Annotated in this window: 54 protein-coding genes, 1 pseudogene and 1 riboswitch; of the genes and pseudogenes, 32 read left to right on the top strand and 23 right to left on the bottom strand. The window is 40.9% G+C overall.

What is annotated here, in order from left to right; all coding sequences use genetic code 11:
• Positions 1-264 precede the first annotated feature (264 nt).
• The 5 genes from AAEZ22_RS13385 to AAEZ22_RS13365 all read left to right on the top strand — a co-directional run bounded on the left by AAEZ22_RS13385 (position 265) and on the right by AAEZ22_RS13365 (position 6,720).
• Entirely contained in the window at positions 265-1,584 is a 1,320-nt protein-coding gene (locus AAEZ22_RS13385; RefSeq protein ID WP_352297566.1) for a TolC family protein, read from the top strand.
• A gap of 14 nt (positions 1,585-1,598) precedes the next feature.
• Positions 1,599-2,534: an efflux RND transporter periplasmic adaptor subunit gene (locus AAEZ22_RS13380; RefSeq protein ID WP_036973832.1), complete on the top strand. Its 936-nt coding sequence runs from the start codon at positions 1,599-1,601 to the stop codon at positions 2,532-2,534.
• A 60-nt stretch (positions 2,535-2,594) separates the two neighbouring features.
• Positions 2,595-5,705 carry an efflux RND transporter permease subunit gene (locus AAEZ22_RS13375; RefSeq protein ID WP_197182801.1) on the top strand — a complete coding sequence of 1,037 codons (3,111 nt, stop codon included), beginning with the start codon at positions 2,595-2,597 and terminating at the stop codon, positions 5,703-5,705.
• 125 nt (positions 5,706-5,830) lie between these two features.
• The gene (locus AAEZ22_RS13370; RefSeq protein ID WP_352297563.1) at positions 5,831-6,253 is read left to right on the top strand and encodes a hypothetical protein; all 423 of its coding nucleotides are present in this window, start codon (positions 5,831-5,833) and stop codon (positions 6,251-6,253) included.
• Between the two features lie 155 nt (positions 6,254-6,408).
• Positions 6,409-6,720 (top strand): sigma factor-like helix-turn-helix DNA-binding protein, encoded by a 312-nt coding sequence (locus AAEZ22_RS13365; protein WP_352297560.1) that lies wholly within the window; start codon positions 6,409-6,411, stop codon positions 6,718-6,720.
• Between the two features lie 116 nt (positions 6,721-6,836).
• Here the strand turns inward: AAEZ22_RS13365 and AAEZ22_RS13360 are convergent, their stop codons facing one another.
• The 5 genes and pseudogenes from AAEZ22_RS13360 to AAEZ22_RS18785 form a co-directional block, all read right to left on the bottom strand.
• Positions 6,837-7,127: a helix-turn-helix transcriptional regulator gene (locus AAEZ22_RS13360; protein ID WP_352297557.1), complete on the bottom strand. Its 291-nt coding sequence runs from the start codon at positions 7,125-7,127 to the stop codon at positions 6,837-6,839.
• Between the two features lie 92 nt (positions 7,128-7,219).
• On the bottom strand, positions 7,220-7,489 hold the full coding sequence (locus AAEZ22_RS13355) for a hypothetical protein (RefSeq protein ID WP_352297554.1): 270 nt from the start codon (positions 7,487-7,489) through the stop codon (positions 7,220-7,222).
• Positions 7,490-8,565: 1,076 nt separating this feature from the next.
• Positions 8,566-9,933 carry an MFS transporter gene (locus tag AAEZ22_RS13350; protein WP_352297551.1) on the bottom strand — a complete coding sequence of 456 codons (1,368 nt, stop codon included), beginning with the start codon at positions 9,931-9,933 and terminating at the stop codon, positions 8,566-8,568.
• 366 nt (positions 9,934-10,299) lie between these two features.
• Positions 10,300-11,448 (bottom strand): MBL fold metallo-hydrolase RNA specificity domain-containing protein, encoded by a 1,149-nt coding sequence (locus AAEZ22_RS13345; protein ID WP_502243692.1) that lies wholly within the window; start codon positions 11,446-11,448, stop codon positions 10,300-10,302.
• 15 nt (positions 11,449-11,463) lie between these two features.
• Positions 11,464-11,667, bottom strand: a pseudogene (locus AAEZ22_RS18785) (MBL fold metallo-hydrolase); the annotation flags it as partial.
• A gap of 344 nt (positions 11,668-12,011) precedes the next feature.
• On the opposite strand from AAEZ22_RS18785, the gene AAEZ22_RS13340 reads away from it, so the two are divergent.
• Positions 12,012-13,178, top strand: a complete 1,167-nt coding sequence (locus AAEZ22_RS13340; protein WP_182679281.1) for a nucleotide sugar dehydrogenase — start codon at positions 12,012-12,014, stop codon at positions 13,176-13,178.
• Positions 13,179-13,307: 129 nt separating this feature from the next.
• Here the strand turns inward: AAEZ22_RS13340 and AAEZ22_RS13335 are convergent, their stop codons facing one another.
• Together AAEZ22_RS13335 and AAEZ22_RS13330 are read right to left on the bottom strand one after the other, a co-directional pair.
• Positions 13,308-14,312: an acyltransferase family protein gene (locus tag AAEZ22_RS13335; RefSeq protein ID WP_352297546.1), complete on the bottom strand. Its 1,005-nt coding sequence runs from the start codon at positions 14,310-14,312 to the stop codon at positions 13,308-13,310.
• Between the two features lie 293 nt (positions 14,313-14,605).
• Entirely contained in the window at positions 14,606-15,532 is a 927-nt protein-coding gene (locus AAEZ22_RS13330) for a manganese-dependent inorganic pyrophosphatase (RefSeq protein ID WP_182684086.1), read from the bottom strand.
• 119 nt (positions 15,533-15,651) lie between these two features.
• Between AAEZ22_RS13330 and AAEZ22_RS13325 the strand changes: the two genes are divergently transcribed.
• Positions 15,652-16,158, top strand: a complete 507-nt coding sequence (locus tag AAEZ22_RS13325) for a hypothetical protein (RefSeq protein WP_197182800.1) — start codon at positions 15,652-15,654, stop codon at positions 16,156-16,158.
• Positions 16,159-16,183: 25 nt separating this feature from the next.
• A complete protein-coding gene (gene mutM / locus AAEZ22_RS13320; RefSeq protein ID WP_197182799.1) occupies positions 16,184-16,993 on the top strand; it encodes a bifunctional DNA-formamidopyrimidine glycosylase/DNA-(apurinic or apyrimidinic site) lyase in 810 nt (269 codons plus the stop codon).
• A gap of 127 nt (positions 16,994-17,120) precedes the next feature.
• Here the strand turns inward: mutM and AAEZ22_RS13315 are convergent, their stop codons facing one another.
• The 4 genes from AAEZ22_RS13315 to AAEZ22_RS13300 all read right to left on the bottom strand — a co-directional run bounded on the left by AAEZ22_RS13315 (position 17,121) and on the right by AAEZ22_RS13300 (position 20,818).
• Positions 17,121-17,621 carry a DUF3299 domain-containing protein gene (locus tag AAEZ22_RS13315; protein WP_011327159.1) on the bottom strand — a complete coding sequence of 167 codons (501 nt, stop codon included), beginning with the start codon at positions 17,619-17,621 and terminating at the stop codon, positions 17,121-17,123.
• Positions 17,622-17,632: 11 nt separating this feature from the next.
• Positions 17,633-18,880: an ABC transporter permease gene (locus AAEZ22_RS13310; protein WP_192532536.1), complete on the bottom strand. Its 1,248-nt coding sequence runs from the start codon at positions 18,878-18,880 to the stop codon at positions 17,633-17,635.
• Positions 18,877-19,563 (bottom strand): ABC transporter ATP-binding protein, encoded by a 687-nt coding sequence (locus AAEZ22_RS13305; RefSeq protein ID WP_197182798.1) that lies wholly within the window; start codon positions 19,561-19,563, stop codon positions 18,877-18,879. The genes AAEZ22_RS13310 and AAEZ22_RS13305 overlap by 4 nt, the downstream gene beginning before the upstream one ends.
• A 220-nt stretch (positions 19,564-19,783) precedes the next feature.
• Positions 19,784-20,818 carry a CDP-glycerol glycerophosphotransferase family protein gene (locus AAEZ22_RS13300; protein ID WP_197182810.1) on the bottom strand — a complete coding sequence of 345 codons (1,035 nt, stop codon included), beginning with the start codon at positions 20,816-20,818 and terminating at the stop codon, positions 19,784-19,786.
• 219 nt (positions 20,819-21,037) lie between these two features.
• On the opposite strand from AAEZ22_RS13300, the gene AAEZ22_RS13295 reads away from it, so the two are divergent.
• From AAEZ22_RS13295 to AAEZ22_RS13275, 5 genes are all read left to right on the top strand, one after another.
• Positions 21,038-22,141: a phosphoribosylaminoimidazolesuccinocarboxamide synthase gene (locus AAEZ22_RS13295; protein WP_197182797.1), complete on the top strand. Its 1,104-nt coding sequence runs from the start codon at positions 21,038-21,040 to the stop codon at positions 22,139-22,141.
• 121 nt (positions 22,142-22,262) lie between these two features.
• Positions 22,263-22,940: a methylamine utilization protein gene (locus tag AAEZ22_RS13290; protein ID WP_089367737.1), complete on the top strand. Its 678-nt coding sequence runs from the start codon at positions 22,263-22,265 to the stop codon at positions 22,938-22,940.
• Positions 22,933-25,248, top strand: coding sequence for a bifunctional diguanylate cyclase/phosphodiesterase (locus AAEZ22_RS13285; RefSeq protein ID WP_197182796.1), 2,316 nt, complete (start codon positions 22,933-22,935; stop codon positions 25,246-25,248). Before AAEZ22_RS13290 ends, AAEZ22_RS13285 begins: the two co-directional genes overlap by 8 nt.
• Complete coding sequence (locus AAEZ22_RS13280) at positions 25,235-26,068, top strand: DUF3034 family protein (protein ID WP_197182795.1); 834 nt, start codon at positions 25,235-25,237, stop codon at positions 26,066-26,068. Before AAEZ22_RS13285 ends, AAEZ22_RS13280 begins: the two co-directional genes overlap by 14 nt.
• Positions 26,068-26,487 carry a group I truncated hemoglobin gene (locus AAEZ22_RS13275; protein ID WP_197182794.1) on the top strand — a complete coding sequence of 140 codons (420 nt, stop codon included), beginning with the start codon at positions 26,068-26,070 and terminating at the stop codon, positions 26,485-26,487. The genes AAEZ22_RS13280 and AAEZ22_RS13275 overlap by 1 nt, the downstream gene beginning before the upstream one ends.
• A gap of 33 nt (positions 26,488-26,520) precedes the next feature.
• Here AAEZ22_RS13275 and AAEZ22_RS13270 read toward each other — a convergent pair whose 3' ends face one another.
• Positions 26,521-27,264 (bottom strand): glycosyltransferase family 25 protein, encoded by a 744-nt coding sequence (locus AAEZ22_RS13270; protein WP_089367740.1) that lies wholly within the window; start codon positions 27,262-27,264, stop codon positions 26,521-26,523.
• 131 nt (positions 27,265-27,395) lie between these two features.
• Between AAEZ22_RS13270 and AAEZ22_RS13265 the strand changes: the two genes are divergently transcribed.
• Positions 27,396-28,199 carry a sulfurtransferase gene (locus tag AAEZ22_RS13265; protein ID WP_197182793.1) on the top strand — a complete coding sequence of 268 codons (804 nt, stop codon included), beginning with the start codon at positions 27,396-27,398 and terminating at the stop codon, positions 28,197-28,199.
• Between the two features lie 556 nt (positions 28,200-28,755).
• Here AAEZ22_RS13265 and AAEZ22_RS13260 read toward each other — a convergent pair.
• Positions 28,756-29,106 carry a cysteine-rich CWC family protein gene (locus tag AAEZ22_RS13260; RefSeq protein WP_089367742.1) on the bottom strand — a complete coding sequence of 117 codons (351 nt, stop codon included), beginning with the start codon at positions 29,104-29,106 and terminating at the stop codon, positions 28,756-28,758.
• A 42-nt stretch (positions 29,107-29,148) separates the two neighbouring features.
• Between AAEZ22_RS13260 and AAEZ22_RS13255 the strand changes: the two genes are divergently transcribed.
• Positions 29,149-29,472 (top strand): hypothetical protein, encoded by a 324-nt coding sequence (locus tag AAEZ22_RS13255; protein ID WP_197182792.1) that lies wholly within the window; start codon positions 29,149-29,151, stop codon positions 29,470-29,472.
• A gap of 210 nt (positions 29,473-29,682) precedes the next feature.
• On the opposite strand, the gene AAEZ22_RS13250 is transcribed toward AAEZ22_RS13255, so the two are convergent.
• Positions 29,683-30,651, bottom strand: a complete 969-nt coding sequence (locus AAEZ22_RS13250; RefSeq protein WP_197182791.1) for a class 1 fructose-bisphosphatase — start codon at positions 30,649-30,651, stop codon at positions 29,683-29,685.
• Positions 30,652-30,805: 154 nt separating this feature from the next.
• On the opposite strand from AAEZ22_RS13250, the gene AAEZ22_RS13245 reads away from it, so the two are divergent.
• Both AAEZ22_RS13245 and AAEZ22_RS13240 read left to right on the top strand, forming a co-directional pair.
• Entirely contained in the window at positions 30,806-33,235 is a 2,430-nt protein-coding gene (locus tag AAEZ22_RS13245) for a zinc-dependent metalloprotease (protein WP_197182790.1), read from the top strand.
• A 210-nt stretch (positions 33,236-33,445) separates the two neighbouring features.
• Positions 33,446-34,219, top strand: a complete 774-nt coding sequence (locus AAEZ22_RS13240; protein WP_011327175.1) for a YggN family protein — start codon at positions 33,446-33,448, stop codon at positions 34,217-34,219.
• 167 nt (positions 34,220-34,386) lie between these two features.
• On the opposite strand, the gene wecB is transcribed toward AAEZ22_RS13240, so the two are convergent.
• Together wecB and rsuA are read right to left on the bottom strand one after the other, a co-directional pair.
• Positions 34,387-35,502 (bottom strand): non-hydrolyzing UDP-N-acetylglucosamine 2-epimerase, encoded by a 1,116-nt coding sequence (gene wecB, locus AAEZ22_RS13235; protein WP_089367747.1) that lies wholly within the window; start codon positions 35,500-35,502, stop codon positions 34,387-34,389.
• Between the two features lie 127 nt (positions 35,503-35,629).
• Complete coding sequence (gene rsuA / locus AAEZ22_RS13230) at positions 35,630-36,328, bottom strand: 16S rRNA pseudouridine(516) synthase RsuA (protein WP_182684099.1); 699 nt, start codon at positions 36,326-36,328, stop codon at positions 35,630-35,632.
• Positions 36,329-36,387: 59 nt separating this feature from the next.
• Here rsuA and zapE point away from each other — a divergent pair, with 59 nt between their 5' ends.
• Positions 36,388-37,497: a cell division protein ZapE gene (zapE, locus tag AAEZ22_RS13225; protein WP_182684100.1), complete on the top strand. Its 1,110-nt coding sequence runs from the start codon at positions 36,388-36,390 to the stop codon at positions 37,495-37,497.
• A 181-nt stretch (positions 37,498-37,678) separates the two neighbouring features.
• On the opposite strand, the gene galE is transcribed toward zapE, so the two are convergent.
• Positions 37,679-38,692, bottom strand: coding sequence for a UDP-glucose 4-epimerase GalE (gene galE, locus AAEZ22_RS13220; protein ID WP_011327179.1), 1,014 nt, complete (start codon positions 38,690-38,692; stop codon positions 37,679-37,681).
• A 274-nt stretch (positions 38,693-38,966) separates the two neighbouring features.
• Here galE and AAEZ22_RS13215 point away from each other — a divergent pair, with 274 nt between their 5' ends.
• Positions 38,967-39,458: a DUF3016 domain-containing protein gene (locus tag AAEZ22_RS13215; RefSeq protein ID WP_182684102.1), complete on the top strand. Its 492-nt coding sequence runs from the start codon at positions 38,967-38,969 to the stop codon at positions 39,456-39,458.
• A 79-nt stretch (positions 39,459-39,537) separates the two neighbouring features.
• On the opposite strand, the gene AAEZ22_RS13210 is transcribed toward AAEZ22_RS13215, so the two are convergent.
• On the bottom strand, positions 39,538-39,828 hold the full coding sequence (locus tag AAEZ22_RS13210; protein WP_011327181.1) for a hypothetical protein: 291 nt from the start codon (positions 39,826-39,828) through the stop codon (positions 39,538-39,540).
• Between the two features lie 168 nt (positions 39,829-39,996).
• On the opposite strand from AAEZ22_RS13210, the gene AAEZ22_RS13205 reads away from it, so the two are divergent.
• Positions 39,997-40,206 carry a hypothetical protein gene (locus AAEZ22_RS13205; protein WP_011327182.1) on the top strand — a complete coding sequence of 70 codons (210 nt, stop codon included), beginning with the start codon at positions 39,997-39,999 and terminating at the stop codon, positions 40,204-40,206.
• Positions 40,207-40,214: 8 nt separating this feature from the next.
• On the opposite strand, the gene epmB is transcribed toward AAEZ22_RS13205, so the two are convergent.
• Positions 40,215-41,228, bottom strand: a complete 1,014-nt coding sequence (epmB, locus tag AAEZ22_RS13200) for an EF-P beta-lysylation protein EpmB (protein WP_041454337.1) — start codon at positions 41,226-41,228, stop codon at positions 40,215-40,217.
• Between the two features lie 41 nt (positions 41,229-41,269).
• Here epmB and efp point away from each other — a divergent pair, with 41 nt between their 5' ends.
• Both efp and epmA read left to right on the top strand, forming a co-directional pair.
• Positions 41,270-41,836: an elongation factor P gene (efp, locus tag AAEZ22_RS13195; protein WP_011327184.1), complete on the top strand. Its 567-nt coding sequence runs from the start codon at positions 41,270-41,272 to the stop codon at positions 41,834-41,836.
• A gap of 59 nt (positions 41,837-41,895) precedes the next feature.
• Positions 41,896-42,870 (top strand): elongation factor P--(R)-beta-lysine ligase, encoded by a 975-nt coding sequence (gene epmA, locus AAEZ22_RS13190; protein WP_011327185.1) that lies wholly within the window; start codon positions 41,896-41,898, stop codon positions 42,868-42,870.
• Positions 42,871-43,020: 150 nt separating this feature from the next.
• Here epmA and AAEZ22_RS13185 read toward each other — a convergent pair whose 3' ends face one another.
• Positions 43,021-45,120, bottom strand: coding sequence for a TonB-dependent receptor (locus tag AAEZ22_RS13185; RefSeq protein ID WP_197182809.1), 2,100 nt, complete (start codon positions 45,118-45,120; stop codon positions 43,021-43,023).
• 102 nt (positions 45,121-45,222) lie between these two features.
• On the opposite strand from AAEZ22_RS13185, the gene AAEZ22_RS13180 reads away from it, so the two are divergent.
• A complete protein-coding gene (locus AAEZ22_RS13180) occupies positions 45,223-45,624 on the top strand; it encodes an acyl-CoA thioesterase (protein WP_086993121.1) in 402 nt (133 codons plus the stop codon).
• A gap of 164 nt (positions 45,625-45,788) precedes the next feature.
• On the opposite strand, the gene AAEZ22_RS13175 is transcribed toward AAEZ22_RS13180, so the two are convergent.
• Positions 45,789-46,886 (bottom strand): RNA-guided endonuclease TnpB family protein, encoded by a 1,098-nt coding sequence (locus AAEZ22_RS13175; RefSeq protein WP_179807835.1) that lies wholly within the window; start codon positions 46,884-46,886, stop codon positions 45,789-45,791.
• 70 nt (positions 46,887-46,956) lie between these two features.
• Here AAEZ22_RS13175 and tnpA point away from each other — a divergent pair, with 70 nt between their 5' ends.
• The 8 genes from tnpA (at position 46,957) to AAEZ22_RS13135 (ending at position 54,696) form a co-directional block, all read left to right on the top strand.
• The gene (tnpA, locus tag AAEZ22_RS13170) at positions 46,957-47,376 is read left to right on the top strand and encodes an IS200/IS605 family transposase (RefSeq protein ID WP_179807834.1); all 420 of its coding nucleotides are present in this window, start codon (positions 46,957-46,959) and stop codon (positions 47,374-47,376) included.
• A 157-nt stretch (positions 47,377-47,533) separates the two neighbouring features.
• A complete protein-coding gene (locus AAEZ22_RS13165) occupies positions 47,534-47,932 on the top strand; it encodes an META domain-containing protein (RefSeq protein ID WP_041454338.1) in 399 nt (132 codons plus the stop codon).
• 162 nt (positions 47,933-48,094) lie between these two features.
• Positions 48,095-48,207: riboswitch (TPP riboswitch) on the top strand.
• 172 nt (positions 48,208-48,379) lie between these two features.
• On the top strand, positions 48,380-50,332 hold the full coding sequence (gene thiC / locus AAEZ22_RS13160; protein WP_218911006.1) for a phosphomethylpyrimidine synthase ThiC: 1,953 nt from the start codon (positions 48,380-48,382) through the stop codon (positions 50,330-50,332).
• A gap of 57 nt (positions 50,333-50,389) precedes the next feature.
• Positions 50,390-51,391, top strand: coding sequence for an FAD-dependent oxidoreductase (locus AAEZ22_RS13155; protein ID WP_179807833.1), 1,002 nt, complete (start codon positions 50,390-50,392; stop codon positions 51,389-51,391).
• A gap of 7 nt (positions 51,392-51,398) precedes the next feature.
• Positions 51,399-51,593 (top strand): sulfur carrier protein ThiS, encoded by a 195-nt coding sequence (gene thiS / locus AAEZ22_RS13150; RefSeq protein ID WP_011327191.1) that lies wholly within the window; start codon positions 51,399-51,401, stop codon positions 51,591-51,593.
• 5 nt (positions 51,594-51,598) lie between these two features.
• The gene (locus AAEZ22_RS13145; RefSeq protein ID WP_086993123.1) at positions 51,599-52,390 is read left to right on the top strand and encodes a thiazole synthase; all 792 of its coding nucleotides are present in this window, start codon (positions 51,599-51,601) and stop codon (positions 52,388-52,390) included.
• A gap of 11 nt (positions 52,391-52,401) precedes the next feature.
• A complete protein-coding gene (thiE, locus tag AAEZ22_RS13140; protein ID WP_179807831.1) occupies positions 52,402-53,928 on the top strand; it encodes a thiamine phosphate synthase in 1,527 nt (508 codons plus the stop codon).
• A gap of 21 nt (positions 53,929-53,949) precedes the next feature.
• The gene (locus AAEZ22_RS13135) at positions 53,950-54,696 is read left to right on the top strand and encodes a HesA/MoeB/ThiF family protein (protein ID WP_086993126.1); all 747 of its coding nucleotides are present in this window, start codon (positions 53,950-53,952) and stop codon (positions 54,694-54,696) included.
• 188 nt (positions 54,697-54,884) lie between these two features.
• On the opposite strand, the gene asd is transcribed toward AAEZ22_RS13135, so the two are convergent.
• Together asd and rsgA are read right to left on the bottom strand one after the other, a co-directional pair.
• A complete protein-coding gene (asd, locus tag AAEZ22_RS13130; protein WP_041454339.1) occupies positions 54,885-55,751 on the bottom strand; it encodes an archaetidylserine decarboxylase in 867 nt (288 codons plus the stop codon).
• A gap of 15 nt (positions 55,752-55,766) precedes the next feature.
• Positions 55,767-56,825, bottom strand: a complete 1,059-nt coding sequence (gene rsgA / locus AAEZ22_RS13125) for a small ribosomal subunit biogenesis GTPase RsgA (protein ID WP_011327196.1) — start codon at positions 56,823-56,825, stop codon at positions 55,767-55,769.
• Between the two features lie 121 nt (positions 56,826-56,946).
• On the opposite strand from rsgA, the gene orn reads away from it, so the two are divergent.
• Positions 56,947-57,492 (top strand): oligoribonuclease, encoded by a 546-nt coding sequence (gene orn / locus AAEZ22_RS13120; RefSeq protein WP_011327197.1) that lies wholly within the window; start codon positions 56,947-56,949, stop codon positions 57,490-57,492.
• Positions 57,493-57,671: the final 179 nt, after the last annotated feature.

The following is a 57,671-nucleotide window of genomic DNA, read 5'->3' as shown; positions in this document are numbered from 1 at the left end:
GCTGGTGATAATACGTCGAGTGAAGAGTCTAAGTGTTTCCATTGTGTGCTGTGTCAATGTGGACAGATTAAGTTTCTGGCACAGCACCCAATAAATGACGTATCTAAACCGTTATATACCAATCAATACAGTTATTCCCGCAACGTCACTGACGGCCTAGTCGAAGGCCTTTTGCGCCCACCTCAACATTAATCCATTCCCTCCTATATGTTTGCATGGGTGCTTTCCATGAATGTCGTTATCTTATGAACAAAAGGTTCTTTTATGAGTTCTTCACGCCCATTGGGCATAAAAAAAGCTAGCTCAGCGTATCTGAAATTGATATCTGCTGCACTGGTAACCATGAGTATATCTGTTCTATCTGCCAATGCGCAAAAGTCTTCAATCACGCTTGAAAATGCGCTCAAACGCACATTATCAAACAACCCAGATTTAGTTGTGTTCGAATTTAAATCTTCGGCTTTGGATGGTGAATCAAAAATGGCCAGCTTACGACCTGAAATGTCTGTTGGGGTTGAAGTTGAAAATGTGTTGGGAACAGGCGAAGTGTCTGGTATCAAAGATGCCGAATTGACACTGACCTTATCGTCGGTCATCGAGCTTGGAGATAAAGTCAGCGGCCGAATGAATGTGGTGAGTTCAAAAAAAGCACAACTGCTTACACAACGGCGCATTCGTACGCTGGACATCTTGGGTGAAACAACTCGACGATATATCAATGTCATTGTCCAACAAGCGTTGCACAAGACTGAGCAACGAGCTGAAATGCTGGCTCGCACAATGCTTCAGACAGTCTCTACACGGGTTGAAGCGGGGGCTTCTTCACCACTTGAGAAAAAACGTGCAGAGTCAGCGTTGTCGCAGGCGCGTTTGTCGTTATTGATAAGTGAACAAAAACTCAATGAGTATAAACGCGACCTGGCCATCATGTGGGGTGACACTAACGCTGCGTTTGCGGAAGTTGAAGGGACACTGTTATCGTTTCCAAATTCACTATCACTTGAACATATGCTTTCACAGCTTCAAAGCAATCCACACGTTCTGCTTTATGCTGATAACTATCGGGTACAAGAGGCCAGATTGAGAGTGGTTCAGGCCAGTCAGCAGTTCGACATTGCGTGGGAAGCCGGTATCCGAAGAATGCAGGGAATTGATGACACAGCGTTAGTCGCCAGTATTTCGGTGCCGTTAAATACCAAGCAGCGGAATCTAGGTGAATACGAACAACAGCGCGCATTGCTTGACAGTATAGACTATCAAAAACAAGCGAAAATTCGTGAACTCACTCGCCAATTAAATCAAGTCATTAGCGCAAAAGACCAAGCCTTGCTCACTGTTACGACCCTTCAAGACAATGTCGTCCCAACATTGGAATCTGCATTGAAATTGGCGCGGGATGGCTATGAAAGTGGTCGCTACAACTACATAGAGTGGGTGACAACGCAACAGCAACTCATAGATATGCAACGAACTATGATAAAAGCCGCAGGCTTAGTTCACCTTCGAAGCGCAGATCTAGAGGCACTTACGGGAATTCCCGTGTTTTCTGACTCTCCCTCGACGTCTGCTCAATCATCACAATGAATAGAGAAAAAATAATGAATAAATCACAATTTACATTAGTTACTAGCGCACGTGACTTGCTTGGCATGTTAGTCATGCTAGTTACTTTACTGTTTGCTTCTGTCGCCCTGGCTGATGATGACGATGAGGAAGCCGAAGAAAGACCCGAGTACGTAGTGTTATCTCAAGAACGGATGCTTGAACACGATATCGTGACTGCATCGGCCGCATCAGGAACATTATCGCTCACAACCAGAACCTTTGGGCGGATAGTTCATGATCCTGCGTCACTGAGTCATATTCGTGCCCGCTTCGACGGTGTTGTAAAACGTATCATGGTGAATATTGGAGATAAAGTAGAAAAAGGTGACACACTGGCAATCATTGAGTCAAACGAGAGTTTAAATCAATACTCAATCACCTCACCGATGTCTGGAAAAATCATAGCTAGACACGCCAATGATGGTGAGCTCACCAACGGTCAAGTACTGCTTTCTGTTGCTAATTACTCTCGCGCAATTGCTCAATTGGCTATTTTCCCCAAACAACGTACTCGTATTGCCGCTGATATGGAAGTCACTTTAAGGCTTGAGGAATTGCAGCAACAATCAAGTATAAGCCACATTACGTCCTCACCTGATGACAAACCTTATTCTATCGCGTTTGTGAACGTTGATAATGGCAGTGGTTATTGGCCTTTAGGCGCTATGGTAGAGGGTTATATTCAGATTGGGTTCCAAGAAGTCAATCTGGCTCTCCCCAAAAGTTCAATACAAGAGTTAGATGGGCAAACCATTGTTTTTGTCAAAGAAGGGGAGCGATTTTACCCCCGCCAAGTAAAGCTTGGGAACACGGACAACCGTTTAGTAGAGATTGTGAAGGGCGTTCAAATAGGCCAGCAAGTCGTTGTAGAAAATAGCTATCTACTAAAAGCTGATTTATTAAAAATGGAGGCGGGCGATGATGACTAATTACCTGCGCATTTATTGTCAAAAGCAAAGCCAAGTCCATAAAAACGGTGAGGTGAGAACATGATAGCACCAATACTCCGTCTATCCATTGAGCGCCGTGGTGTCATGATGTTGTTCGCCTTGTTTGTCGCCTTTTTTGGTATGTACAGTTACAAACAATTGCCGATTGATGCTGTGCCTGATATCACCAACGTGCAAGTGCAGATAAATACCGCAACCCCAGGTTACTCGCCTTTGGAGACTGAACAACGCATAACGTTTATAGTTGAAACCTCGCTGGCCGGTTTGCCTAATTTATCGTATACCCGCTCGATATCACGCTATGGTTTGTCGCAAGTCACAGTCGTGTTTAAAGAGGGCACTGATTTATATTTCGCACGAAATCTCGTCAACGAGCGTCTCACCGCCATCGCGGCGCAATTGCCAACAGGGTTAACCCCTGAAATGGGCCCTATCTCCACAGGCTTGGGTGAAATTTACATGTACTCGTTAAGTGCTGAGCCTCAGGCGCGACAGGACAACGGTCAACCCTATGATGCTATGGCATTAAGGGAGATCCATGATTGGGTAATTAAGCCCCAATTGTCGCTTGTTGAGGGGGTGACCGAGGTTTATGCGATAGGCGGATTTGAAAAGCAATATCATGTGAATCCTAATCCAGTCGCAATGATAAACTTTGGGATAAGTACAGGTGACCTTCTCAGTGCGCTAGAACGCAACAATGCGAATCAAGGCGCTGGTTTTGTAGAACAAAATGGGCAACAAGTACTGATCAGATCGGAAGCCCAACTTAAGGGCATCGACGATATCGGCCAAGTGGTTGTTAAGATCATTGATGGCGTACCGGTAAAAATTCAAGACATCGCCCAAATCAACCTCGGTAAAGAGCTGCGCTCTGGAGCCGGCACGTTAAATGGCCAAGAAACAGTGATTGGCACGACAATGATGTTAGTGGGAGAAAACTCTCGTACGGTCGCCAAAGCTGTGGACAGTAAGCTCGAAACCATTAAAACAAGCTTACCCGAGGGCGTAATCCTTGAAGCGGTTTACGATAGGACAAGCCTCGTTGACAAAACCATCGACACAGTGCAGAAAAACCTCGTCGAGGGCGCTTTACTTGTCATCGTTGTGCTATTCGTTTTGCTTGGGAATGTGCGAGCTGCACTTATTACCGCCGCTGTAATACCCTTGGCAATGCTTGCCACGATATCGGGCATGGTCAAAACAGATGTGTCTGCTAACTTGATGAGTTTAGGCGCACTGGATTTTGGCTTGATTGTCGATGGCGCAGTTATCATTGTTGAAAACTGTATCAGACGATTATCCGAATCCCAGAAACAAAACGGCGCTACTCTACCGCTCAAAGAAAGGCTGAATGTTGTATATGAAGCCACTAATGAAGTCATACGCCCCAGTTTGTTTGGTGTATTGATCATTACCATTGTTTATATCCCCTTGTTCACGCTCACTGGCGTCGAAGGTAAAATGTTCCACCCCATGGCAGCGACCGTGATAATGGCTTTGCTTGCCGCAATGGTATTTTGTTTTACCGTAGTGCCTGCGGCGATAGCAATTTTCATGAGAGGTAAAATTAGCGAAAAAGAAAGCCCAATTATTAAAGGTGCAAAGGCAGTCTATCGTCCTGTTTTAACCGGAGCGCTGCGTTTTAGATGGCTAGTGGTAGTAGCAGCGAGTGCTTTGGTTGTCGGCAGTTTATGGATGGGCAGTAAATTAGGCTCCGAGTTTATTCCCCAGCTCAATGAAGGTGATATCTTAGTACAAGCGATACGCATCCCTGGGACTGGGGTAGAACAAGCAGTTGAAATGCAAAAAACTCTTGAAGCGAAACTTATGCAGTATGAGCAAGTTCAGACGGTATTCGGTCGCACGGGTACGGGTGAGGTCGCTACCGATCCTATGCCGCCCAACATTACTGATACGTTTGTTATTTTGAAGCCTAGGGAACAATGGCCCGATCCATCAATGACTAAAGCCGAGCTAGTCGAAACGTTTGAAGAGGACTTGTTTACCTTGCCCGGCAATAATTATGAATTTACCCAACCTATTCAAATGCGGTTTAATGAATTGATCAGTGGGGTAAGGGCAGATTTGGGCATAAAACTATTTGGGGATGACTTAGATACCCTCTTTGCATCTGCTTCTGACATTTTGTCCGTTATTTCAACGATTGAAGGGGCTGATGACGCGAGGCTTGAGCAGGTAGAAGGCATTCCAATCTTCACCGTCACACCAAAGCCTAATCAATTGGCACGCTTTGGTTTGGATATAGCCGACTTGCAGTTATGGCTCAATGCTGCGACAGGTGGAAAAACCGCTGGAATGATTTTTGAAGGCGACAGACGCTTTGAAATTGTCGTGCGATATGCCGACGACATTCGAAATGAACTCACTCAGCTTGAGAGCGTTCCCATAGTCACGCCCTCTGGTGAGCATGTACCAATAAGCGAATTAGCCACACTTGCATTTAAAGAAGTACCTAGCCAAATAAGCCGGGAGAATGGCAAACGTAGTATTGTTGTCACAGCAAATGTGCGTGACAGAGATATTGGCACTTTTGTTGAAGAAGCTCAGGCGAGAATTAATGATGAAGTAGATTTACCTGCTGGTTATTGGCTCGACTATGGTGGAACCTTTGAGCAGCTCGAAAGTGCGAGTCAACGATTGACGATTGTGGTACCGGTTACGTTGTTTGTGATTTTGACAATGCTGGTAATTGCGTTTGGTTCTATACGCGATGCGTTGATTATATTCACAGGTATCCCTTTGGCATTAACAGGCGGTGTAATGTCTCTTTGGTTAAGGGATATGCCTTTATCCATATCCGCGTCGGTAGGATTTATCGCGTTGTCTGGGATTGCCGTATTAAACGGATTGGTAATGCTGTCCTTCATCAAGCAACGTTTGCTAGAAACCGGAGAATTAGTGAATAGCATTGTTGAAGGGGCACTTATTCGTTTGCGTCCGGTATTAATGACAGCACTAGTGGCAAGCCTTGGGTTTGTGCCCATGGCGTTCAATACGGGCATAGGTGCAGAGGTGCAACAGCCTTTGGCCACGGTGGTCATCGGCGGGATAATATCGTCAACCTTGCTAACACTGGTAGTGCTGCCTGTACTCTATCGACTCGTGCATAGTAAAGGGGATCAGTAGTGTTCTTGGGCATTTATTCGTAAATGCCCAAGTTTTACCTGAACGATTTTTAGGTACCTATTGACTCTTTATTAAGTATAGACTTTACAATCATATTCTTAACGTCATGTACGATAAGGATAGATATGGTTTCGCTTATTTTAATTAGTAGTTTTTTGGCGCTAGCCGTCCTCGGTAGAAGCTTTGTTCAATATAAGAGAAATGGTGATTTTGGTATAAGAGCAGCATCTATAAACGCACCATTAATAGAAATTGTACCAGGGGCTATATTCGTGGTTACGTTTTGCTTTGCATTTGGTCTAGTTCTTTTTGGTTACTTAGGACGTGCGCCCCTACTATTTGTTTCTTCAATTCCATTTCAGCTTCTCGGCTCCTTGATTGGCGCCTGCGGAATTGCTGTAACTTTGTTGTCTCAAATTCAAATGGGAGATTCATGGCGTATTGGCGTTGACCAGCAAGAAACGACTGCACTTATTACCCACGGGATGCATATTCTCTCCAGCTTTGATCACCCAATTGCATTAACTTTGATCGCTTATTCTCATTAAGCTTTGATCACTAAAATCACTTGTAAATGATCACTTTTATGCTCTTAATGATTTTGCCGATCAAAGCTTAATACCACTCGTAACCGAGTTCACGTTTTATCATTTTTGTAGGTGTGTTAAACCGTTATCTGAATCGTTTGATGAGGATAACAACAATGACAACAAGACCTATATCTATGAGTAAATTACATTCCATTTTACGGCTGAAGTACTCAGCACAATTATCCCATCGAGAGATTGCCAGAAGTTTAAATATTTCACCTGGTACTGTGGCTAATTACCTTAAAAAGGCCAATGAGTTAGGCTTAAATCAATGGCCAATACCAGAGGATAAACAGCAAAATACATTTTTCAACACCAAACTCAAGCGCTTCTCAACGCGTAAAAAAAGACACCCAACGCCTGACTGGTTAAATATCACTAATGCTCAATACACAATGAACCGCCTTCAAATAAATAGTAAATAATACAGATCGTAAGTATTAATGGATTATCGTGAGAAGAGTAGCTTCGGTGAGTTGGTTTTCAAATTAAAGGCATTAAAAAGCCCGCAACATTGCGGGCTTTACTGTTTAATAACGCTTTAAATAGCCAATAGTTCACGTGTTTTTTGCACATTGGCTTGCGCTTCAAGATTAAACAATAACTGTTCATCTATATTAAATATTTTGTGTAGCTTTGCAGCCATTACTGGGGTCAACGCTCCGCCTGTAAGAAAGCGAGTAACAGTTGATGGACTAACATCTAGATGTTGAGCTGCTTTAGTGGCACTAAGCCCCTTATTCTCTAAAAATTTTTTAACGTAATGTCCCGAACCTTTTGGCGGTTCGAGCATATGAGCTATATCGCTCATGCTTACCAATGATCTATTCATTGCCCTTCTCCAATTTCATGAAATATGTTTATTGATAAACAGTAATTAGCACCTTATAATTGCTGTGAGGTTACCCCCGAAGGGGGCCTCAATCAATCATAACTTTTAAGTGTCACTATCACTTCATCATTGTTATTAAGTTCTACCATTAAACATGCAGCAACATGTTGGTAGTTTAGCTTGATAGCAATGTTAAAGTGTTTACCGTCTACCTGCTCAATATCATCACCCAGTAAAGAAACCAAAGCCTCTAAACTCAGTGCCGCTTCTAATGCATGTAGCGCATCACTTACCTCACTTAATACTGGTTCGCGTAATGACTTAAGCGTTATGATTGAGGTTTTATCAAAATGCACGTGCATTGTTTTACTCCTCTAATCATTATGGCCAGACCTTCTGGCTACCATTAAGTATACACTATGTTGCGCATTGCGCAATGGCGTATTTCTTTTTCTATCGGTTACTGATGAACGACGATAAAATCCCAGATTTGAGCGCGCCAAGCCGACTCACTGGTTGTCATTTTAACGCGTAAAATCAGCCTTAAATGAGGTGAGAAATTGCCTGACTATATAATTAAAAAGTGAATTTTTACACTTTTTTATCTCAGACTTTTAGTGTGCTAGCGTGTCGTAAATGGCCATATTGAGACACGGTGAATCCTTTTTTATGGGCATTATTTAATATGTTGGCATATTAAAAAGTGAATTTTTACACTTTTTTATCTCAGACTTTTAGTGTGCTAGCGTGTCGTAAATGGCCAGATTGAGACACTTTTCACTCGCATTTTTCACGATTAAAACTGTCTCAAATGTTAAAAATTAGACGTTTTTGTGTCTCATTTAAAAAGCTAAATCGCGCGCAAAGCCTTGCTGTGTAAGAGTTTGAGGGGAGGGTGGTGTTTTCTTCTAATAGCGGGAACTATTGGTTTTCTTTAAATTTCAATGGTTTATTTGGTTTGAGTCGTGTTTTATTACTGTTTAAAGTGAAGTGATTTGAGTGTAAGTGATTGATTTTAAATAGTTTGAGGTTGATTCAAGACCAGTTCGCGTCCTTGTTTAAAACGTATCCACACAGAGCGCTAAAATCGACACCTGATAGGCACTTATAAAGTTGATAATATCACGGGGTTTTATTGTTGCGACGCTTAGTTTGTTTTTTATTTATATTTCAATTGCTTACCTAGTTTGAGCCGTGTTTGATGATTATTTAAAGCAAGGTGATTTATAATCAAGCTTCTGATTTTATGTAACTTAATTATAAAAAAGGGCCAATTCTGTCCCCTGTTTGAAATGTGACTAATAAAGAGTGCTAAAACAGACGCACGAATAAATAAACCTAAAAGCACACTATTTAACGGTATTTGCGGCATTCTCGTTCTATAACGTGAAGCGTAATTTAGTATTTATACATACTTTAAATTATTTTTAAACACAATTTAAGCTCGACCACGCAGTGCAGAAATACAGCTTGCTAGAATTACAAATCCTAAAGACATTTTAAACGCCAATGAAATGGTACTCATTAATGCGGGGCTATTTTGCGCTGAAAAAGTACTGTCTCCAAGGTAATACTGCACAATTAAGTTGATTAAGCTCATACCAAATAAATTACCAATCGTGCGTGACAAATTCATTGAAGAAGATGCGACACCTAGCTCGCTTTTATCTACTGCGCCCATAATGGCATTGTTATTTGGGGTCGAAAATAAGCCAAAGCCAATGCCCAATAATAGCAGTGAGCCGCTAATATAAGTTGTGCTTGAGTTCACCGTTAGTAGAGAAAGTAGAAAAAAGCCAATCATAACAATGATACAGCCTAATGTGGCAAGTAAGCGTGGTTGTATTTTATCGGCAAATTTACCTGCCAGTGGCGCCATGATAGCCATTGAAACGGCTTGGAGTAATACTATTTGCCCAGCATGTGCGGGGCTTAATCCTTTAATGTATTGCAAATACAAACTTAACAAAAAGGCCAGTGAAAAGTTACTGGCATACATTAAAAATGACGTAGACAGTGAGAGGCTAAATACACGGCTTTCTAAAAACATTTGTACCCTAATGAGTGGCCGCCGGCTGCGACTTTGATGAACAATAAATAACATCAAAAAGGTGATTGAAAGTAATGTTAAAAGCCAGCCTGACATACGTGGTAAATCACTTAACCCTAATACTAAGCACAGTGCGAAAAGCGAGAAGATAACGGTGCCCCACCAGTCAAACGGTGATTTTTTATCGTTTTTCCACTCACCCTGTAAACACAGTTTAATGGTAATGAGCAGCATAAGTACCAGTGGGATCTGCGAGTAAAACACGGCGCGCCATCCCCACATTTCAGTGAGCCAACCACCCATTGCGGGGGCAGCACTGAGCCCTATATACACACATGCCGCAGAGGTGCCCAGTGCCATCCCTCGTTTATTATCAGGTGTGACAGAGGTTATGATGGCAACGCCGATACCAAAAATCATGGCGCCTGCGGCCCCTTGTATAAAGCGCCAAAAAAGCACCCACTCAATCGATGTTGCCAGCGCACACATAAGCGAGGCCAGCGCATTTAAGGCTAAACCAGAAGCATATACGCGTTTGCGGCCATAGTTGTCTGCTATTTTTCCGCACGGTAGCATAAACATGACGCTACTGAGTAAATACAAGGTGGGCATCCACGCGATCATTTTCGCGCTCGCATTTAAATCTTCAGCGAGGTTTGGAATTGCTATGTTAACGCCCGCCATGCCAAGCGGACCAATAATAGAGCCGCTGCAAACGATAATAAGGGCAATAGTAGTCGCGGGAAGTTTAAACAAGAAGAGTCCTTTTATTTACTGGCCTTAAAATGATACGTGAAGATATTTACTTGTACAGGCTTTGATGTCGTTGAGAGCGAAGCGATGCCTTTAGTTCAATATAATTGCGTGATTCCCCCAAACAGGTGATTATTTACCAGGTTGGCATACTTGCATCTGGCTCAGAGCATCATTCCAGAGAAAGCGACAGCGCTTATATGTGCTACGCATTATGACTAAAAAAGGGGGGAATATCTTTATGATTTTAAAATTAAAGTGTTCAATATTAAATGCGGTTCAATAAAAGTATCCATTGTGGATAATTGAACGAAATGGCAGCTTTACACACTGTGTACTAAGACTTCATTGACCTATGGTTAATTTTTATTATTTAGCTATTTCCACGAATGTTTTTTCTCCTAAAATTTCGCGATATTTATTTGCGAGCGCATTTTTCGCATCATCATCGCCATGCACTATTTTTATATGGTTGGGCTTTTTACGCATGCCGGTTACAAATTTTATTAACCCATTTTGATCTGCGTGGGCGCTGTAGCCGCTTATAGTGTGTACTTTGGCGTTTATGATAATGCGAGTGTCGTTTACAAATACATAGCCGTTACGAGGGCCATAGGTTTGTATATCATGCCCTAATGTGCCGCGTCCTTGATAGCCTACAAACAGTATGTCGGTGGTTTTGTCACTTAAAAAACGCGCTAGGTAATTTACAATGCGCCCGCCGGTGCACATGCCGCTGGCGGCTAAAATAATGGCGGGGGTTTGGCGAGTGGCTAAGTAGTTAATAATGGCCACATGCTCTTTATGAGTGTCGATTGTGGTTAGGTTTTTAAAGTCGAGCGGGTGGCGGCCTTTGGCAACTTTGCGTTTGGCTTCAGCGTCCCATAAATGTTTAAAATTTCTGTACTGCTCAGTAAAATTTGCCGCCATGGGGGAGTCTAGTATTACGTGTATGCTGTGCCATGGTGAGTTTTTAGGTGCGCTGTGAATTAATTGCTCTAGTTCGTAAAGTAGCTCTTGGGTGCGACCTATACTAAACGCGGGCACGAGTACTACGCCGTTATCGGCAACCGCACCTTCGATTACTTTTTTTAATGTTTGAGTGCGCTCTTTACGCCCTTGATGGTTTTTATCGCCATAGGTCGATTCAATAACCAAGGTGTCGGCTTTATAAGGCGGCTTAGGTGTGGGCAATAGCGGCGTATAGGGCGCGCCTAGATCGCCAGAAAACACCACGCGATGCGTACTTTTACCTTGTGTGTTGTTAGGAGTGGTTTTAGTGCTTTTGTTCTCAAGAATGTCAATTTCAACATAGGCTGAACCTAAAATGTGCCCGGCTCGCTGAAACCGTGCTTTGGCTGTTTGGGTATTTTCAGCATTATTAACGCTTGGATTGATAGGTAAGTTAAACCAGGTTTTAAAATCAACCGCAACAATACGCTTGGCTAACAAGCTTAAACAGGCAGCAATTATTTTAGGATCGCGTGTTACCCCTACTTTTAATGCATCCTCTATCACCAGTGGTAATAAACTGGCCGACGCTTTAGTGGTGTAAATAGGCCCTTTAAATCCCGCAGCCAATAAATACGGTATGCGCCCCACATGATCAATATGGCAATGAGTAACAATTAATGCCGTAACATTAGTTATATCAAACCCAATAGCTAAATCAGTTTTTGAATCCTCCCCCTGAAATAGTCCACAATCAATGAGTATTGATGTGCTGTTATTTATCACTAGTTCATGGCACGAACCGGTAACGCCATTAACAGCCCCATGATGCAGTATTTTCATTGTTCGTCCTTGTATGCTTAAAAAGAGCGGTGATCTACTTTTAGCCGTAACTTTCAATTAAAGATGAAAGCAGCTTTTAAGTATTTTAACGTATTGTTTGTAACAGCTTAGTTTTAAATAGTTTAAATGCAAGGGTAGGTAATGGGTTGCGATTAGTTTTCAGTTAGAAATAAAAATAAGGGCAGAGTGTGTTGCTAGTGTGTTTTTTGCACTTTTCAATTTGCCTATAATTTAGCCTTAACTATACTTTTAGCTGATATAGAATATTTTAAATATTAGGGATGAATATGAAGGTAACAGTTGTAGGTACTGGTTATGTTGGTTTGTCGAACGCCATGTTACTAGCCCAGCATAACGAGGTTATAGCACTTGATATAGATGAGCAAAAAATAGCCCTTTTAAATAATAAGCAATCGCCGATAGTCGATTTTCATATAAGTGAATATTTACAACGAGATGATATAAATTTTACTGCAACAACTAATAAAAGCATGGCGTACTGCAACGCTGACTTTATTATTATAGCGACCCCTACCGATTACGATACCCACACTCATAATTTTAATACCAGCTCTGTTGAGGCCGTGATAAACGACGCTTTGGCTTATAATCCACACGCGGTAATAATTGTTAAATCGACAGTGCCAGTGCGTTTTACGCAGCGGATGAAAGCGCAGCTGGGCGTAGACAATATTATATTTTCTCCTGAATTTTTACGTGAAGGTAAGGCGCTTTACGATAACCTACACCCATCACGCATTGTGGTTGGTGAGCAAAGTGAGCGTGCTGCTGTATTTGCTAATTTACTTAAGCAAGGGGCGATTAAACAAGATATAGCAGTGTTGTTTACTGAGTCGACCGAAGCTGAAGCCATTAAATTATTTTCAAATACCTATCTTGCAATGCGGGTCGCATATTTTAACGAACTTGATACGTATGCCGAAGCGCATGGATTAAATAGTAAACAAATTATACAAGGGGTTGGACTTGACCCTCGCATTGGTAATCATTATAACAATCCATCGTTTGGCTATGGTGGCTATTGTTTGCCAAAAGATACCAAGCAGTTATTAGCAAATTATAAAGACATACCCAACAATATGATTTGCGCTATTGTTGATGCCAATACCACACGTAAAAATTTTATAGCGGATTCAATTATTAAACGAAATCCTAAAGTCGTTGGAATTTACAGGCTCGTTATGAAAACGGGATCTGATAACTTTAGAGCGTCTGCTATTCAAGGGATCATGAAGCGAATTGCAGCCAGTAATGTACAAATGGTGGTGTATGAGCCAGAGCTTAAAGAAGATGTTTTTTATAACTCTCGCGTTATTAGAAACTTAAATGAATTTAAACAAATATCTGATGTAGTTGTTTCTAACCGTATGGTTGAAGAGTTGAGTGATATTACAGATAAAGTATACACACGCGATTTATTTGGTAGTGATTGAAAGTGAGGCGGTTAAAGATAGAGATTAATAGTTGCGTTCAGGTTTATACTTCGCTTGGGTTAAAAGCACGCGAAATAAATTCGCGCCTATTAGGGTAAGTTTGAGTATTACTAAAATGGAGCGCTATCTTTAGCCTGTTCTATCTTGTTTACTGTATATATTCTTTACATTGAAAATGAATCTGGTTATGTTTAAGTAATCAAATACCCTTGCTGAAAATAAACACAATACTAACGTTATAACTGTAACGATAAGCGATTGCATGATCCCCGTAGCATCTAAGACTAAAAATAAATTATTTAAAGGTTTCATGGCGACAATAAAGAGTGCATGTAAAACTAATATAATTAGAGTGTTTCGGCCAAGGTATGCCATTAAGTTTGTTACATAGTTATCTTTAAAAATAATAAACAAAGACCAAAAGAACGATGTGAGCAGTAAACACCATATAACTTCTGAGGCGGAAAACAGATTATATATATCGATAAGCCAAAAAGTGTTTCCTAAATAAAACAATACTACAAGCAGCAAAGACAGTTTAAAGGGGAACGAAAAGCCATCCGGGTACAGCTGCTTAACTATAATTCCGAGTATAAAATAGGTAACAGTTCTAAATGTTATAACCCCGAACTTGGTCATAATTAATAAAATAAATATAGAGATAAGCAGTGCGATAGCAATGCTTTTAGTATCAGAAGAGAATCGAGCTGTTACATATCTTGAAAAGAGAATTGAGAGTTGAATAACGATTAAGGAATGAAGAAACCAATATCCTCCAATTGGGTTTAAAAAGATGATACGAATAAATTCAGATATTGTTTTTGGGGCCACGTTTGTTGTTTTAATACCTAAGTACTGAACAAGTATTAAGCCAACTAAATATAAAAAAATAAAGATGAGGTAGGGTAACGCAATTCTCTTTAAAATCTTTAGCGCACTGTTTTGAATATTAGCGTTAAAACTAAAAAAGTAACCCGATAAAATAAGAAATAATGGCATATGAAACGTGTATATAAAGGCTTTCACTGTATAAAGACTACTTGTAAAAGAACCTATATATGAAACGTGACCAAATACCATCAATAAAATGCACATTCCTTTAATTGCATCCGGGCTATTATCACGATTTATCATTATTATTTTTCTCACTCATATTTTGTTGTTTTAATTAGTATAAGTTAGCCGACATTGAAGAATTTATCTTGTGCTTATTAAAAATAGCATAAAGAGTGAGTTTCAGCGATAAAGTGCTGTTTTTGGCTTGGAGGTGAACTTTAAGGGGGCGGTCGGTTTCTGGTTAGAGTAATGTTTGTTGATAGTGTGACTTTATAGCATTTGATTACTACGATTTTAAATAAAAACACCGCGTTTAAATAAACGCGGTGTTTTTTTGAAGTCTGATTGCTGACCTCTAGTATCTGCTTACATTATACTTTTTGAAAAGCATCTTGTAGTGGTGGTACTACTTGCTTTTTACGGCTCAGTACGCCGTCTAGCCATACTTTTCCGTCTGCTGGTTTTTCACCATAAGCTTGCTCTACTAGGTTTGCGTCGTCTGATGCAATTAGCATTTCTGAGCCTTCTTTCATGATGTCGGTAAGCAGTAAAAATACTGAGTGGCGGTTACCTTCAGTTTTAAGCTTGGCAATATCGGTCGCTAAATCAGCTTTAATATCGTCAAATACTGCAAGGTCGATCACTTCTAGCTGGCCTATACCTACTAGGTTGCCGTTCATGTTAAAGTCTTTAAAGTCGCGCATAACCAGGTCGCGTATAGGCGTGTCGGCAACTGCCGATTTAACGCGAAACATCTCCATGCCGAGCTCTTTAGGATCGTCAATACCGGCTATTTCTGCTAGCGCTTCAACACATTTAATATCGGCAGTAGTGCACGTTGGCGATTTAAAAATAACGGTGTCGCTTAAAATAGCGCACATCATAATACCGGCGATGTTTTTAGGGATTTCTACATTGTAAAAATCGTACATCATTTTAATTATGGTGTTTGAACAACCTACAGGGCGGATCCAGCACTCTAGTGGTGCTGATGAGGTTAGGTCACCAAGCTTATGGTGATCTACCACGCCGACTATGCGAGCTTGGTCTATATCATCTGGTGCTTGGGTTTTTTCTGTGTGGTCAACAATATACACATCTTCGCCGGCGTAGCTAAGCTTTAGCTCTGGCGCTTCGAAGCCAAATTTATCAAGAATAAATTGAGTTTCTGGTGAAACTTCACCAAGACGCGTTGGAATGGCTGGTTCATTAATTTGGTTTTTTAAATAAGCGAGTGCAATTGCGCCGCATATTGAATCTGAATCTGGGATTTTATGGCCCACTACATACATTGACATTGATGAAACTCCTAAAAATTTGCGCGTATTCTAACAAAGTATAGTGGATTTAACATATAGACAGTGTAATTAAGTTTTGGTTACACTTTAAACTATTGAACTAATTAGGAACATCGAGCATGCAATTAAGCCGTAAAGGTTGGAACAACGTTATTATTTTTTCGATGTTGATTATGATCTTCTTTTTAAATGGTTGGCATAAAAATATTGGTGGTAATAATAACGAGCCGGTACTGCAACCAGTGTTACCAATACAAAGTTTTGTATTAACGTTGAGTTTTGTTGATCAAAAAATTGAACGTATAGGCACAAGTTGGCGTACAACCGCATTACAAACCGATGTGCCGCTTACTTGGCAAGGTACGGAGCAGCAGCTAGGCGAACTGGTTAACTTATGGCAAAGTGCTCAGCTTATGTCGGTTCATGAATCGGTGGTGTTTAATCCTAATGCGCCACTCTCGGTAGCTACCTTTGAACTGGCGGGCGAACCATTACCTTGGGTGTATTTACTTTACAAGGGCGATGGCCAGTATTATTTACTCGAAAAAAATAGCCAGCGTGTATTTGCGCTTGATTTAGCCGTAGTTAAACAGTTGTTTCCTAGCTCAACCCCGAGCGAACAATGATCTTTATAATAAGGTGAGTGTATAAATGCCTGAATTACCAGAGGTAGAAGTAAGCCGCATGGGCATAACCCCGCATGTTTTAAACCAATTTGTTACTAAGGTAAATATTCATAATGGCAGCATGCGTTGGCCGGTGCCTGACGATGTATATCAGTTAACGGGTTTAACCGTAACGGGCGTTGAGCGCCGTGCAAAGTATTTATTATTGCATTGTGAGTTAGGCGCTACTATTTTGCATTTAGGTATGTCGGGGAATTTACGCGTAGTAAGTGCTAACGAGCCACTTAAAAAACACGATCATATAGAATTTATTTTTGCTAACGGTAAAGCGCTGCGCTTAAACGATCCGCGCCGCTTTGGTTGTTGCCTATGGCAAGCGCCGGGCTCAGTTCATAAGTTACTGGCAAAGCTTGGGCCTGAGCCGCTTACGGACGAATTTTTTGCGAAACAGGTATATCAGCAATCACGCAATAAAAAAGTGCCGGTAAAACAATTTATAATGAATAACGCTATTGTCGTAGGGGTCGGTAATATTTACGCTAACGAATCATTATTTAAAGCGGGAATAGATCCTCGCCGCGAAGCCGGTAAAGTATCACTGAAAAGTTTTGAAGCGCTTATCCCTATAATTAAAGACACGCTAGCCGCAGCAATAACCCAAGGTGGCACTACCTTAAAAGATTTTGCCCAAAGCGATGGGAAACCGGGTTACTTTGCTCAGCAACTTTTAGTGTACGGTCGCAAAGGGCAACCTTGCTTGGTGTGTAAAAGCGAATTACAAGAAGTTAGGTTAGGGCAAAGAAGTACTGTGTTTTGTGGGAAGTGTCAGAAGTGAAGGGCAGCGAATAGTACTAAAGATTCTCATCTACCCTCTTTGTGCAAAATGCTTTTAAGTGATTAATTCACAAAGAGGGTGAGATCGTGATGTGGAGGGGGAACCTTACCCGCTGAAACCTCCGGTTTTAAAGCTCAAACGGAGCTACGCCTACGGCTTTCATTGTGTAGCCTACTTGGGCTATTTCGCCTGACCATGTTTGGGTGCTAATTACACCAGTCACTACTATGGCGTCGTATAGGCTGTCGATGGGGACTCCGCCTTTAATGGTTACATGTACTATTTGATTTGGCGGCGGCGGCGGTACGTGTATGCAGGCGCCAAAATAAGGAACCAGTAAAAATTCGGTAATTACTTCACTGTCGCCTTCAAGTGGTACTACAAAGCCCGGTAGGCTTACCGATTTACCATCAAGTGCTTTTACTACAGGTGCGTTTAGATCTGGTTGAACCCAGTTTTGTTCACTGCCTTCGTGGTTAGCTTGCGCTTGGGTGTTTATTTGCATATGACCTTGTGGAATTAGGTCTTCCCAAAAAATTTCTTTGGGTGGATTTGCACTACTAACAAAGCTGGTTAGTATTAAGCTTACCAAGGCGATGTATTGAAAAGTTGTTTTTAAAAACGTCATGATTGTCCTAGTTATATTTTTATACTCATGCCATCGCTGAGTGAGTAAAAGTAAGCGCGAGTAGCGGGAATTAAACCAATAATAAATCCTGCAATCATAATAACGCCTATAAGTGTGAGTTCATAGTAAGAGAGCATGGCAATATTAATGCTAATACCAGCGTGACTTTGTAAGTAACCTGCGCCAAAAAACATCAGCGCATAAAATAATACACACCCAACTATGCAGCCGAGTAAAGTGGTAAGCAGTGACTCTATGCTAATGAGCGTAAATAGCTGCCATGGCCGAGCGCCTACTGAGCGTAATATGGCAAGCTCTCTGCGGCGCTGATTAAGGTTAGCTAGGAGCGTGGTTAACATGCCAAGCAAGCTAATAATGACTACCACAACAGAAAATAGCAGCAGTATTTTTTCAACAATAGCGAGCATTTCCCATAACTCTTTTAGTGTTACTGTGGGCATAATACCCAGCAGTGCTTCTTTTTTATATTGGTTTATATTGCGCCTAATTTGCAGCGTGTAAAGTGGTGAGTTAAAGCCCATTAAAAACGCAGTAATTTGTTTTGGGTGGCCAACTAAGTTGCTATGTTCCTCGTGCTCATGTTTGTCATGCTCTGCACTATGGCCACCATGGATTAAATCGATAGCGGCCAGCGGTATATGCAGCGTTTTATCTACTGGTGTGCCGGTGGCATTTAAAATACCGACCACTTTAAACGGGTTGTCATCATGATGATGAAAACTAGTGCTGCCCATACCATGAGATATAACAATGCTGTCGCCCAGTTTATAGTTTAATTTACTCGCTACCTCACTCCCCAGTACGACTTGGTTAATCGTGTTAAATGCGTGGCCTTGCTTAAAGCTCAGTGGCTGCTTTTTGCCAAACCGATAATAATTAAAGTAATCAAGGGTGGTGCCTAATACTGCTTGGCCTTTGTGGCTGTCGCCAAGGCTTATTGGAATGCTCCACTTTACGCCGCGTTGTCCGGTTATGTATTCATAACTTTGCCAACTCACACCATTGTTAGTGTGGCCTATTCTAAATACGGACGAGAGCAGCAATTGAATATCGCCAGTGCGCGCACCGACAATTAAATCGGTGCCCGAAATAGTATTACTAAAACTGCTTTTTGCGTCTATGCGTACCCGTTCAATGCTTAGCAGTAACATGACGCTAATGGCGATGGTAAGTAAGGTTAACAGCACGCTACTACGACGGTTTAATAGGCTTTTATAGGCGAGTTTAATTAAGATCATGATGCTGCCTGCAAATTAACTAAATCGATGCTGCGATTAAAAAGTGGTTGCAAACTTTCGTCGTGGCTAACAAATACTAAAGTACTGTTGGCGTGCTTAGCTTGCTCAAACAGCAGTTTTATAAAGCTTTGACGGTTGTTGGTGTCGAGCGCCGATGTGGGCTCGTCGGCAATAATTAACTCTGGGCTGCCAATAAATGCACGCGCGGCAGCCACACGTTGTTGCTGGCCAATGCTTAATTTACCCACATCTTGATGATGTAAATGTTGCGCTAACCCTAAGGCATTAAGCAATCTTGCGGACTCTGCGGTTAAGCAGTGTGATTGCAGCAGCGCCCGTTGTTGGCGCTGCTTTGAAAACTGGCAACCCAAGCTTACGTTTTCCAGCGGCGTTAAATAGGGGAGCAAATTAAAATTTTGAAAAATATAACCAATATGATCCGCTCTAAATACATCGCGTTGAGTATTACTTAGGGTGTTTAAGTTTTTATTCAAAATACTTACCTCACCGCTGGTGGCGGTATTAATACCCGCTAATAACGACAGTAAAGTAGACTTACCACAGCCACTTGGTCCATGTAAAAACACATGCTCGCCTTGCTTAATGTTCAGCTGGTTAATATTAAGTGTGGGGCTAACTGCATTTTTATGCCATTTAAATAACAGCTTAGAAAGTGTGATCATAACAACTTAATAGTTAAACATTTATAGTTGTGATGTTAAGCGATAATAAAAGGGAAAGGAAGGAGGGGCGCGTTCAGTGGTTATATTTCAGCGGCCAGTAGGGCTGGTACTAGGCAAGTGGTTGATGCGGAAACGATAACCTAAACACTAAACTTGGTTAATTCTTACCTAAAACCTGATACCTGACAGATAAAATCTGTCCTTTAGCCTATTGTTTAATTTACCAACCCCAGTAATTTAGTTTTTTACGCATTTTAAACTGTCTGATCAGATTGAGTGGTTTGCTTTTTAGTTTTTCATTACTAAGCAGTAGTTCATTGGTTGCGGCAAGTACTCTTTCGCTTGATTTACCATCGGCATACGGATGTAACTGTTGGCAATATTCCTCAATATTATTAATTAGTTCAGCTGGATAAGTAAAAGCATGTTCTATTGCGGCTTCAACCTCTTGTGCATTGGTGATATCAAGTAAATACTTTGCGGGAGCTTTATTGCAAAAAGTCACTACAGGTTTTCGCTGTACTAAAAACATCTGCAATATAGATGACGTATCGCACAGCATTACATCAGCTGCTTGAAGTAGAGGTAATACGTTGTCAGTTTCAACGAAGGTTAAATTTTCATTGCTGAGTGCTTTGTACTTAGTGATCCACTCTGTGGGCATTTTAGGATGAAACTGCATTAAAATGCGCCATTTACCGTGTTGGCTAAATTGCTTTATTTGTTCATATAATTTAGGCGCGAGCGATAGGCGCTTAGAAAAAGTAGAGCAAATTAATAATGTGGGGCGCGTGTCGCTGCTATCTTTGTAACGGTTAGTGTCTTCGGTAATAAAAAAACGATCCAACGGCGGCCAGCCTGTTTCGGTTACTTTAAAATAACCCAGCTGCTGTTCTAATGCTTTAAATGGCCCAGTAGTATTTGGGCCTTGTGTACAATACAGATCAAAACAGCCTCTGGCTTTAAAGTGGTCATTTTCGCCTTTTTTATTTAGCTTACCGGCATCAAAACCATGAAAAACAGCAACTTTTTTACCTGGGAAAAAAGTAGGTATTAAATTAGCTGGGGCAAAAGTCGCATCGGGCGACCACTGTTTTATTGCTTTAATTGAGTTAAGTTGTATTTCATCATCGGCTAAAAAGTCAGGATTAACGTCATTACCTTCTAAAAACCAACAAACTTCACCACCGTGAGCCAAAATTTGTGCTTGTAAAGGCCTTAAAATAGCATATGAGTAATTTTGAGAAATATACATTAAATATTTTTTATTTTTGCTGACGGCTAGGTAGTCCAATTTAACTCCTTAAGATTTTTGAACAGCTCAAGTTTACTCCATTGTTACTTGCAGATAAATAAAGTCGTTATATTTGTTTAGGCGTAAGATTGAGCTTTGCAGTTGGCTGCATTATTATATGCTCTCTTTAACCCCAATTCCATACTTTGCTCTTTGAGCATGCCTAACCCCGGAGATAGCATGACTAGCTATAAAGTTTTAGACGTAAACGATGATCTACCTATTCGTACCAAAGGTGACGTACACAGTGGTAAAGTACGCTCGGTTTATTGGCTAACCGACGCAGACAGCAAACGTTTAATTAACGAAAAGGGCTATAAAGTGCCGGCCGATACTGAGCTGGCAATTATGGTTATTTCCGATAGAATTTCGGCTTTTGATTGTATTTGGCAAGGTGAAAACGGTTTAAATGGCGTGCCAGGTAAAGGCATAGCGTTAAACTCGGTGGCTGCGCATTGGTTTAAGTTATTTGATGAGGCAGGCCTTGCGGGTAATCACATTGTTGATATTCCACATCCATATGTTTGGATTGTACGTAAAGCCAGTACGGTAAAAGTAGAAGCCATTGCCCGCCAATATATTACTGGCAGCATGTGGCGCGACTACGCTAAAGGCGTACGAAACTTTTGTGGTATTAATTTACCAGAAGGTTTAACAGCTAATCAAAAGCTCGATAAAGTATTAATTACCCCCTCTACCAAAGGCATTATTACTGGCGTGGCAGATATTCCCCCAGTTGATGATGTAAATATAACGCGTAGCAATATTACTAATAACCTAAGCGTATTTAACTTTAGAACGGCAGATGATGTAGCCCAATACGAAAAGTTATTAGTGGAAGGTTTTGAGCTAATAAGTGGCGAGCTGGCTAAGCTTGGGCAAATATTTGTAGATACCAAATTTGAATTTGGCTATGTAGAAGATATAAATGGCGCAGAGCAGCTTATTTATATTGATGAAGTAGGCACGCCTGATTCATCACGTATTTGGGATGAGGCATCTTATAAAGATGGCAAGATTGTTGAAAACTCAAAGGAAGGTTTTCGTCAGCTGTTAATTAATAACGTGCCAGAGAGCGACGTACTACTTAATAAAGACCGCATGGATGAGCGTGAGCAGCTAGCTAAAGATTACATTTTACCTGAGTCAGTAATGCTTGAAGTGTCAAATACCTACGTAGGCATTGCCAGTAAAATAGTGGGCAAAGAGATTGTTATTCCTGCTGATCCGCGTCAAGAAGTAATTGCTATTTTAGATGCCGATTATGGATTAATTATAAAATAACACGACTAAAGTGCTAAAAAATGAATGCTAAAATGTTTATTTTTAGTGACTGAACTATATTTCTTGCAATTGGTGCTCGTCTCTAATTAACTGAACTTAAAATTAATATTTGAGTATGGTTATGTTTGAACGAGCATTGCAATTTTTTGCAAAAAAACGTTATTTATTCGCTTTAAGTGTGCTTTTTAGCCACGCTGCTATTAGCGCAAATATTGATTTAGTAATAAAAGATCAACACGGTATGGTATTACCCAATGCCGTTGTTGAAATAGGCCAAGCAAACACTGCTTTTAAGCCTACAAATCCAAGTGTTAAAAAGCTCCCCGTTGCGGTAATAGATCAGGTAAATAAGCAGTTTTTACCTGAGCTACTTATTGTGCAGCAAGGGCAATTAGTTAACTTTCCTAATAGCGATAATATTCGCCATAACGTGTATTCGTTTTCAAGCGCTAAATCTTTTCAATTAAAACTCTACTCAGGGCAACCCAAAGAGCCAATTATTTTTGACACTCAAGGTGTTGTGGTACTAGGCTGTAATATTCATGATTCTATGGTGGGTTATATCTATGTGGCTAAGAGTGAGCAAGTTTATAAAACCGATAAAAACGGAGTTGTAAGTTTGCCTGTTACTACGCAGCCTTTGCAAATAAGTATTTGGCATGCGTTGCAAACTGCGCCTTTAGAAAATAAAAAAATGATGAATATAGAGCCACAAGCTATTTTACCTATAACCATAAATACTTCCTCGCCAGCACCACGTAACACCTTTGGCAGTCAGTTTAAGGGCGGTAATGACTAACAATTTGCGAAACCGTATAACCATTTTATGTGTAGGCTTGGTGTTATTAACCACTGTGGTTAGTTTGCTGAGCTTTTGGTGGTCTACAAGTAAGTTTCAAGAAGAAAAAGTCAATCAAGACATAAGCGTGGCACAAAATGTTTATAAACAATATTTAAACTCGAAAGAAAACCTACTATTAACTGCCGCTAAAGTACTCACCTCCGATTTTGGCTTTAAACAAGCGGTTGCCACGCGTGACGCTGCTACTATAAGCAGTGTTTTATACAATCATAGCCAGCGTATAAATGCCGAACTAATGCTGCTGTTAGATTTGTCGGGGCTGTTAATATCAACCAATGATGATGAGGACAACTTTACCGATAATCTGCAGCCTTTAATGAGTGAGTTATTAACTACCGCGGAGCGCTCTAGTTTTGTGGTATTAAATGGCCAGCTGTATCAGGTTATTTTACTGCCAGTTAAAACCCCGCGCACCATAGCTTACAGTTTGGTGGGTTTTAAAATAACCAGTAATGTAGCTTCAGAACTTAAAAGCCTAACCGGTATGGAAGTAAGCTTTATAGCGAACGCAGATAGCTTAGTAAAAACCTCACTGGTAGCCCCTCCAGCAAACTTTCGACCAGTTGATTATTTTAATAGCAAAACGACGTCGCGATTTTTTGGTGATTATTTAGTATATAAAAATCGCGATATTGAGCTACCTGCACTACAAGCTCACCCGGTAATAATTTTGCTCAGCGCCGATTTAACCCAAAGCTATCGCGATTTTGAACAGCTATTTATTACGCTGATTATACTTGCCATACTTACTTTAATTGTTGGGGTAGTAACCAGTAGTTTATTAGCAAATAATTTAACTACACCACTGTCGCAATTGGCCGTGGTGGCTAAGCAATTTGCAAAGGGTAATTATAATTTTGAATTTAAAGGCAGCAAACAAAGCTGTGAAATAACTACCCTTATGGATGCTTTTCATCACATGGGGAGTGATATAAATAAGCGTGAACAGCAAATTAGCTACCAAGCTCGCCATGATGCGCTAACCGGATTTTATAACCGCTCGGCTATGCTAGAAATGCTAGCTAAACAATTAAATAAAAGCACTGCACACACGTTAGTAGCTATCGATATTAAAGGCCTGCGACATATAAACGATAAGTTGGGGCCACGCATTGGTGATAAGTGCTTAAAAGCGGTGGCACATCGTATTCGTGAGTTTTCAGAGGAGTTGGGTGGGTTTCATGCGCGTATTGGTGGTGATGAATTTTTAACCGTATTTCCGGCGGGGGCAGTGAGCGAATTTAAACGCGGCATTATTGCTTTAATGGCGCAGCTCCAAGCGGGTTACACCATTCAAAACTTAAAAATAAATTTACGCTTTAGTGTGGGGGTGGTGCAATATCCGCTACACGGTGAACAAGCTGAGGATCTAATTCGTCGAGTACTTATAGCAGTAGAAAGCGCAACCAGCCATCATCAAAATATTCATTACTATCAACAAGGCGAAGACGAAGCGCATTTAGAGCGCTTAGTTATGCTTGATGAGCTTAAGCAAGCTATAAGCGATGATGACGGCCAGTTATTTATGACCTATCAGCCAAAACTAAATATGAAAATACAAAAGGTTGATAAGGTTGAGTCCTTAATTCGCTGGCAACGTAAAGATGGTAGTTGGGTGTCGCCTGAGGTGTTTATTGATTTAGCCGAACAGTCGGGATTAATTGTTGAGCTCACTGCCTGGGTGGTTAATACCGTTATTGCACAAGTTGCCGCTTGGCAGCAAAAAGGCATACATTTACAAGCGGCTATCAATGTATCGGCACAAGATATTGCGTTTGCGGGGTTTCATTCGTCATTAGTACGTACTTTAAAAAAGCATAAGGTTAACCCTGCGTTGATCACCATTGAGCTCACCGAGCGCGATATGATCGAAAATGAAGAAAAAGGCATAATTGCCCTCGAAAACTTAAAAGCTATTGGGGTAAAAATATCGCTTGATGATTATGGCGTAGGGCAAACATCGTTAGGGCGTTTAAAAATGCTGCCAATTGATGAGCTTAAATTAGATAAGTGCTTTATTTTAAAGCTTGATGAGTCGCAAAAAGATCAATTTATTGTGCAGTCGAGTATTACTTTAGGGCATCAATTAGGGTTTTCGGTAGTTGCCGAAGGAGTAGAAACTGTAGGAACCTTAACATTACTTAAGCAGATGCAATGCGATCACGCACAAGGTTATTATTTAAGTCGACCATTAAAAGCTGAGCTATTAGAGCAGTGGTTAGAGGAATACGATGGCGTACATTAAGTGTTTTATGGCGGGGGTATTACTCACAGCCAGTTTTATTACTGCTGCGAGTAGCGGTAAATTATTAGCTACTCCTGGGGTGTCTCAAGTTGAGGGCGCTGGTGGCGGTGGCCTTGTTCCGTGGGCGCAACTTGCTGGGTATGCCAGTGAGGATGAGGTTTCGGTTAATGGTTTTTGTAGCCGTGCAGATGTAACCGACTATACGTTAGATGTATGTGGCGCACAGCTTAATTTGTTTAATCGCGTTGAGCTTAGCTATGCGCAGCAAGAGTTTGATGTACCCGCGCTGAGTACGCAAATAGAGCAGTCGATAACTGGTGCTAAAGTTCGTTTATATGGCGACATTGTTTACAGTAGTTGGCCACAGGTAAGTTTAGGTATACAGCATAAGTCGTTAGACGATGGCACGGTTGCAAAGCTAGTGGGTGCAGAAAGCACCAGCGGCACCGACTTTTACTTAGCGGCAAGCAAGTTACACTTAGGTGCTATTGCAGGATACAACTGGTTTTGGAACGTGACCACCCGTTACAGCAAAGCCAACCAACTAGGGTTACTGGGTTATGGCGGTAATAATACCAGCAATAAATTGTTATTTGAGGCAAGCACAGCAATATTTTTAAGCCGTGAAGTAGCGTTAGGTGTTGAGTATCGTCAAAAAACAAATAACCTAGGATTAGGCGAGCAAGATTGGAAAGATGTGTTTGTAGCTTGGATGCCAAATAAACATATGAGCGTAACCGCCGCCTACTTAGATTTAGGCAGTATAGCTGGAGCAAGCGATCAAACCGGTTGGTATTTATCGGTGACAGGATATTGGTAATGAGAATTTTTATACTATTTTTATTGGCTACAAGTGTATTAGCTGGCTGTAGCAGCAAGCCTAAACAGAGTTTGTATCAGCAAATAAATGGTAATGCCGGCATAGAAAAACTAGTGGATAGCTTTATTTATCAAATTGGTAATGACAGGCAAGTGTTTCACTATTTTGAGCACAGTAACATTACTCATTTTCGCCAAGGCTTTATAAGCCACTTATGCGCGCTAACAAACGGCCCGTGTGAGTATAAAGGCGACTCTATGGTTGCTATTCATACCGGCATGAATATTAATGAAAAAGATTTTAATCATGTAGTCGATCTGCTAATTAATGCGATGGACGAGCAAAGTATACCCCATCCGGTACAAAATAAAATAATATCGAAAATGGCGCTGTTACGGAGCAATATTATTAAAATGTAATCGAACATTGCGAAAAATGAGATGGCGCTTTTATTATTTACCAATAATGCTAGAAAGATCTGCTGTTTTATACTGTCTTTGCCTATAAATACTCGATCTGTGGATTAAATTTCTGATGAATGTACTGTGGTTAGAGTGTTTACCGCCATTCATAGTTGATATTTCACTAATAAAACTTCGATCTTCGGCAATTGGGTAGGGTTTTATGCCAATCATATTTAGCCCTACTTCTGTGTGAAATTGTATATCGACATCTACAGGTCTAAAAAATGGCTTTCTTTGCAGTAGCTTTTTAGCGCCGCTTAATGTAATGATGTAGCCTTGAGTACCGTTAGGGGCTTTTTTATAGTTGCCTACTGTTAGATTATTTTCTAATATAGCACTGTCTATAAATGGAAAGTTTCGGTCATTTGATAGCTTTATTAAATCCCAATTATTTAATTTAATCGCTACATCAACAACATCTTTAAGTGAAGCCTTAATGGAGAGATCATCTTCTAATACGACACAAAAAGATATATTTTCATCAACTATTTTTTGCCAAATACGCATATGGCTAACATAGCATCCAATTTCACCCAATGTCAGATCGCGGTTGTAGCGTTTTTTATTTTTTTTCGGGCAATACCAGTTGAGGATCTCTTGCTCACTAAGATTTTTGCCAATGGTAGCTTCAAAGCGTTCAGCCGTTAAATGCAAGTTGGTTAGTTGCTTTTGAGTTGCTTCCCAACGCTCTTCACAGCCTTGCATGTTGATAATGTAAAAAGGGATTGACATAATTTTTACTCTATTTAGAAATATCAAAGCAGCTATTTTAGCATTTTTCTAATTTGTAACCAGCCTAAATTTTATTTATAAGCAGACTTTAACAAAATATAGTTATTGCATGCCTTCAAATTTGGTAAAAAATGAAAAATATAGTCAGCACACAATGGTTATATGCGCGTTTAGAGCAAGCTAAACTCGTTATTCTTGATGCAGGGATGTTGCGCGCATCCTTTATTGGGGAGTACTCTCCAATAGCTATGCTGCCTAACGCGCAGCGCTTTGATATTAAAAATGAACTAGCAGATCGCTCTAACCCATTACCTAATACTTTGCGTAGCGAAACGCAATTTACTCAAGTAATGCAAAAGGCAGGCGTTAACCACGATTCGTACATTGTTATTTATGAAGATGAGGGCTTGTTTAGCGCAGCTAGGGCATGGTGGATGCTAAAATCTATGGGCTTTGATAATGTAAAAGTGCTCAGTGGTGGGCTAAGTAAATGGCTTGAGAGTGGCTACCCGGTACAGCAAGGCTATAGCAAGGCAAAACATAATGGTAATTTTTTTGCACGTTATAAAGCGGGTTATTTTATTAATAAGCAACAGGTACAAAACGCAATTGATGATCCGGCCATAGTATTACTCGATGCGCGTGCACATAAACGCTTTACAGGCGAAGACCCTGAACCCCGTGCTGATATGCGCAGCGGCCATATTCCTAATAGCCTTTCATTACCTTATAGCGAATTATTGTGCAGTGGTGAGACTAAGTCACTTAGCGAAATACAGCAGCAATTTAAAGCCCTAGTCGGTAATGCAGAAAAACTACAATTTACATGTGGCGCGGGTATAACCGCCTGCATATTAGCGTTATTTGCTGATGAGTGCGGTTACGCTAACTTAAGTGTTTACGACGGTTCATGGAGTGAATGGGGAAGAAAATAAAGAGTAGATAAAGCCGCGGTGAGTTATTAGTAAAAACGATCCTGTAACAAACACCGCGCTAAACCTAAATACCGGCCCTGCGTGCAAATTCACTTCGCATTCATCTAATATCGCTTAAAAATATAAAGCCTACTTGCACAATGAGAAGCCAATGAGCAAACAAAAGCAATAGATTACACCATATTGCTCGTTGCCTTAACTCATAGCCCTTAGCCATAACTAATTACTCCTCTAAAGCGCAGCGTCTCTTATGCTCTTTGTGAATATTTCACTTAAACACTTTTTGCACAAGGAGAAGATAATGAGCGTAAATGAGAAGAGATCAGGCATTAATTAAACACTAAATTAGTTTAGCTTTTTAGCTGAACACTGCTCTTTCGTAGATGCGACGACTAACTTGAAAAACTCCGCTAACGACAAACACCAAACCTGTAGATGCGAATTTATTTCGTGCTTTTTAATTAAAAAAAGCGAGGTATAAAACCCCAACCAGCTACCCAAAACTTAAACCTCGTATCTACTTTATCGAGGTCGTATCAAAATCTAACACCTGCTATTACTTATACGGGCAATTTTTGCAGCCATTTTTACAGCATGTGCCACGCTTTAAAAAAAACCACTTACTAAATACCATATAGCTGTTTTGCATAGTGTAATCGAGCCCTTCAATCAGCTCTCCATTATTTTTAAATTGCTTAGCAAACGCGAGTTGTATTTTAATCGGCTGCGAGTAAAGGCTTTGTAAGTAAGTGTTTATTTTAGCCAGCGTACAGTTACGGCATAAACAGCTTGTAGCGTTAAGATCTAACGGTAAAATAGCGGGTAACTCGTTGCACCAACATGCTGATATGTCAGTCACATTACAGGTAAGAGCAGCATTACATTGGGGGCAGTTAATTTGGGTCATTATTTTACTTTTAAATCACGGTGAGCGCAGAATAACAATATTATGGATATACAAAAAGCATTAGCGCAGTTTATTACCTTCGGGCCAGAAAAAGACGAGGCTATTGCTGTTATTGTATCTGCGGCAGCAGCAAAACAGCCATTATTTACCCTAAGTACGTCAATCATACTAAATGTGTTTGAGCGTTGTTTACATAATGAAATAGTACTTGATGACTTGGAACTGTGGGCGAATGTGATTGAAGCGCGAGATGATATTGATTGCGCTGAGTGTGAAGGCGTTATTTATGCACTTAGTAACAGTGAGCAAATGGGCGAGCTTAATTATGAAAAGCTCGCCAAATTAGCCACGCTTTTACAAGAGTAAAAGCTTGGCTAATTTTTAGTCAAGTATTAAAGGTACGAGATCTCAGGTGTTGATAAAATACCGAACCGTAGGCGGGAGTTTACCTCGCGCATTTTATAAATTTAACAAGCGCGGCATAAAGCCCCGCCTTGTATCTACGGTTAACTTAAACACCGCGCTGGCTTAATTCTCGCCTAAAATCTGATACCTAAAACCTTGTATTTCTATTTATTACTTATGATATCCCAAGCAGGTTTCTACTTCGTTTTTTGAGCCTAAAATTACAGCTACGCGCTGGTGAATGGCATTAGGTTGTATGTCCATAATGCGCTCGGTGCCAGTTGAGGCAATCCCGCCAGCTTGCTCTACTAGCATGGCCATAGGGTTTGCTTCGTAAAGCAGACGTAGTTTATTTGGTTGGCTTGGGTTTTTGGTATCGGTTGGGTAGGTAAATAACCCGCCACGGCTTAATACGCGGTGTACATCGCCTACCATTGCAGCAATCCAGCGCATATTAAAGTTTCGAGCGCGTGGGCCAGTGTCGCCAGCTACAAGGTCGTTAATGTAGTTTTGCATAGCCGGTTGCCAATGGCGTTGGTTTGACGCATTAATAGCATATTCATTGGTATCTGCTGGTATTTTTGCAAAATCTTGAGTTAATAAAAAGGTGCCGTGAGTTTTATCTAGGGTGAAAAAGCGGGTGCCTTTACCTGTCGTTAGCGCCAATATAGTCGATGGACCATATAATACATAACCTGCCGCTACTTGATTAATACCCGGTTGCATAAAAATACTTTGGTCAGCAGGATCTGCGCCTTCAGGCGCTTTCATTACTGAAAAAATAGTACCTACTAACGAGTTTATGTCGGTGTTTGATGAGCCATCAAGTGGGTCAAACGCTACAATATATTCTGCATCAGGATTACCAGCAACTGTGTGGTCTTCTTCTTCAGAGGCGATGGCTTTTACGTAGCCCGATTCCAATAATATATCTTTAAGCAGTTGGTTGGTTAAAACATCAAGCTTCTTTTGAGTTTCGCCTTGAATATTCTCGTCAAGTGTTGAGCCTAATACACCCGATAATTCGCCTTGGCCAACACGAAATGAAATTTCTTTACATGCGGCTAAAATAGTTCTGATCAAAGAGATTAACTCTCTTGGGCAACCATCTTCAAGTAATACTGGAGGAAGTCTACGCATTCTATTTTCCTGATAACGTGATTAAACTAATCATAATGTGAGAGGGATTAGTTTGGAGCGCTGAAATTCGTCTTAAATAACTGTATTGTTTAAATTCCCCCCTATAATGGGGTTACCTAATCGTACTTAAAACGCCAATAACAAAGATAAGATTATGCAAAAAATAAAACTACTAGGTTACATTCTCTTTACTGTGTTGCTCACTATGATAACTCAAGCGCACGCAGCAATTAAGTCTATTGATGAATTTACTGGAAAGATGAATCATTTTCCGGGATATTTTTCATTTTTTTACGATACAGAAAACGGCAAGGTTTATTTAAAAGTAGATAAACTAGAGCAGCAATTTTTGCTACAGCAAAGCTTGCCAAATGGCTTGGGCTCTAACGATATAGGGCTCGATAGAGGGCAGCTTGGTAATACACACTTAGTGCAATTTGAGCGCTTTGGCGACAAAGTAATGCTACGTGCTGTAAATACTTACTATCGCGCAAATACCAGTAATAAAGCCGAGCAGCAAAGTATTAATGAAGCGTTTGCATCAAGTATATTAGCGGGCTTTAAAGTGGTTGCGCAAAATAAGCGGGCGCTATTAATCGATTACACTCCGTATTTACTTAGTGATGTACACGGTGTAAATCGAACCCTGGCAGCGACTAAACAAGGTAACTTTAATCTAGACGAATCGCGTAGTGCAGTTTATATGAGTCGCTCTAAAGCATTTATTAATAATACAGAGCTTGAAGCTGTGCTGACCTTTGCCGGTACTCAACCGGGTAAGTTTGTGCGTGAAATAAGCCCTGACGCTTATTCGTTAACTGTGCATATGCACCATTCACTAATTAAATTACCAGACGATAACTACACCCCGCGCAACTTCCATCCACAATCGGGTTTTTGGAGTATTGAGCATAAAAACTATGCTGCAGCACTTGGCGAGTCTATGTATGTGCGATATATACCACGCCATCGGTTAACTAAAAAAGATCCGAGTTTACCTATTAGCGAGCCCATTGAGCCGATTGTTTATTACCTTGATCCTGGGGTGCCGGAGCCGGTAAAAAGTGCATTGCTTGAAGGTGCACAGTGGTGGGATGAAGCGTTTAGTGCAGCGGGTTATAAAAATGCATTTATAATAAAAGTACTACCAACAAACGCTGATCCTATGGATATTCGCTACAACGTAGTGCAGTGGGTGCATCGTGCTACTCGTGGTTGGTCGTATGGCAGTTCGGTAATTGATCCGCGCACCGGCGAAATAATAAAAGGGCATGTAACGCTTGGTTCACTGCGCGTACGCCAAGATATTTTAATTGCAGAAGCGCTGGCTGCGCCTTACTTAAACGGCAATGAAATAGCAAAAACTCTACAAGCCATGGCGCTTGATCGTATTAGGCAGTTAAGTGCTCACGAAATTGGGCATACCTTGGGGATTTCTCATAACTTTGCCGCTTCAGTGGGCGATAGAGCCTCGGTAATGGATTATCCGCATCCGCTGCTTAGCTTTGATGAACAAGGCAAGCTTGATGTGTCACGCGGTTATGCTACGGGTATGGGTGTGTGGGATACACAAGTTATTAAATACGGCTACAGCGACTTTACTAATCAAAACGAAGCAGCAGCATTGGCGGCTATTTTAAAAGAAAACAACACTAAAGGGCTCGAGTTTATATCTGATAGCGACGCACGCGCTGCCGGTGGTGCGCATCCTACGGCTCATCTGTGGGATAACGGCGCAGCACCAAGCGAAGAGCTATTAAGAGTACTAGAAGTGCGTAAGCAAGCACTCGCACAATTTGGTATTCATAATATAAAAACGGGAGAGGCGTTATCGCAATTAGAAGAAAAACTGGTGCCCTTGTATTTATTTCACCGTTACCAAGTAGAGGCGGTGGCTAAATTAATTGCTGGGGTAAATTACGAGTACGAAGTACGCGGTGATAAACCTGTAAAAGGCGCGCAAGTGGTTGCTAAGCAAGCGCAACAACAAGCGGTTAAAGCTATTTTAACCACTCTTGAGGGCAGTAATTTAGTGTTGCCAGAGTCAATACTCGCACTTATTCCACCTAAAGCGTATGGTGAGTCTAGGACGCGTGAAAGTATAGTGGGGCGCACTGGTTTAACCCTTGATGCTATGGCCCTACCTGAAGTTGCCGTGCAGCATAGCTTATCGTTATTACTAAATGCACAGCGTTTAAATCGCCTTGCGCAACAACAAGCACGCAGTAATGATTTTTATAGTTTAGATGAGTTACTTTTACAGCTTTATAAGCAGGTTTTTGTGGCATTGCCATCCAATAACATGGTGGCAAAGATCACTCAGCGAGTGCAATTTTTAAGTGCTAAAACAATGGCTGATTTAGTGGCCAGCGATAACGTAAGTCCAGAAGTACAAGCACAACTGCGTTACTATTTAACTAAGCTAAAAGATGACTTTGAACAAAATTCACTACTAAGCAACACCAGTATAGGTGAAAGCGCGTTTAAACAATATTTAGCTGAACAAGTTAACCTGTTTTTAACCACAGGTAGCTGGCCAGATAACTTTAAAGCATTACCAATCCCGCCAGGTTCGCCAATTTAAAAGGATCGCTTTTAGCAATAAAGCAGCAGGAGGCTTTTAACTAAGAAATTAAAAAACACCGTGCTTAATTTAAACGCGGTGTTTTTTTGTATTACTCATTGCATAGGTTAAATACGCAGGGCTGTCTTTGTTATTGTGTTACTTTTGCTTGCATAAAGTTGTTTTTTTGTTAATCTACCCGCCTTCTGTTGTGGCTATTTTGAGGTGTTTATGGCGTTTTTATCTCGTTCGATATTGGCGTTGTCTGTAGCACTTTTAAGCAATAACGTATTTGCGCAAAAGCAGTGTGATGTAGAGCTTCGTCACGGTTTAATCATTACTGATGATATTATTCGCATTGTTGATAAAGGCCAAACCCGCGTACAAATTAATAATAATAACCAATTGTTTATCCGTGGCTATTGGATTGACTTAAGTGATGACGAAAGTAAAGTCCTTGAGCAGTTTAGCAGCGGTATTCGTCAAACTGTTCCTGAACTCGTTAACTTAGCCACCGATGGCGTTAATTTAGGGCTCAGTGCAATTGAGCATGTTGTTGAAGGCATGACAGATAAAGAATCAGAAGTGCTTAAAACGCAATTGCAGTACGTTGAACGTGCGCTAATGGATAAGTTTAAACGCGGCGATGATTTTTTCTTTATTGCGCCGCAATCACTTTCCAAAATAGACGACTTTTTCACTAAAGATATTAGCAAAAAAATTCACTCGGCAGTGCATGGCTCCCTCGGGGCTATTTTAATGTCGTTAGGCGATGCATTTAAATCGCGCGAAGGTAATATTGAAGATCGAATGAACGACATGAGCCAACGCATGGATATCATTTCATCAGAAATAGATAAATCACTCCAAGAAAAAGCCCGCCAACTCGAACTAAAAGCTGCAGAATACTGCGAATGTTTAAACGCCCTTGATGTGACTGAATCTCGCCTACAAGCCATAGTACCAGGCATGGTGAACTTTGACTTAGTGCAAATAAAGTCTTAAAAATTAAAAGCTGGCATTAGGTTTCAGGTGTCAGTAAGTAATTAGCCAAGCACGCATTTACAATTAGGCCTCGTAGTTGTGAACTACCCAGCGACTAAAAATCACTGGGTTTTCTCGCCAAGTTATCGATAAATTGCTTAGAACCTAGTGCCTAGCGTCTTCAACTTTTAACGCGCTAAAATATCACATATACGTTGGCATGCATTGCCGTCACCATAAGGGTTGTGAGCGCGACTCATTGTTTTATATGCAGCATCATCAGTTAACAACTCATTTAATGCTGCGGTGATCTTAGCTACATCGGTACCAACTAATTTCACTGTACCTGCTTCAACTGCCTCTGGGCGCTCTGTGGTATCACGCATAACTAATACAGGCTTACCTAAACTTGGTGCTTCTTCTTGAATGCCACCTGAGTCAGTTAAAATAATATGAGCACGATTCATCAAGTATACAAATGGCAGGTATTGTTGTGGCTCTATTAAATGTACGTTATCAACATCTTTTAAAATGCGCTTTACCGGCTCTTGTACATTCGGGTTTAAATGCACGGGATAAAGTATTTGCGTATTTGGATGAGTTTTTGCGGTTTGCGCTAATGCTTCGCAAATTCGCTCAAACCCGCCACCAAAACTTTCACGGCGATGGCCTGTAACCAATATAAGCTTTTTATTTTCATCAAGCATTGGGAATTGCGATGCGAGTGTATTGCTTAATTCTGCATCATTTTCAATTTGTTGTTTAACCATTAATAACGCATCAATTACTGTGTTACCCGTTACAGATATGTTTTCAGCCGCGTAGTTTTCTTTTAATAAGTTAGCTTTTGAATTTTCGGTGGGTGCTAAATGGTACTTTGTAAGTGAGCCGGTTAATTTACGATTACCTTCTTCTGGCCAGGGTGAGTAAATATTACCTGTACGCAAGCCTGCTTCGACATGACCTACTGCGATTTGCTCATAATAAGCCGCCAGACTTGCTGCAAAAGTAGTCGCGGTATCGCCATGAACAAGCACTACATCTGGCTTAAACTCTTTAAGTACGGGGGTTAACTCTAGCAGAATACGACTGGTTACTTCTGGTAATGTTTGGCCCGCTTTCATCAGGTTCAAATCGTAGTCAGGGGTTATTTTAAACAGCTCAAGTACTTGGTCTAGCATTTCACGATGCTGCGCCGTTACACAAACTTTAGCTTCAAAGCGACTATCGTTAGTTAATGCATGTACTAGCGGCGCCATTTTTATCGCTTCTGGGCGGGTGCCAAATACAGTTAATACTTTCACTGTTATATCCTTTTAATAAATTAGAGTCTCGAAGCTCTGTTATGCTCGTTATCTGTGTTAAAAGTGCTGTGTTTTTAGGCTGCCTTATCTTTCGTTACTAATACTTGATTGAAGCCTAAAAAGTTCCTTAGAGTTTAACCTCTTCAGCTGTTAACAAGCGATATTCACCCGCTGCTAGGTTTTCGTCTAGTTTAATATTGCCAATTTGTTCGCGGTGCAATTCAACCACTTTGTTGTCTACAGCGGCTAACATGCGCTTAACTTGGTGGTATTTACCTTCACAAATAGATAAACGTAAGCCGTAATTAGCGAGGCGCTCTGCTTTTGCCGGACGGGTTAGAGCTTTTTCGTTATGTAATTGTACCCCTTCGCGCAGTGCCTCTAACGATTCGTCAGTAATGGGCTCTTGGGTTTCTACTAAGTAGGTTTTAAATTTATTGTTTTTAGGAGACGTTATTTTATGCGACCAGTCGCCATCGTTGGTTAAGATAACTAAGCCAGTGGTGTCAATATCGAGGCGGCCTGCTACGTGAAAGTCGCTCATATTTGGCTCGTCAATTAAATCGAATACCGTTTTGTGTAGTTCATCACTATTGGCACTTACATAACCAACGGGTTTGTTTAACATGAAGTAGCGTTTACCTAAAAATACGAGTTGTTCACCTTGAAAAACTACTTCGTCTTGCTGCTTAATTTGAAAATCGAAAGCAGTGACCACTTCACCATTGACTAGTGCGGCTTGGCGTTTAATGCTGGCTCTGGCTTTTGAGCGTGGCAGCTCTGCTAAATGGCTAATAAATTTATCTAGGCGGCAAGGGAATTTCATTGGGGTTCACATTTTGAGTCGGCTACAATGGACGCGATTATAACGGATAGTGAAATACCATGACAGTGCAGGACACACAAATAATAAGCCTTTACCAAGCTAAGGTTGCATCGGGCGAGCTTAGCTTCGATGCTGCGCAAAATAATGCCGTACAGGCACTTAATTCGCTTAGTGAACAATTACAAATACACTATAGCTGGTGGCAAAAGTCGCCACTCATAAAAGGTGTGTATTTGTATGGACCGGTAGGGCGTGGTAAATCCATGTTAATGGATTTATTTTATAACAATGTTGCTATAAGTAAAAAGCAGCGGCTGCATTTTCATCACTTTATAGCGCAGGTGCACCAGCAGTTAGGGCAGTTACAAGGGCAAAAAGATCCGTTAATAATTATAGCTAAAAATTGGGCCAAAAATATTCGGGTGCTATGTTTTGATGAGTTTTTTGTTAGCGATATTGGCGACGCTATGATTATGGCCCGGCTGTTTGATGCGTTATTTAAACAAGGTGTAGTGTTGGTGGCCACTTCAAACGCAAAACCAGAGCAGCTTTATTATAATGGCCTACAGCGAGCACGGTTTTTACCTACTATAGATTTAATTAATAATTATTGCGAGATAGTTAATGTAGCGGGAGAGGAGGATCATCGTTTTCGTTATGGTAAAAATAGTAGTCATTACTTTATTAATTTACCCAGTGATGACTTTAAAGCTAAATTTTTAACGCAGTACCCGCAAGCATCGCACAGTGGCAATATCACGGTACACGGTAGAGCGCTGCCTTATTTATTAAAAACAGCAAATGCCTTAATGATTGATTTTATGGCGTTGTGCTCTGGCCCGCGTAGCGCTAACGATTACATGTTTTTAGCTCAGCAATTTTCTGTGTTATACGTGGCAAATGTGCCAAAAATGGGCGTTGGCGCAACCGGTAAAGTAATAGTGCATGGTATAGAGGACAGCTACCAGCGTGAAAAACAAACTCTAGACGAGCACTTTTTTGATGATGAAGCACGACGTTTTATTGCTTTAGTCGATGAGTTTTATGACTGCCATAAGTTACTGGTTATAAATGCACAGGCTGATATAGACACCTTGTATCAAGGTAAAAAACTAAGCTTTGAATATGCACGAACGCAATCGCGTATAGTCGAAATGCAAAATTGGTAAAAATAATAATCGTACTAGGAAGTAAATCAGGGCTAGGTTCTAGGTTAAACTCTAAACCTTAAACTCTGAGCTTAAATTTGAACACGTATATCTTTATTGAATTAAATAAATGACTTACTCCAATCATAATTAACATGCCCCTATAAAAATAGGGACATATTGATTATAGGTATATGGTTTTCTACTTATACCCATTTGGGTTATTTGACTGCCAGCGCCAGGTGTCTTGCATCATAGTATCGATACCGCGCATCGCTTGCCAGTCTAGTTCATTCAGGGCTTTTTCAGGAGCTGCGTAACAAGCGGCTATATCGCCTGGACGACGTGGTGACACTTGATATGGTACTGCTTGCCCACTGGCCTTAATAAAGGCGTTCACCATTTGCAGTACTGAATAACCGTTGCCTGTACCTAGGTTATAAACCAATGCACCGGTGTTTGTGGCAATTTTATTCAGCGCTTTTAAATGTCCTAAAGCTAAGTCGACTACGTGAATGTAGTCGCGCACGCCGGTGCCATCTACTGTGTCGTAATCATCGCCAAATACGGCTAGTTGCTTGAGCTTGCCCACAGCGACTTGTGAAATATACGGTAATAAATTATTAGGGATCCCGTTTGGATCTTCGCCAATTAACCCCGATTCATGCGCGCCTACTGGATTAAAGTAGCGCAAAATAGCAAAGGCAAAGCGCTCGTCTGATTTTGCGATATCTTGCAACATCATTTCAACCATTAACTTTGATGTACCATAAGGGTTGGTGGTGCCACCAACAGGAAAGTCTTCTTTAATAGGTAAGCTTGCTGGGTCGCCATAAACGGTTGCTGATGAGCTAAATACTAACTTAAATACACCCGCATCGCGCATCGCATCAACCAGTGTTAATGTACCTTGTACGTTATTTTGATAGTACTCAATTGGTTTTACAACCGACTCACCCACCGCTTTTAAGCCAGCAAAGTGAATTACGCTTTCAATAGTATGCTTAGCAAATACTGAGTCTAAAAATGCTTTATCGAGAATATCACCTTGGTAAAAAGTTACTTCTTTACCGGTAATTTTTTTAACGCGCGTAAGTGACTCTGATGATGAGTTGCTTAAATTATCAATAACAACAACATTACTGTTTTGTTGTAAAAGTTCTAAAACAGTGTGCGAGCCAATATAGCCTGCGCCACCGGTTACTAAAATAGTCATGAATGCTCCGTGGATACCTTTTATCAATAGTGTTGATTGCACCATAAATTGCGATATTTTACATGCATTATCTGCTTTAAATACGCTGTTATTTTAAAAAAGCTAGATTTACATATTTGATTACATTTTGAACGCTTTAAATAACACTTATGTCATAAGATTAAGTTATAGTTAATAAACAGCTGTTAAAATGAACTCAGTTATTTAGGTGTTAATACTGAGCATGCCCTAATTGCAATAATGTAATATTCGGCGCACCTTTTTGGAGAGTGATATGAATCCAGTAAACAAAATCGCAATGTTAATGTGCTTTGCACTACCAGCACTTGCCCATGCGGGTGAGTCGGCTATTAAATGGCATGATTTTAAAGACTATCGTGATGTACGCGAATCCAATCAAGGTAAAGCTTCGTACCATAAGCATATAGCGAGCAGTATTGAAGAGCATGTTGCTAAACTTGCAGAGCAATTGCCAAAAGACTACAAACTTAGCCTAGAGATTACTGATGTCGATTTAGCTGGCGATGTACGCTATGGCGGTATAAATGAAATCAGGGTGGTTAAGCCTATTTACTTTCCGCAACTCAAACTTAATTATTCACTTACTAATGAAAAAGGTGAGGTAATAAGTGCAGCAAGTGATGTAAAGCTTAAAGATATGGGCTTTATGGATAAAATTAAAATGGGCCGAGATGGGCCTTTCAATTACGAAAAACGCTTACTTACAGAGTGGTTTGGTGAGGAAATATTACCGAAAGTTGATTAACTAAGCTTTACAAAAACGCCGCTAAATAGCGGCGCTTTTAATGCTTATAGAATCATAAACTTTTTAACTAAAGTTTACGTTACTTAAACGTAGCTAACAAAGTAAGTAGTTGCTGTAATTTAATAACGGTGGTTTTAAGTTTTTCTTCATTAAAACCGTCACTAGATAAGCTCTCTACGTCGGCTGCTACATCAAGCACATATGGCTTAAAGCGTTTAGCTTCAAAGGTAAAACCTGAGTCGGCTGTAAAGAGTGCTTTAAATTTGCCGTGACCTTGCTGTTGTAACTCGTCGAGTTTTTTGTCAGCATCAAGCGCCTGTCGGTAAACAATTTTTAAGTTAGCGTTGAGTTGTTCAATAATAGAATCCATGGTTTTCCTAAAGCTTTGTATTGAGTTGCCGATAATTTATTATGTAGCATGCGTATACTGTATATGTTACTTGGATTATATTTAAAAGTCAGGTTTTTAGCACTGTGCCTTGTTTAACTCCTTTTAAATAATTGCACAACAAACACTGATTAAAGGTGGGTTAATTTTATGAATATATCAGGCGGAAATTTACCGGTAATGCCAAGTTCAAGCCAAGGCGGCGAAGTGTTGAGCGCTGCATTGTCTAAAAAACAGCAACTAGCGGATGGCGCAGCTGCATTAGCACTGATTGAGGGTGCTGCGCAGTCATCCAGCGCGCAAACACCGACTCAGTCGGCGACTGCAACACTGGGTAATAACGTAAACATTTACGTTTAAATACGGCTTTAAATTAACTTAAGATCGATTGGCGTTTTACTTTTTTCACCGCCAATCTCTCTGACCAATTTAGGCACTAAAAAACCAGGTAGGGCTTCTAACAGCTCTGCCATTATTTTTATTGCTTGCTCCTCACTAATGTCAAAGTGGCTTGCCCCTTCTACCTTATCTAGCAAATGTAAATAATAGGGCAATACATCGGCATCAAATAACGCTTCACTTAAATTCACTTGTGCTGCAGTTGTATCGTTCACGTCTTTTAAAATAACCGCTTGATTAAATAGCACTACACCTACTTGTTTAAGCTTTTGCATTGCGGCTTTAAAGTCGTCGTCTATTTCGTTGGCATGGTTTATATGATTAACAAACACAATTTTTAATGGCGACCTTGCAAGTCTTTCGCATAACTCATCGGTAATGCGCGCCGGAATAACCACCGGCAGACGGGTATGAATTCGCATGCGTTTAATTTGTGGTAGTTGCTCAAGCTCATCTAAAAACCAACTAATGGCATCGTCTTTGGCCATGAGCGGATCGCCACCACTTAAAATCACTTCATTTATATTATTGTCGGATTTTATATAGCTAAGCGCATCTAGCAGGCTACGCTTATTAAGTTGGTTTTCTTGATACGGAAAATGGCGTCTAAAACAATAGCGGCAATTTACTGCACAACCGGTTTTAAACATTACTAAAACACGCGATTTATACTTGTGTAATAGCCCTGGCTGCTGGTTACTTTGCTCAAGCAGGGGATCTTTATTAAAACCACTTTTAGTTAAGAATTCTTGATGGCGCGGCATAACTTGTAATAATAATGGATCGTTTGCATCGCCTTTACGCATTTTTTTTATAAATGGTATTGGCACACGAACTGGGAACAAGCTACGAGCTTTTATGTCGTTATCATGGACTTGGCTCGATAAACCGACCATTTCTAGCAACACTTTTGGGCAGGTAACTACATTTGCTAATTCTTTTTGCCAGTTTTTATGCAAATTTGCTTCATTTCTTTGTATCATTGGCACGTAGATTACTCGAAAAAATATAAATAGAGGAAACGATGGCGAATTATAGCACCAACGAGTTCAAGGGCGGCCTAAAAATTATGATGGATGGCGAGCCTAGTAGTATCATAGAAAATGAAATGGTAAAACCTGGTAAAGGCCAAGCGTTTAACCGTGTTCGTATCCGTAAACTTATTTCAGGTAAAGTACTTGAAAAAACCTTTAAATCGGGTGAATCTGTTGAAGGTGCTGATGTAATGGATACTGATTTAGCGTATTTATACACAGACGGCGAATTTTGGCATTTCATGAATAACGAAACATTTGAGCAAATTGCTGCTGACGAAAAAGCGTTAGGCGATGCGGGTAAATGGTTAGTTGAAAATGACGTGTGTACAATTACATTATGGAACGGTAATCCTATTGTAGTAACACCACCTAACTTTGTTGAGCTTGAGATCACTGAAACTGATCCGGGCCTTAAAGGTGATACAGCCGGAACTGGCGGTAAACCTGCAACATTAAGTACTGGTGCTGTAGTACGTGTTCCACTATTTGTACAAATAGGCGAAGTTATTAAAGTAGACACCCGTAACGGTGAATACGTAAGCCGCGTTAAATAATTTTAAGCGTCGCTTTATAAAATCCTAGCTTAAAAGCTGGGATTTTTTTTGGAGAAAATATGTCAGTAAATCTTTGGGCTCCCAGTGCAAGTATTGCAACACTTAAGCAGCGAGCTGTTATTTTACGCAGTATTCGCGAGTTCTTTTATGCTCGCAATGTAATGGAAGTAGAAACCCCCAGTTTAAGCGGAGCCAGTGTAACCGATATACACTTAGTGAGTTTTAACACTCGATTTGTAGGCCCAGGGCACGCCAGCGGCCTTGAGCTATATTTACAAACCTCTCCAGAGTTTGCAATGAAGCGCTTGTTAGCGGCGGGCTCAGGGCCTATATTTCAGTTGTGTAAAGCATTTAGAAACGAAGAAGCTGGCAGCCATCATAATCCAGAGTTTACTATGCTGGAATGGTATAGACCGGGGTTTGACGAATTTGCATTAATGGCTGAAATAGATGAGCTAATGCAGCTTATTTTAGATGTTGCGCCGAGTGAACGGTTAACTTACCAACACGCATTTGAACAAGTACTTGGACTTGATCCACTCACTGCTAGTTTAGAGCAATTACAACAACTTGCCTGCGAGCAAGGGTTTGCTGATATAGCTAAAAATGAAACGCATAGAGATACTTTACTGCAGCTTTTATTTTGTATGAAAGTAGAGCCAACAATTGGCCAACATAAGCCGTGTTTTGTGTATCACTTTCCGGCATCGCAAGCAGCACTGGCACAAATTTGCGATCATGACAGTCGCGTAGCAGGGCGGTTTGAGCTGTATTATAAAAATATGGAATTAGCTAATGGCTTTAACGAGCTAACTAATGCGACAGAGCAAGCTAAGCGTTTTAATGACGATAATGAATATCGTAAACAAAATGGCTTAAAGCAAGTACCAATGGATAAGCATTTAATTGCTGCGCTTGAACATGGATTAGCGCCTTGTGCAGGGGTAGCGCTGGGCATAGACAGGCTAGTAATGCTAGCCACGCAAAAGAGTAATATAAAAGAAGTTATTGCGTTTGATGTGACAAGGGCTTAAAGCAACTTAACATGCAGGGGGGCTGTCAGTTAGTAACTAACCTCTCGCATGATCAGGCTCTACGACTAGCACATAAAAAACCGCGTTTATTGAAATAAACACGGTGTTTTTATAACAGAGCACTGACAACTAAAAGCTGTCAGTTTGATTTTATAAATTAAGTGTAAAGGTAACGCCAGCTACACGTGGCTCACCTAGTTGGGTGTAGGTATGATCAGCGTAACCATCAAGTGGGTTGTTGCCAAACTCAAAGCCGCGAGTAGGTACTGTTTCGTCAAACACGTTACGTGCCCAAGCGCGTACAGCCCAGCTATCGGCTTCATAACCTAAGCTTACATTCACTAAATTACTGTTTGGTGCTTGTGCATTATGGCTATCTGAGAAGTAATAATCGTCTTTGCCTTCAACGCCTACCATGGCATAAAGCTCGTTGGTAAGGTTGTAACGGGCACTCAGTGCGTATTGATATTTAGGTGACTGTGCTTGGTCGCGACCGTCTTGGTTTAAACCCGCTTTAGTTACAAATTTATTTATTTTAGTATTTAAATAACCAGCACTACCGCTAATAAGTAAATCGTCGGTTAGCTGGTAGCTACCTTCAAGTTCAAGACCATAGTTACTGCCAGAGCTCGCGTTATCTACATAACCGGTAAACTTCTGATCTTGTACTTGCCACGACTTTAATTGAATGTTGTCGCGGTGCATATAAAATGCAGCTAAACGCAGAACAAATTTGTCATCAAGGGATGATCCCTTAACACCAAACTCACCGCTCCATAAGTATTCTGGATCAAAACTGGTGTGTTGTTTAAAAAATTCAGCATCAAGGTTTAAGCCTTCATCTTTGGCTTTAGCGAGCGCTTCTGAGTTAATGCCGCCTGCTTTATAACCACGGGTAATGCTGGTGTAGATCATGGTGCGATCAATTACTTGGTACTCAAGCGCTATTTTTCCGCCAACCATAATGTCGTCGGTATCTTCAATAAAACCGTTATTATCGGTGTAATCACCTTGGTATTGCTCAACACGTAAGCCAGTAATTAAGGTGGTTTTAGGCCCAATAGGAGTTGCTAATTGGCCGTATACTGCCACGTTATTGGTTTCATACGTTGAGTTAAATGGGCTAGCTAACCAGGTGTATTGGCGCTCTAAATCTACGTCGCGGTTTTGATAGTAAAGACCTGCAACCCAGTTGCCGGTTTTGCTTTTAAATTGTAAATCGACCCCTTGATCATCGCGATCGCGGCTGTAAACATCAGTTGAGCTGTAACCATCAGGATGCAAACCGGCGGCGCAAAGTTGCGGTTTACTCGGATCGTTACATACCCAATCTTCATCAAAGCTATAAAATAATTCACTGTCGATCGCCGATAAACTTAAGTTTACGTCAAATAAATCAAAGCCCGTATAAGTGTTATTTAGACCAATAGCGTAACTTAATTGGTTATCTTCACCGGGTTCATCGGCAACGCTGTTACGGCCGTTATCAAGTGCGAACGTGTCGTAACCGTTGTTAATATCTATATAGTGTAGATTTAATTCTGTGCGTAAATTGGCAGTTACTTGGCTGTTTAATTTAAAGCGTGCTACTTGCTCGTCTTGCCCTTGAGTTGGCTTATTTAGGTATAGGTTATCTACATAGCCGTCTGATTTTCTACGAAAGTAGCTAACACGAGCGCTGGTATCGTCGGTTAAACCTGTACTTGCAGCAAGACCTGCTTCGCGGCTGTTATAAGTGCCTGCACCTACTTGTAGTTTTAAACTAGGATCGCTTGTTGCTTGCGCCGATTGCATTTGGATCATACCTGCCATACCGTCGGCACCAAAGCGTGTACCTTGTGGGCCACGGTAAATTTCTACTTGGTCAATATCAAATAATAATGCACTGCCACCAAGGCCTGAGTAGTTAATGCCATCAATAACTAAACCAACCGAAGGATTTATGGGGTCAACAAACTGTGAACGTAGTCCTACGCCACGAATTTGAATATAACGACCGCGAGAAGCTCCAGAAGCAAAATTAATATTGGCAGTACTCCCAAGCATTTCATCTAGGTAGGTTGCACCTCGTAAATTAACTTCATCTTCGCTAAATAAGCTGGCGCTAGCACTTAAGGTTTGAATGCTTTCTCGTTGAAAATCACCAGTAACAACAATGCGTTCTAGATCTGTATCGTCAGCGTTGGCGGTAACTGATGCACCAAACAGTGGTAATAATGCGGCGGTAATTAAAGACAAACGTAAGTTCATTAGGTTACTTAACTCCATTTTAGGGACTTGCATGGTAGCAATTATTTCAGTACATGTGCTATAAACGCGGCAATTATACGTTAAATAATTTGGATTACGAATATGACCTTTACAGTAGACTTTAAAGTGCGAGACTACGAATGCGACCTACAAGGCATTGTAAATAATAGTGTGTATTTTAATTACTTAGAGCATGCGCGCCATGAATTTTTGCATGCACATGGGGTTGATTTTGCTCAGCTTGCCAAAGATAAAATTAACCTGGTCGTGATGCGCAGCGAAATGGATTATAAACAGTCATTATTACCGGGCGATGAATTTTATGTAGCTGTAGAGCCACAACGTATTAGCCGACTTAAATTTGCTTTTAAACAAACCCTGATCCGTAAACACGATGAAAGAATAATGCTTAATGCATTGGTAATCGGCACAGCTTTAAATGAAAAAGGTCGGCCATTTTTACCAGCGCAAATAGATAATTTATTTAAAACGGATTCTGAATAAAAAACAGCGTAATTTTCAAACTATCTTAGATTGAAGTACCCCTAGATAAATCAAGGGGATTCTTGTCGTCAACGGTTTAAGCATTGTGATACTAGATCACTTTAGACTTCTAAAACCTCTTACAAGCATTTAATGTGTCGGTACTACCTACCGCCACAAATTATTTAAGCTATTAGCCTTAATCCCTCATTATGGATATTAATAGCAGCATTATGATCTCTATCGTGGATAGCTCCACATTCACAAGACCACGTTCTTATAGCTAATGACCATTTACCAGAATACAGCGAACCGCACTCATTACACATTTTACTTGATGGAAACCACTGGCTAATAGCTGACACTTTACGGCCATACCAATCGGCTTTATATTCTAACTGTCTTACTATTTCACCAAAATTAGCATCGTGGATATGCTTAGATAGCTTACGGTTCTTAACCATGTTTTTGACTTTCAATGACTCGATCCCTATCACTTGGTTTTCGTTTATAAGTTTCGTTGTCATTTTTTGGGTAAAGTCTTTGCGTGAGTTTGCTATCTTTTCGTGAATTCGAGCAACAACACGTTTTTGCTTGTTGAAGTTGTTGGAGCCTTTTTTCTTCTTGGCTAGTTTACGTTGTGCTTTGGCTAGCTTGCTAGCGTACTTGTTTGTTAATCGTGGATTATTGAACTTAGTGCCATCCGAACAGATAGCAAGATCTTTAATGCCAACGTCTAAGCCTACCGTTTTATTCGCTACTGGTCGTTTTTTAATATCTTCTTTAACTAAGATACTAATGAAGTACTTACCTGATTTAGTTTTAGATACAGTCAGCGAACTAGGCTTACCAGTAAATGAGCGTGACCACTTAATTTTTAATGGCTGCTTCATCTTAGCAAGTGTTAACGATTGCTTATCAGCCTCCCACTTAAAGCCGTTACTCATATAGCTTACTGATTGATTACCATGTTTATTTTTAAACTTAGGGTAGCCAAAGCCAGACTTAAAGAATGATTTAAAGCCTTTATCTAGGTGCTTTAATGCTTGCTGCAATGGCACACTTGAAACATCTTTCAACCATGCAAAATCAGGGTTCTTTTTAAGCTGAGTGAGGTTTTTACTCCAATCGTTATAATTGGTTTTATTACCTAAGTCGTATTGCTCTTTAGAGTAACCAAGTGCTGAATTATAAGCGAAACGAACACAGCCAAATGTATGAGTAAGCATTAGCGCCTGTTCATTATTTGGGTAAACTCTGTATTTGTATGCTATTAAAATCACTTGGTCTTACTCCTTGCTTTTTCTTATTATATACCTAAGTATGACAATCAACTATTGGTCCATTATAATTATGACGCATAAGAATGAGGCAGAAGTAAGAAAAGGTAGGCACTGTGTTAGCGCATTACATGCACATTTAGTATTCGTGACAAAATACAGGCACAAGGTGTTTAATGATGTAATTTTAAATCGGCTAGAGGCGATACTATTAGATGTGTATAAAGATTTTGAAGTTGATTTAGTCGAATTTAACGGTGAGCAAGATCACGTTCATTTGTTAATTGAATACCCTCCTAAAGTACAATTAAGTAAATTAATTAATTCGCTTAAAGGTGTTAGCTTAAGACTAATGAGGAAAGAGTTTACAGAAATACACCGCTACTTATGGAACGGTGCGCTTTGGTCGCCTAGCTACTTTGCTGGATCTTGCGGTGGCGCGTCATTGGACGTATTAACAGCCTATATAGAACAACAAAATAGACCTAAGTAATGTTAATGCTACGCATTAAAGACTTACATCCTCGACATAAATGACGGGGGTTTTCATCAGGAACGATAAAATTTACACTTTAAACATGTATTTTTAACGGATTAACTTGTTGAAAATTGTTATTATTACAGTAATTAGACAAATAATTAGTAATAACATGAAATTAGCAGCAATACCCATGCTTATAATCGGTTTATGTGTTGGTTGTGCATCAACGCAAACGGTTACCTCAGAGCAGCTTAAACATACTCAATGGCAGTTATCACGTATTGATGGCCTAGCTATTCCGCCTTCGTTTAATGCGTCGGTGGGTTTTATTGAAGCACTGCAAGTCAATGGTTTTGCTGGCTGCAATAAATTTTTTGGTGAAGGTGAGCTGGACGATAGTAGCTTAACAGTTAACAAAATAGGGATGACCCGTAAGTCGTGTGGCCAACAACTTGATAAGTTTGAGCAGCAGTTACTACACGCACTGCAACAAGGCGCGCAGCTTAAAATGCAAGACCAGCAATTGGTAATGCAGGGCGAGAAAACATTTGTATTTATTGCGAAATAAAAAACGCCCTCTTGCAGGCGATTTTTAACTGGCGTACACTCAACGCTGATTTGCTAGATACTATTCGCAAATTAATAAATTACAAATACCAATTTGATACCTAAGCAACTTAGCATTGCAGCTGCAGTTATAAGTAGCAAAGGTATATTTAATAATTGGTATTAATACTTGTCGGAGTGCCTAACTAAATAATTAGTTGAGGCTGAGATCGCGAAAGCGGGATCCGTGAACCTGATCAGGCTAATACCTGCGTAGGGAACAAGCTGCCTAAAATAGGACGCTTGTGCGTCTTTTTTTATGCGTACAAGTTATACCATCCGGTATTAAGTTCTGTTGGCTGCCAAGATTGGCTGTGACAGTAAACTGCTTAACCAATCTACGATCCAATGAGGCATTTTGCCTTCTCAATTCTTCGCACAAGACAACCCATAAACTATGAGGTAAGTCATGTCGAATACTGCAAAAAAATCATCGCGTCGTGAAACGCGAGCCGCTGCATCTGAATATATTTATAACTTAACGGGACAACCGTTTCCTAATTCGCACAAAGTGTATGTTGAGGGTACGCAAAACAACATTCGTGTAGGAATGCGTGAAATAACCCTAAACGATACTTATATAGGCGGCAGTGATGAAAATCCAGTGTATGAGCCAAACGAACCGTTACGTGTTTACGACACATCAGGCCCGTATACCGATCCAAATTTTAAGCTTGATGTACGCCAAGGCTTAGCAAAGTTTCGTGAACAATGGATTGAAAGCCGCGGTGATACCGAGTTACTTGAATCAGTTACTTCACGTTTTACGCAACAACGTATGGCTGATGAAGGGCTTGATCATCTTCGTTTTGAGCATTTACCAAAAATACGCCGTGGTAAAGCGGGTAAAAATGTCACGCAAATGCATTACGCTCGCCAAGGCATTATTACCCCTGAAATGGAATACGTAGCGATACGCGAAAACATGGGGCGCAAAAAAATTCATGCTGAACTATTAGCCGCGCAGCATAAAGGCGAGTCATTTGGGGCCAGTATTCCTGATTTTATTACACCTGAATTTGTACGCGACGAAATTGCACGTGGCCGCGCTATATTACCCAACAATATTAACCACCCCGAAACCGAACCTATGATTGTAGGGCGTAACTTTTTGGTAAAAGTAAACGCTAATATAGGTAATTCATCGGTAAGCTCATCGATTGAAGAAGAAGTAGAGAAAATGGTGTGGTCTACTCGCTGGGGCGCCGATACCGTTATGGATTTATCAACCGGGCGTTATATTCATGAAACTCGCGAATGGGTAGTACGTAACTCGCCTGTACCTATTGGCACAGTTCCTATTTATCAAGCGCTGGAAAAAGTAAACGGCGTAGCGGAGGACTTAACCTGGGAGATTTTTCGCGATACGTTAATAGAGCAAGCTGAACAAGGCGTCGATTACTTTACTATTCATGCAGGTGTGCTACTGCGTTACGTACCAATGACCGCAAAACGAGTAACCGGTATTGTGTCGCGCGGTGGCTCTATCATGGCAAAGTGGTGTTTAGCGCACCATAAAGAAAACTTTTTATACACCCACTTTGAAGATATTTGCGAAATTTTAAAGCAATACGATATTTGTTTTTCGCTTGGCGATGGCTTGCGCCCAGGCTCGATTGCTGATGCCAACGATGAAGCTCAGTTTAGCGAATTGCGCACCCTAGGTGAGTTGACTAAGTTAGCCTGGAAACACGATGTACAAGTATTTATAGAAGGCCCCGGGCATGTGCCAATGCATATGATTAAGGCCAATATGGATGAGCAACTTAAACATTGCGACGAAGCACCGTTTTACACTTTAGGCCCGTTAACTACTGATATTGCACCTGGGTATGACCATATCACCTCAGGTATTGGTGCGGCTCAAATAGCATGGTACGGCTGCGCTATGCTGTGTTACGTAACACCTAAAGAGCATTTAGGTTTGCCAAATAAGGAAGACGTAAAAGAAGGTTTAATTACCTATAAAATTGCTGCCCATGCCGCCGATTTAGCAAAAGGTCACCCCGGTGCGCAAGAGCGTGATAATGCCCTATCAAAAGCGCGCTTTGAGTTTAGATGGCATGACCAATTTAATATTGGTTTAGACCCTGAGCGTGCCCGCGAATATCACGATGAAACACTCCCGCAAGAGTCGGGTAAAGTAGCGCATTTTTGCTCTATGTGTGGCCCTAAGTTTTGCTCAATGAAAATCAGTCAAGAAGTACGCGAATATGCAAAAGATTTAGAAGCGCGTGGCATTGACCCTGCTAATGCTGCAGATACGATTACAATAAAAATGATTGATGTAGAAGCACAAATGAAAGCTAAATCGGACGAGTTTAAAAAAACCGGATCAGAAATATATCATAAAGCGATATAAATCAGCTTAAGGAGTTGGGCTGCGGGCAGCGAGGGCTCGCAGCTAAAAGGAACTTTTATGTTTTACAATATAGCGGTAGTGGGGTTTGGTTTAACCGGTAGGTTGGCGGCGCTTGAGCTGAGTAAGCAACACCGAGTTACTGTATTTGAGGCAGATGATGAGCACTCTCAAAACAGCGCAGGCAAGGTGGCTGCGGCTATGCTTGCTCCTCTTGCTGAGTCGGTATTGTGCGAGGCTGATTTAGCTTTAATGGGGCTTGATTCTATAAAGCGTTGGCCTGGGATTATTGATGAGCTTGATAGTGAGGTTTTTTTTCAGCAGCAGGGCACATTAGTTGTCGCGCATCAGCAAGATAAAGGCGATTTACAAAGCTTTGCTCAGCGGCTAAAACCGTTAGCTAATTATACCGGGGAGTCGGTGAATTCCCAGCAAATTGAAATGTTAGAGCCTGAGCTTGCTAATCGTTTTAGTCAGGGGTTATTTTTACCCTGTGACGGGCAAATAGATAATCAGGCATTTTATCAAGCCAGCTTTACACAGCTCAATAAACGCAAAGTAAAGTTTGTATTTAATCAACGGGTAACGATTAACGATAATAAAATTAATAACCGAGAGTTTGATTATATTATTGATTGCCGAGGGCTTGGCGCAAAAGATGACAAGCCTCTGCGGGGCGTGCGTGGAGAAGTAGCTAGGTTATACGCGCCAGAGGTGAGTTTAACGCGACCCGTGCGCTTAATGCATCCGCGTTACCCCATTTATATAGCGCCTAAACCCAATAATGAATATGTAATTGGCGCGACTGAAATAGAGTCGCAAGATACAGGCCCAGCCACAGTGCGCTCTGCTTTAGAGTTACTTTCGGCGGCTTATACGGTGCACAGCGGTTTTGCCGAAGCGCGGCTATTAAATATTCAAACAGGGTTACGCCCGGCATTTTGCGATAACCGCCCACAAGTAACACACGTTGGGCGAGTTATTAGTATTAATGGCTTATATCGTCATGGTTACATGTTAGCGCCAAGTTTAGTGGCAAATGCCCTTTTATGCATAGAGTGAAAATTAAATGAACATAACAATTAATGGTGAGTTAATAGCTATTAGCAGTAATAAGCTCATTAACTGTTTGCAAGATTTTGGTGGTGTTGCGCCATTTGCGGTGGCGATTAATGGTGAGTTTATACCGCAAAGCCAGCATAGCGATTATCAATTAACTGAGGGTGATAGTATTGAGTTGCTCTCGCCGATTCAGGGCGGATAACAGCTATGCTAAATAATGACTATTTAACTATTTATGGTGAGCAAATAAAAAGCCGATTGCTAATAGGCTCGGCGCTTTACCCGTCGCCTGCAGTGATGAATGAATCGATTGTTGCATCGGGCGCTGAAATAGTCACGGTGTCGCTTAGGCGTCAGCAAAGTGCGGCTGCGGGTGATGATTTTTGGCAGTTAATAAAAAATACTGGGCTTAAAATTTTACCAAATACAGCAGGGTGTCATAGTGTTAAAGAGGCCATAACGCTTGCTAAAATGTGCCGTGAAGTGTTTGCTACCGATTGGATTAAGCTTGAACTGATAGGGGACGATTACAACTTGCAGCCCGATCCGTTTGCACTGTTAGAAGCAACTAAAATACTGATCGACGATGGCTTTAAAGTACTGCCATATTGCACAGACGATTTAGTGCTGTGCCAGCGTTTAAATGCTTTAGGCTGTGAAGTATTAATGCCATGGGGTGCACCGATTGGTACAGGTAAAGGCTTGTTAAACAGTTATAATTTAAAAACAATCAGAGAGCGCTTACCTGAGGCAACGTTAATAGTGGATGCTGGTTTAGGTTTGCCCTCGCATGCCTGCCAAGCACTTGAACTAGGGTATGATGCAGTATTATTAAATTCGGCGATTGCCGGAGCGGGTTGCCCTATAACCATGAGCCGAGCATTTAAAGCCGCGGTAGAGGCTGGACGTTTTGCATATAACGCCAAAGCAATGCCTGAAAAAGACGTTGCAGCCCCTTCAACCCCGACTATGGGTATGCCATTTTGGCATCAAGAATAAGTGAGACGAATATGAATAACGTAGTATGGACGATTGCCGGCTCAGACTCAGGCGGTGGCGCAGGTATTCAAGCCGATATAAAAGCAATGCAAAGTTTTGGTGTGCATGGGTGCACTGCTATTACAGCACTGACTGCGCAAAATAGTTTAGGTGTTGAGGCAATTAATGCCGTATCAACCGATATTATTGAATCGCAGCTTTTAGCGCTCGAAAAAGATATGAAAGCCAAAGTAATTAAAATAGGCATGCTGGCAAATGTGCAGCAAATTCAATTGATCAGTGAACATATAAGCCATTACAAAGCTAAATGGCCAGTGCCGCCTGTTATTGTTTACGACCCAGTAGCTATTGCTACTAGCGGCGATTTATTAACAGAGGAAGACACAGTTAGTGCGATTAAAGAATGCTTATTGCCGCTGGTGGATGTAATAACCCCAAATACGCACGAAACTCAGTTATTAACTGGCGTGTACTTAATTGGCCCCGCGGCAATAAAAGAAGCTGCCAATAAGTTATTAAGCTGGGGCGCAAAAGCCGTGGTTATAAAAGGCGGACATTGGGATTATCCAAGCGGCTACTGTATAGATTACTGCATAAATAATTTCACTCAAAAAGGCGAAGAATACTGGCTGGGAAATGAAAAAATTCAAACGCCACATAACCATGGTACAGGCTGCAGTATGGCCTCGGTTATTGCTGCTTGCTTAGCAAAAGACTACCCGTTAAAAGATGCGTTTATTTTAGCTAAAGCTTATATTAATCAAGGATTGAAAGTAGCGGTGCGCTACGGAGAAGGAATTGGCCCAGTAGCACAAACCTCATTTCCAACCAACTTAGCTGATTACCCCCAAGTAATAGAAGCGGGCAGTTGGTTAGGTGATGAACTCGATTTTGACGTTCCGCTTGATTTTAATATGGCTGCAGATTTTGCACCCTGCGAAAGTAAATCGTTAGGTTTATACGCAGTGGTTGATAGTGTTGACTGGCTAGAAAAGTGCTTACAACAAGGCGTTAAAACTGTGCAGTTACGAGTTAAAAATAAAGACGATGCACAACTTGACGAATTAGTGGCAAAAGCGGTGGCACTGGGGGAGCAATATAATGCGCAGGTATTTATAAACGACTATTGGCAACTTGCAATTAAGCATGGTGCATATGGTGTGCATTTAGGCCAACAAGATCTAGAAAGCACTAATTTAGCGGCGATTAAAAATGCAGGACTTAGGCTCGGGCTTTCTACACATGGCTTCTATGAAATGCTCCGCGCACATAATTACCGCCCAAGTTATTTGGCATTTGGCGCTATTTATCCTACCACTACCAAAGATATGACAGGGCAAATACAGGGACTAGAAAAGTTATTTAAATTTGTCCCCTTAATGCAAAGCTACCCAACAGTGGCAATTGGCGGTATAGATTTAAAGCGTGCCAGCCAAGTTGCCAAAACAGGCGTTGGTAGTGTGGCTGTGGTACGTGCAATTAGCGAAGCTGATGATTATGTGCAGGCAATAAGTGCGTTGCAAGCGGCAATAAATTAAATGGGCCAGGTTAATAGCCAAATGAATGAACTTAGCGATAAAGAAATGCTGCGCTATAGTCGCCATATATTGCTTAAAGAAGTGGGACTTGCAGGACAGTTAAAGCTTAAGTCGGCAAGTGTTGCAGTAGTAGGTGCGGGTGGCTTAGGCAGCCCCGCATTGCTGTATTTAGCTGCTGCGGGTATTGGTAAGCTTATTTTAATTGATGATGATGCGGTTGAGCTTTCGAACTTACAGCGCCAAGTGCTTTATAAAGTAAATCACTTAGGGCAAAAAAAGGTGGTTGCAGCAGGTAAAGTGCTTGCAAGTCTGAATAACCAAATCACTATAATTACTCACGCTGAAAAGCTTACTCAAGATAATAGCGCAGCATTACTCAATAATGCGGATATTGTGTTGGATTGCAGTGATAACTTTACCACTCGTTACAGTGTTAATCGCTTTTGTGTACAGCATAAAACCCCATTAATCTCCGGTGCGGCACTGGCGACAAAAGGGCAGCTGATTAGCTTAGACTTAAGAAATGCTAATAGCCCGTGTTATGGCTGTATTTTTCCACAAAGCGATATTGCGCCGCTTATCAATTGTGATAACGCCGGAGTAATTAGTCCGCTGTTAGGTATTATCGGCTCAATGCAGGCGCAGCTGACACTCAATATGTTATTAGGTCATTCTAGCGATTGTGTGTTTATGAGTATTAATGCACTCACTTTGCAGCAGCAACAATTTAAAGTGGTGAAAGATATCGACTGTAAGGAGTGTAGGTAAAGCCACGGTTTCAGGTGTTAGGTATCAGGCAGAGATCAGCCAAACTCGGTATTTAAGCAAACTGTAGGCGAGTTATTTTCCACCGCGATTGAATTTATAAACTCACTGAAAAATAAAAACCCCGCGTTTATTACCATAAACGCGGGGTTTTTTTACCTGATATCTATATCTATATCGATATCTATATCTTAATCATCAATTTTGGCAAACGGGGTGCCTAAGCGGGTCACTGTTTCAGGAAGTTGATCATCAAGAATATCCGCTTTGTCGTCGCCCCAAGCAAGTACCACGGTAGAGCCAAGTTTAAAGCGGCCCATTTCTTCACCTTTTTTAAGGCTAATAGCGTTTTCGCCCTTGGTTGGGTAGTTCCAGCTAAATACATCGCTACCAGCTGGTGGTGTTACTGTACCCGCCCAAATAGTTTCAATGCTGGCAACAATAGTTGCGCCAACCAGTACCATAGCAAGCGGGCCTATTTCAGTTTCAAAAATAGCAACCACACGTTCGTTACGTGCAAACAAGTTAGGCACGTTTTGCGCAGTCAGCGGATTTACTGAAAATAAATCGCCTGGTACGTAAATCATTTTACTTAATGTGCCATCAATTGGCATATGAATACGGTGGTAGTCTTTTGGCGCTAAATAAATAGTTGCAAACTTACCGCCTAAAAATGGGGTTGTATCGTCTTTATTACCACCAAGTAGTGCTTGTAGGCTGTAATCGTGACCTTTAGCTTGAATTAGTTGGCCGTCAACAATATCGCCTAATTGGCTAATTGCGCCATCTACTGGATGAATAATAATGTCGCTGTCTGCAACTATTGGGCGTGCGCCATCTTTTAACGGACGGGTGAAAAACTCGTTAAAGCTTTCATAATGAGCAGGATCTGGGTGTTTAGCTTCACTCATATCTACTTTGTATTGCTTAATAAACAGTTTAATTAACGTGGTAGTTAACACACCCGCTTTAGCAGCGGCTAGTTTTCCTACTACGCGTGAAATAAAGTGTTTTGGCATTGCGTACTGCATTGCGATTTTAAATTTATCTAAACTCACTGGTTGTTTCCTAAATTATACGCGAGGCGCGCGAGAGCCTGCACGGCCATCGGCCATTGTTTCTAAAATTCTGTGGTAGCTGTCAAAGCGCAATTGCGAAATTTTGCCATCAGCTACGGCTTCTTTAATTATACAGCCCGGATCGTTTAAATGTTTACAGTCTCTAAATCGACACCCGCCTATAAATTCTCTAAATTCTTTAAAGCACCAAGTTACACGATCAACTTCTAAGTGCCATAAACCAAATTCACGTATACCTGGTGAATCTATTAAGTTACCGCCGCTTGGTAAATGATGTAGGCGAGATACCGTGGTGGTATGTTGGCCTAAACCACTGTTTTCAGAAACTTCTTTAGTTAGAATTTCAGCATCTGGAAGTACGGTATTAACTAAAGTAGATTTACCTACGCCACTTTGACCAACAAAAATATTGTTTTTACCAACGAGTACATCTTTTAATTCGTCAATACCATCGGTACTTATATTACTAACCAATAAAACTTTGTAGTCGAGCTTGCGGTATACATCGAGTACTTTTTGTATTTCACTAAGACCTTGCGCATCGATTAAATCTATTTTATTTAGTACTAAAATAGGCTCTATACCCATATCTTCGCAGGCTATTAAATAACGGTCGATAATACTTGGGGTAAATTCGGGTAGTACTGCTGACACCATTAATATTTGGTCAATATTAGCAGCTATTACTTTTACACCGTCGTAAAAATCAGGGCGAGTAAGTTGTGAACGACGCTCTTGCGTGGCTTCAATTACACCAGCTAAATCGCCTTCGCTTACTTTAGCGCGGCGAAACAGTACTTCATCCCCACACACTAAATTAGACACAGTGCGGCGTATATTACAGCGTAGTACTTCGCCGCTTTCAACTTCCACATCGGCATGTTGACCAAAACGACTGATCACAATAGCGCTTTCTACTTGGCCTAAATTATCGGTTTGCCATTCTTGCGCACCTTTTTTAGCAGGCCTTGCATCAGCACTGCTTATACGCTTTTGATGATTAGCCTTGATCTGACGAGACTGGCCTTTACTTAATTTTTTTTGTTTTGCCACAGGAGGCCTATAACCTTAGTTAAATGTCGACTTAGCTAAAAAATGCTTTAGCTCGACGTATGATGCTAATATGATATATCGAAATGCGCTGGATCTAAAGGAAAGCACCGCTTAGGTAATTATGAATATTAATAAATCAAACTTAATTTGGCTCGATCTTGAAATGACCGGACTCGAACCAGAGACCGATAAAATACTCGAAATTGCGACCGTTGTCACTGATGCTGATTTGAATATATTAGCTGAAGGGCCAACTATTGCCATTCATCAAAGTAATGAGTTGCTTGATAATATGGATGAGTGGTGTACCACTCAGCATGGAAAATCGGGTTTAACAGCACGCTGCAAGGCAAGTACTTACGACGAAGCCTATGCGGTTGAGCAAACAATAGCCTTTTTAAAACAATGGGTACCTGCAGGTGCATCACCGATGTGTGGTAACTCAATAGGGCAAGATCGTCGCTTTATGAATAAATACATGCGCGAATTGGAAGACTTTTTTCACTATCGTAATCTAGATGTAAGCACAATTAAAGAGCTAGCGCGTCGCTGGAAACCAGAGGTACTTGCACAAGTGAATAAAAAAGGCTCACATCTTGCGCTAGACGATATTAAAGATTCGATTATGGAATTAAAGGTCTATAGAGAAAAATTCTTTAATTTATAAAAAACACTTGCAAACACACTGTATTATTGTAGAATCCTGCCCCGCTCAAGACGATAACCCACGCGGGGTTAGTGTGTTTGAGTTGTATAAATATAAAGCAGGACTAGCTCAGTTGCTAGAATGTTGAACGCGACTTGTCGCGCACCAACGTAAAATAACTAAAGAAATAAAAATGCGGC

The sequence above is a fragment of the Pseudoalteromonas sp. 20-MNA-CIBAN-0454 genome, assembly GCF_040308685.1.
GTDB lineage: Bacteria > Pseudomonadota > Gammaproteobacteria > Enterobacterales > Alteromonadaceae > Pseudoalteromonas > Pseudoalteromonas nigrifaciens.
This window is presented reverse-complemented; position numbering and strand designations above follow the sequence as displayed.

Excerpts from the sequence above, each read along its gene's own strand:
- AAEZ22_RS13385 (WP_352297566.1), top strand. The coding sequence starts at position 265 with ATGAGTTCTTCACGCCCATTGGGCATAAAAAAAGCTAGCTCAGCGTAT.
- AAEZ22_RS13380 (WP_036973832.1), top strand. The coding sequence starts at position 1,599 with ATGAATAAATCACAATTTACATTAGTTACTAGCGCACGTGACTTGCTT.
- AAEZ22_RS13375 (WP_197182801.1), top strand. The coding sequence starts at position 2,595 with ATGATAGCACCAATACTCCGTCTATCCATTGAGCGCCGTGGTGTCATG.
- AAEZ22_RS13370 (WP_352297563.1), top strand. The coding sequence starts at position 5,831 with ATGGTTTCGCTTATTTTAATTAGTAGTTTTTTGGCGCTAGCCGTCCTC.
- AAEZ22_RS13365 (WP_352297560.1), top strand. The coding sequence starts at position 6,409 with ATGACAACAAGACCTATATCTATGAGTAAATTACATTCCATTTTACGG.
- AAEZ22_RS13360 (WP_352297557.1), bottom strand. The coding sequence starts at position 7,127 with ATGAATAGATCATTGGTAAGCATGAGCGATATAGCTCATATGCTCGAA.
- AAEZ22_RS13355 (WP_352297554.1), bottom strand. The coding sequence starts at position 7,489 with ATGCACGTGCATTTTGATAAAACCTCAATCATAACGCTTAAGTCATTA.
- AAEZ22_RS13340 (WP_182679281.1), top strand. The coding sequence starts at position 12,012 with ATGAAGGTAACAGTTGTAGGTACTGGTTATGTTGGTTTGTCGAACGCC.
- AAEZ22_RS13335 (WP_352297546.1), bottom strand. The coding sequence starts at position 14,312 with ATGATAAATCGTGATAATAGCCCGGATGCAATTAAAGGAATGTGCATT.
- AAEZ22_RS13330 (WP_182684086.1), bottom strand. The coding sequence starts at position 15,532 with ATGTCAATGTATGTAGTGGGCCATAAAATCCCAGATTCAGATTCAATA.
- AAEZ22_RS13325 (WP_197182800.1), top strand. The coding sequence starts at position 15,652 with ATGCAATTAAGCCGTAAAGGTTGGAACAACGTTATTATTTTTTCGATG.
- mutM (WP_197182799.1), top strand. The coding sequence starts at position 16,184 with ATGCCTGAATTACCAGAGGTAGAAGTAAGCCGCATGGGCATAACCCCG.
- AAEZ22_RS13315 (WP_011327159.1), bottom strand. The coding sequence starts at position 17,621 with ATGACGTTTTTAAAAACAACTTTTCAATACATCGCCTTGGTAAGCTTA.
- AAEZ22_RS13310 (WP_192532536.1), bottom strand. The coding sequence starts at position 18,880 with ATGATCTTAATTAAACTCGCCTATAAAAGCCTATTAAACCGTCGTAGT.
- AAEZ22_RS13305 (WP_197182798.1), bottom strand. The coding sequence starts at position 19,563 with ATGATCACACTTTCTAAGCTGTTATTTAAATGGCATAAAAATGCAGTT.
- AAEZ22_RS13300 (WP_197182810.1), bottom strand. The coding sequence starts at position 20,818 with ATGTATATTTCTCAAAATTACTCATATGCTATTTTAAGGCCTTTACAA.
- AAEZ22_RS13295 (WP_197182797.1), top strand. The coding sequence starts at position 21,038 with ATGACTAGCTATAAAGTTTTAGACGTAAACGATGATCTACCTATTCGT.
- AAEZ22_RS13290 (WP_089367737.1), top strand. The coding sequence starts at position 22,263 with ATGTTTGAACGAGCATTGCAATTTTTTGCAAAAAAACGTTATTTATTC.
- AAEZ22_RS13285 (WP_197182796.1), top strand. The coding sequence starts at position 22,933 with ATGACTAACAATTTGCGAAACCGTATAACCATTTTATGTGTAGGCTTG.
- AAEZ22_RS13280 (WP_197182795.1), top strand. The coding sequence starts at position 25,235 with ATGGCGTACATTAAGTGTTTTATGGCGGGGGTATTACTCACAGCCAGT.
- AAEZ22_RS13275 (WP_197182794.1), top strand. The coding sequence starts at position 26,068 with ATGAGAATTTTTATACTATTTTTATTGGCTACAAGTGTATTAGCTGGC.
- AAEZ22_RS13270 (WP_089367740.1), bottom strand. The coding sequence starts at position 27,264 with ATGTCAATCCCTTTTTACATTATCAACATGCAAGGCTGTGAAGAGCGT.
- AAEZ22_RS13265 (WP_197182793.1), top strand. The coding sequence starts at position 27,396 with ATGAAAAATATAGTCAGCACACAATGGTTATATGCGCGTTTAGAGCAA.
- AAEZ22_RS13260 (WP_089367742.1), bottom strand. The coding sequence starts at position 29,106 with ATGACCCAAATTAACTGCCCCCAATGTAATGCTGCTCTTACCTGTAAT.
- AAEZ22_RS13255 (WP_197182792.1), top strand. The coding sequence starts at position 29,149 with ATGGATATACAAAAAGCATTAGCGCAGTTTATTACCTTCGGGCCAGAA.
- AAEZ22_RS13250 (WP_197182791.1), bottom strand. The coding sequence starts at position 30,651 with ATGCGTAGACTTCCTCCAGTATTACTTGAAGATGGTTGCCCAAGAGAG.
- AAEZ22_RS13245 (WP_197182790.1), top strand. The coding sequence starts at position 30,806 with ATGCAAAAAATAAAACTACTAGGTTACATTCTCTTTACTGTGTTGCTC.
- AAEZ22_RS13240 (WP_011327175.1), top strand. The coding sequence starts at position 33,446 with ATGGCGTTTTTATCTCGTTCGATATTGGCGTTGTCTGTAGCACTTTTA.
- rsuA (WP_182684099.1), bottom strand. The coding sequence starts at position 36,328 with ATGAAATTCCCTTGCCGCCTAGATAAATTTATTAGCCATTTAGCAGAG.
- zapE (WP_182684100.1), top strand. The coding sequence starts at position 36,388 with ATGACAGTGCAGGACACACAAATAATAAGCCTTTACCAAGCTAAGGTT.
- galE (WP_011327179.1), bottom strand. The coding sequence starts at position 38,692 with ATGACTATTTTAGTAACCGGTGGCGCAGGCTATATTGGCTCGCACACT.
- AAEZ22_RS13215 (WP_182684102.1), top strand. The coding sequence starts at position 38,967 with ATGAATCCAGTAAACAAAATCGCAATGTTAATGTGCTTTGCACTACCA.
- AAEZ22_RS13210 (WP_011327181.1), bottom strand. The coding sequence starts at position 39,828 with ATGGATTCTATTATTGAACAACTCAACGCTAACTTAAAAATTGTTTAC.
- AAEZ22_RS13205 (WP_011327182.1), top strand. The coding sequence starts at position 39,997 with ATGAATATATCAGGCGGAAATTTACCGGTAATGCCAAGTTCAAGCCAA.
- epmB (WP_041454337.1), bottom strand. The coding sequence starts at position 41,228 with ATGATACAAAGAAATGAAGCAAATTTGCATAAAAACTGGCAAAAAGAA.
- efp (WP_011327184.1), top strand. The coding sequence starts at position 41,270 with ATGGCGAATTATAGCACCAACGAGTTCAAGGGCGGCCTAAAAATTATG.
- epmA (WP_011327185.1), top strand. The coding sequence starts at position 41,896 with ATGTCAGTAAATCTTTGGGCTCCCAGTGCAAGTATTGCAACACTTAAG.
- AAEZ22_RS13185 (WP_197182809.1), bottom strand. The coding sequence starts at position 45,120 with ATGAACTTACGTTTGTCTTTAATTACCGCCGCATTATTACCACTGTTT.
- AAEZ22_RS13180 (WP_086993121.1), top strand. The coding sequence starts at position 45,223 with ATGACCTTTACAGTAGACTTTAAAGTGCGAGACTACGAATGCGACCTA.
- tnpA (WP_179807834.1), top strand. The coding sequence starts at position 46,957 with ATGACGCATAAGAATGAGGCAGAAGTAAGAAAAGGTAGGCACTGTGTT.
- AAEZ22_RS13165 (WP_041454338.1), top strand. The coding sequence starts at position 47,534 with ATGAAATTAGCAGCAATACCCATGCTTATAATCGGTTTATGTGTTGGT.
- thiC (WP_218911006.1), top strand. The coding sequence starts at position 48,380 with ATGTCGAATACTGCAAAAAAATCATCGCGTCGTGAAACGCGAGCCGCT.
- AAEZ22_RS13155 (WP_179807833.1), top strand. The coding sequence starts at position 50,390 with ATGTTTTACAATATAGCGGTAGTGGGGTTTGGTTTAACCGGTAGGTTG.
- thiS (WP_011327191.1), top strand. The coding sequence starts at position 51,399 with ATGAACATAACAATTAATGGTGAGTTAATAGCTATTAGCAGTAATAAG.
- AAEZ22_RS13145 (WP_086993123.1), top strand. The coding sequence starts at position 51,599 with ATGCTAAATAATGACTATTTAACTATTTATGGTGAGCAAATAAAAAGC.
- thiE (WP_179807831.1), top strand. The coding sequence starts at position 52,402 with ATGAATAACGTAGTATGGACGATTGCCGGCTCAGACTCAGGCGGTGGC.
- AAEZ22_RS13135 (WP_086993126.1), top strand. The coding sequence starts at position 53,950 with ATGAATGAACTTAGCGATAAAGAAATGCTGCGCTATAGTCGCCATATA.
- orn (WP_011327197.1), top strand. The coding sequence starts at position 56,947 with ATGAATATTAATAAATCAAACTTAATTTGGCTCGATCTTGAAATGACC.